This is a genomic window from Rhizobium albus, assembly GCA_030160035.1.
GTDB lineage: Bacteria > Pseudomonadota > Alphaproteobacteria > Rhizobiales > Rhizobiaceae > Georhizobium > Georhizobium albus.
Window position 1 is genome coordinate 1,477,805 of record BSNO01000001.1, and the last position, 56,576, is coordinate 1,534,380.

General features: G+C 63.3%; 56 protein-coding genes (2 of these 56 running past the window's edge). 32 read left to right on the plus strand and 24 right to left on the minus strand.

The window, feature by feature from the left end:
* Positions 1–285: the 3' portion of a recombinase RecA gene (recA, locus tag QQL76_RS07115; RefSeq protein WP_499206971.1), read on the plus strand. Its footprint begins 801 nt before the window's first position; only the last 285 of its 1,086 coding nucleotides appear in the window; its start codon lies beyond the left edge, outside the window; it ends in the stop codon at positions 283–285.
* A gap of 196 nt (positions 286–481) precedes the next feature.
* Entirely contained in the window at positions 482–3,145 is a 2,664-nt protein-coding gene (gene alaS, locus QQL76_RS07120) for an alanine--tRNA ligase (RefSeq protein ID WP_499206972.1), read from the plus strand.
* Between the two features lie 108 nt (positions 3,146–3,253).
* On the opposite strand, the gene QQL76_RS07125 is transcribed toward alaS, so the two are convergent.
* From QQL76_RS07125 to QQL76_RS07135, 3 genes are all read right to left on the minus strand, one after another.
* Positions 3,254–4,294 (minus strand): AI-2E family transporter, encoded by a 1,041-nt coding sequence (locus QQL76_RS07125; protein WP_499206973.1) that lies wholly within the window; start codon positions 4,292–4,294, stop codon positions 3,254–3,256.
* A gap of 81 nt (positions 4,295–4,375) precedes the next feature.
* Complete coding sequence (gene glsA / locus QQL76_RS07130; protein WP_499206974.1) at positions 4,376–5,371, minus strand: glutaminase; 996 nt, start codon at positions 5,369–5,371, stop codon at positions 4,376–4,378.
* A gap of 175 nt (positions 5,372–5,546) precedes the next feature.
* Positions 5,547–6,761, minus strand: coding sequence for an NADP-dependent isocitrate dehydrogenase (locus tag QQL76_RS07135; protein ID WP_126010070.1), 1,215 nt, complete (start codon positions 6,759–6,761; stop codon positions 5,547–5,549).
* 222 nt (positions 6,762–6,983) lie between these two features.
* Here QQL76_RS07135 and QQL76_RS07140 point away from each other — a divergent pair, with 222 nt between their 5' ends.
* The 6 genes from QQL76_RS07140 (at position 6,984) to ttcA (ending at position 11,478) form a co-directional block, all read left to right on the plus strand.
* The gene (locus QQL76_RS07140) at positions 6,984–7,814 is read left to right on the plus strand and encodes an RNA methyltransferase (RefSeq protein WP_404861673.1); all 831 of its coding nucleotides are present in this window, start codon (positions 6,984–6,986) and stop codon (positions 7,812–7,814) included.
* Positions 7,807–8,676: a glutamate racemase gene (gene murI / locus QQL76_RS07145; protein ID WP_499206975.1), complete on the plus strand. Its 870-nt coding sequence runs from the start codon at positions 7,807–7,809 to the stop codon at positions 8,674–8,676. The genes QQL76_RS07140 and murI overlap by 8 nt, the downstream gene beginning before the upstream one ends.
* A gap of 56 nt (positions 8,677–8,732) precedes the next feature.
* Entirely contained in the window at positions 8,733–8,894 is a 162-nt protein-coding gene (locus tag QQL76_RS07150; RefSeq protein ID WP_126010072.1) for a YqaE/Pmp3 family membrane protein, read from the plus strand.
* A 231-nt stretch (positions 8,895–9,125) separates the two neighbouring features.
* Entirely contained in the window at positions 9,126–9,743 is a 618-nt protein-coding gene (gene rpsD, locus QQL76_RS07155; protein ID WP_126010073.1) for a 30S ribosomal protein S4, read from the plus strand.
* 194 nt (positions 9,744–9,937) lie between these two features.
* A complete protein-coding gene (locus QQL76_RS07160) occupies positions 9,938–10,630 on the plus strand; it encodes a hypothetical protein (RefSeq protein ID WP_499206976.1) in 693 nt (230 codons plus the stop codon).
* Positions 10,631–10,668: 38 nt separating this feature from the next.
* Positions 10,669–11,478: a tRNA 2-thiocytidine(32) synthetase TtcA gene (gene ttcA / locus QQL76_RS07165; protein WP_499207134.1), complete on the plus strand. Its 810-nt coding sequence runs from the start codon at positions 10,669–10,671 to the stop codon at positions 11,476–11,478.
* A 74-nt stretch (positions 11,479–11,552) separates the two neighbouring features.
* Here the strand turns inward: ttcA and QQL76_RS07170 are convergent, their stop codons facing one another.
* The 8 genes from QQL76_RS07170 to purQ all read right to left on the minus strand — a co-directional run bounded on the left by QQL76_RS07170 (position 11,553) and on the right by purQ (position 20,588).
* Complete coding sequence (locus tag QQL76_RS07170; protein WP_499206977.1) at positions 11,553–13,280, minus strand: beta strand repeat-containing protein; 1,728 nt, start codon at positions 13,278–13,280, stop codon at positions 11,553–11,555.
* A gap of 373 nt (positions 13,281–13,653) precedes the next feature.
* On the minus strand, positions 13,654–14,937 hold the full coding sequence (locus tag QQL76_RS07175; protein ID WP_499206978.1) for a multidrug effflux MFS transporter: 1,284 nt from the start codon (positions 14,935–14,937) through the stop codon (positions 13,654–13,656).
* Positions 14,938–14,950: 13 nt separating this feature from the next.
* Positions 14,951–16,138 (minus strand): multidrug effflux MFS transporter, encoded by a 1,188-nt coding sequence (locus QQL76_RS07180; protein ID WP_499207135.1) that lies wholly within the window; start codon positions 16,136–16,138, stop codon positions 14,951–14,953.
* 319 nt (positions 16,139–16,457) lie between these two features.
* The gene (grxD, locus tag QQL76_RS07185) at positions 16,458–16,793 is read right to left on the minus strand and encodes a glutaredoxin family protein (RefSeq protein WP_499206979.1); all 336 of its coding nucleotides are present in this window, start codon (positions 16,791–16,793) and stop codon (positions 16,458–16,460) included.
* Between the two features lie 133 nt (positions 16,794–16,926).
* The gene (locus QQL76_RS07190; RefSeq protein WP_126010077.1) at positions 16,927–17,160 is read right to left on the minus strand and encodes a BolA/IbaG family iron-sulfur metabolism protein; all 234 of its coding nucleotides are present in this window, start codon (positions 17,158–17,160) and stop codon (positions 16,927–16,929) included.
* Between the two features lie 45 nt (positions 17,161–17,205).
* Complete coding sequence (gene purL / locus QQL76_RS07195; RefSeq protein WP_499207136.1) at positions 17,206–19,446, minus strand: phosphoribosylformylglycinamidine synthase subunit PurL; 2,241 nt, start codon at positions 19,444–19,446, stop codon at positions 17,206–17,208.
* 51 nt (positions 19,447–19,497) lie between these two features.
* Complete coding sequence (locus QQL76_RS07200) at positions 19,498–19,917, minus strand: hypothetical protein (protein ID WP_499206980.1); 420 nt, start codon at positions 19,915–19,917, stop codon at positions 19,498–19,500.
* Positions 19,914–20,588: a phosphoribosylformylglycinamidine synthase subunit PurQ gene (purQ, locus tag QQL76_RS07205; RefSeq protein WP_499206981.1), complete on the minus strand. Its 675-nt coding sequence runs from the start codon at positions 20,586–20,588 to the stop codon at positions 19,914–19,916. Before purQ ends, QQL76_RS07200 begins: the two co-directional genes overlap by 4 nt.
* A gap of 123 nt (positions 20,589–20,711) precedes the next feature.
* Between purQ and kynA the strand changes: the two genes are divergently transcribed.
* Both kynA and QQL76_RS07215 read left to right on the plus strand, forming a co-directional pair.
* Positions 20,712–21,551 carry a tryptophan 2,3-dioxygenase gene (gene kynA / locus QQL76_RS07210; RefSeq protein ID WP_499206982.1) on the plus strand — a complete coding sequence of 280 codons (840 nt, stop codon included), beginning with the start codon at positions 20,712–20,714 and terminating at the stop codon, positions 21,549–21,551.
* 201 nt (positions 21,552–21,752) lie between these two features.
* Entirely contained in the window at positions 21,753–22,709 is a 957-nt protein-coding gene (locus tag QQL76_RS07215; protein WP_499206983.1) for a phytanoyl-CoA dioxygenase family protein, read from the plus strand.
* 57 nt (positions 22,710–22,766) lie between these two features.
* On the opposite strand, the gene QQL76_RS07220 is transcribed toward QQL76_RS07215, so the two are convergent.
* The 4 genes from QQL76_RS07220 to purC all read right to left on the minus strand — a co-directional run bounded on the left by QQL76_RS07220 (position 22,767) and on the right by purC (position 25,768).
* Positions 22,767–23,795 carry a GSCFA domain-containing protein gene (locus QQL76_RS07220; RefSeq protein WP_499206984.1) on the minus strand — a complete coding sequence of 343 codons (1,029 nt, stop codon included), beginning with the start codon at positions 23,793–23,795 and terminating at the stop codon, positions 22,767–22,769.
* Positions 23,792–24,574, minus strand: coding sequence for a hypothetical protein (locus tag QQL76_RS07225; RefSeq protein WP_499206985.1), 783 nt, complete (start codon positions 24,572–24,574; stop codon positions 23,792–23,794). The genes QQL76_RS07220 and QQL76_RS07225 overlap by 4 nt, the downstream gene beginning before the upstream one ends.
* A gap of 168 nt (positions 24,575–24,742) precedes the next feature.
* Complete coding sequence (gene purS / locus QQL76_RS07230; protein WP_499206986.1) at positions 24,743–24,985, minus strand: phosphoribosylformylglycinamidine synthase subunit PurS; 243 nt, start codon at positions 24,983–24,985, stop codon at positions 24,743–24,745.
* Positions 24,986–25,003: 18 nt separating this feature from the next.
* Positions 25,004–25,768: a phosphoribosylaminoimidazolesuccinocarboxamide synthase gene (gene purC / locus QQL76_RS07235; RefSeq protein WP_126010082.1), complete on the minus strand. Its 765-nt coding sequence runs from the start codon at positions 25,766–25,768 to the stop codon at positions 25,004–25,006.
* Between the two features lie 289 nt (positions 25,769–26,057).
* Between purC and QQL76_RS07240 the strand changes: the two genes are divergently transcribed.
* Both QQL76_RS07240 and QQL76_RS07245 read left to right on the plus strand, forming a co-directional pair.
* Positions 26,058–26,381: a DUF1476 domain-containing protein gene (locus tag QQL76_RS07240; protein WP_499206987.1), complete on the plus strand. Its 324-nt coding sequence runs from the start codon at positions 26,058–26,060 to the stop codon at positions 26,379–26,381.
* Positions 26,382–26,406: 25 nt separating this feature from the next.
* Positions 26,407–27,171: an HpcH/HpaI aldolase family protein gene (locus QQL76_RS07245; RefSeq protein WP_499206988.1), complete on the plus strand. Its 765-nt coding sequence runs from the start codon at positions 26,407–26,409 to the stop codon at positions 27,169–27,171.
* 28 nt (positions 27,172–27,199) lie between these two features.
* On the opposite strand, the gene QQL76_RS07250 is transcribed toward QQL76_RS07245, so the two are convergent.
* On the minus strand, positions 27,200–27,763 hold the full coding sequence (locus tag QQL76_RS07250) for an RBBP9/YdeN family alpha/beta hydrolase (RefSeq protein ID WP_499206989.1): 564 nt from the start codon (positions 27,761–27,763) through the stop codon (positions 27,200–27,202).
* Positions 27,764–27,917: 154 nt separating this feature from the next.
* Here QQL76_RS07250 and QQL76_RS07255 point away from each other — a divergent pair, with 154 nt between their 5' ends.
* Positions 27,918–28,331, plus strand: coding sequence for a hypothetical protein (locus QQL76_RS07255; RefSeq protein ID WP_499206990.1), 414 nt, complete (start codon positions 27,918–27,920; stop codon positions 28,329–28,331).
* Between the two features lie 24 nt (positions 28,332–28,355).
* Here QQL76_RS07255 and purB read toward each other — a convergent pair whose 3' ends face one another.
* From purB to QQL76_RS07275, 4 genes are all read right to left on the minus strand, one after another.
* Complete coding sequence (gene purB, locus QQL76_RS07260; RefSeq protein ID WP_499206991.1) at positions 28,356–29,663, minus strand: adenylosuccinate lyase; 1,308 nt, start codon at positions 29,661–29,663, stop codon at positions 28,356–28,358.
* Positions 29,664–29,752: 89 nt separating this feature from the next.
* The gene (gene rpe / locus QQL76_RS07265; RefSeq protein WP_499206992.1) at positions 29,753–30,433 is read right to left on the minus strand and encodes a ribulose-phosphate 3-epimerase; all 681 of its coding nucleotides are present in this window, start codon (positions 30,431–30,433) and stop codon (positions 29,753–29,755) included.
* Between the two features lie 81 nt (positions 30,434–30,514).
* Positions 30,515–31,531, minus strand: a complete 1,017-nt coding sequence (locus tag QQL76_RS07270; RefSeq protein WP_499206993.1) for a P1 family peptidase — start codon at positions 31,529–31,531, stop codon at positions 30,515–30,517.
* A gap of 5 nt (positions 31,532–31,536) precedes the next feature.
* A complete protein-coding gene (locus QQL76_RS07275; protein WP_499206994.1) occupies positions 31,537–32,676 on the minus strand; it encodes a type 1 periplasmic-binding domain-containing protein in 1,140 nt (379 codons plus the stop codon).
* 236 nt (positions 32,677–32,912) lie between these two features.
* Between QQL76_RS07275 and QQL76_RS07280 the strand changes: the two genes are divergently transcribed.
* The 6 genes from QQL76_RS07280 to QQL76_RS07305 are packed head-to-tail and all read left to right on the plus strand — an operon-like array spanning position 32,913 to position 38,326.
* Positions 32,913–33,407, plus strand: coding sequence for a PNPOx family protein (locus QQL76_RS07280; protein WP_499206995.1), 495 nt, complete (start codon positions 32,913–32,915; stop codon positions 33,405–33,407).
* 17 nt (positions 33,408–33,424) lie between these two features.
* Complete coding sequence (locus tag QQL76_RS07285; protein WP_499206996.1) at positions 33,425–34,348, plus strand: AAA family ATPase; 924 nt, start codon at positions 33,425–33,427, stop codon at positions 34,346–34,348.
* 5 nt (positions 34,349–34,353) lie between these two features.
* The gene (locus QQL76_RS07290) at positions 34,354–35,613 is read left to right on the plus strand and encodes a vWA domain-containing protein (RefSeq protein ID WP_499206997.1); all 1,260 of its coding nucleotides are present in this window, start codon (positions 34,354–34,356) and stop codon (positions 35,611–35,613) included.
* Between the two features lie 16 nt (positions 35,614–35,629).
* The gene (locus QQL76_RS07295; RefSeq protein ID WP_499206998.1) at positions 35,630–35,989 is read left to right on the plus strand and encodes an XdhC family protein; all 360 of its coding nucleotides are present in this window, start codon (positions 35,630–35,632) and stop codon (positions 35,987–35,989) included.
* Positions 35,990–35,995: 6 nt separating this feature from the next.
* Entirely contained in the window at positions 35,996–36,706 is a 711-nt protein-coding gene (locus QQL76_RS07300; protein WP_499206999.1) for an XdhC family protein, read from the plus strand.
* A gap of 3 nt (positions 36,707–36,709) precedes the next feature.
* Positions 36,710–38,326, plus strand: coding sequence for an NTP transferase domain-containing protein (locus QQL76_RS07305; RefSeq protein ID WP_499207000.1), 1,617 nt, complete (start codon positions 36,710–36,712; stop codon positions 38,324–38,326).
* On the opposite strand, the gene QQL76_RS07310 is transcribed toward QQL76_RS07305, so the two are convergent.
* Complete coding sequence (locus QQL76_RS07310) at positions 38,316–38,477, minus strand: DUF2256 domain-containing protein (RefSeq protein WP_499207001.1); 162 nt, start codon at positions 38,475–38,477, stop codon at positions 38,316–38,318. The genes QQL76_RS07305 and QQL76_RS07310 overlap by 11 nt on opposite strands.
* Positions 38,478–38,534: 57 nt before the next feature.
* On the opposite strand from QQL76_RS07310, the gene QQL76_RS07315 reads away from it, so the two are divergent.
* Complete coding sequence (locus QQL76_RS07315) at positions 38,535–38,885, plus strand: TfoX/Sxy family protein (RefSeq protein WP_499207002.1); 351 nt, start codon at positions 38,535–38,537, stop codon at positions 38,883–38,885.
* Positions 38,886–39,303: 418 nt separating this feature from the next.
* A complete protein-coding gene (gene dnaE, locus QQL76_RS07320) occupies positions 39,304–42,777 on the plus strand; it encodes a DNA polymerase III subunit alpha (RefSeq protein ID WP_499207003.1) in 3,474 nt (1,157 codons plus the stop codon).
* A 112-nt stretch (positions 42,778–42,889) separates the two neighbouring features.
* On the opposite strand, the gene QQL76_RS07325 is transcribed toward dnaE, so the two are convergent.
* Entirely contained in the window at positions 42,890–43,330 is a 441-nt protein-coding gene (locus QQL76_RS07325; protein WP_499207004.1) for a hypothetical protein, read from the minus strand.
* Between the two features lie 448 nt (positions 43,331–43,778).
* On the opposite strand from QQL76_RS07325, the gene QQL76_RS07330 reads away from it, so the two are divergent.
* The 7 genes from QQL76_RS07330 (at position 43,779) to QQL76_RS07360 (ending at position 52,099) form a co-directional block, all read left to right on the plus strand.
* Complete coding sequence (locus tag QQL76_RS07330) at positions 43,779–45,065, plus strand: DegQ family serine endoprotease (protein ID WP_499207137.1); 1,287 nt, start codon at positions 43,779–43,781, stop codon at positions 45,063–45,065.
* An 11-nt stretch (positions 45,066–45,076) separates the two neighbouring features.
* Positions 45,077–46,399, plus strand: a complete 1,323-nt coding sequence (locus QQL76_RS07335) for a replication-associated recombination protein A (RefSeq protein ID WP_499207005.1) — start codon at positions 45,077–45,079, stop codon at positions 46,397–46,399.
* Between the two features lie 172 nt (positions 46,400–46,571).
* On the plus strand, positions 46,572–47,645 hold the full coding sequence (locus QQL76_RS07340; protein ID WP_499207006.1) for a 2OG-Fe(II) oxygenase family protein: 1,074 nt from the start codon (positions 46,572–46,574) through the stop codon (positions 47,643–47,645).
* A 156-nt stretch (positions 47,646–47,801) separates the two neighbouring features.
* Entirely contained in the window at positions 47,802–48,404 is a 603-nt protein-coding gene (locus tag QQL76_RS07345; RefSeq protein ID WP_499207007.1) for a biliverdin-producing heme oxygenase, read from the plus strand.
* Entirely contained in the window at positions 48,401–50,611 is a 2,211-nt protein-coding gene (locus QQL76_RS07350) for a phytochrome family protein (RefSeq protein ID WP_499207008.1), read from the plus strand. Before QQL76_RS07345 ends, QQL76_RS07350 begins: the two co-directional genes overlap by 4 nt.
* Positions 50,604–51,059, plus strand: a complete 456-nt coding sequence (locus QQL76_RS07355) for a response regulator (protein WP_126010103.1) — start codon at positions 50,604–50,606, stop codon at positions 51,057–51,059. The genes QQL76_RS07350 and QQL76_RS07355 overlap by 8 nt, the downstream gene beginning before the upstream one ends.
* Positions 51,056–52,099, plus strand: coding sequence for a sensor histidine kinase (locus QQL76_RS07360; RefSeq protein WP_499207009.1), 1,044 nt, complete (start codon positions 51,056–51,058; stop codon positions 52,097–52,099). The genes QQL76_RS07355 and QQL76_RS07360 overlap by 4 nt, the downstream gene beginning before the upstream one ends.
* A 25-nt stretch (positions 52,100–52,124) precedes the next feature.
* On the opposite strand, the gene QQL76_RS07365 is transcribed toward QQL76_RS07360, so the two are convergent.
* The gene (locus QQL76_RS07365) at positions 52,125–52,529 is read right to left on the minus strand and encodes a hypothetical protein (RefSeq protein WP_499207010.1); all 405 of its coding nucleotides are present in this window, start codon (positions 52,527–52,529) and stop codon (positions 52,125–52,127) included.
* A gap of 198 nt (positions 52,530–52,727) precedes the next feature.
* On the opposite strand from QQL76_RS07365, the gene crcB reads away from it, so the two are divergent.
* From crcB to QQL76_RS07385, 4 genes are all read left to right on the plus strand, one after another.
* A complete protein-coding gene (gene crcB / locus QQL76_RS07370) occupies positions 52,728–53,105 on the plus strand; it encodes a fluoride efflux transporter CrcB (protein WP_499207011.1) in 378 nt (125 codons plus the stop codon).
* Between the two features lie 17 nt (positions 53,106–53,122).
* Complete coding sequence (locus tag QQL76_RS07375; protein ID WP_499207012.1) at positions 53,123–54,106, plus strand: RluA family pseudouridine synthase; 984 nt, start codon at positions 53,123–53,125, stop codon at positions 54,104–54,106.
* A gap of 53 nt (positions 54,107–54,159) precedes the next feature.
* Complete coding sequence (locus QQL76_RS07380) at positions 54,160–54,951, plus strand: ATP12 family chaperone protein (protein WP_499207138.1); 792 nt, start codon at positions 54,160–54,162, stop codon at positions 54,949–54,951.
* Between the two features lie 80 nt (positions 54,952–55,031).
* Positions 55,032–56,564 carry an acyl-CoA carboxylase subunit beta gene (locus QQL76_RS07385; protein ID WP_499207013.1) on the plus strand — a complete coding sequence of 511 codons (1,533 nt, stop codon included), beginning with the start codon at positions 55,032–55,034 and terminating at the stop codon, positions 56,562–56,564.
* Positions 56,565–56,568: 4 nt separating this feature from the next.
* Here QQL76_RS07385 and QQL76_RS07390 read toward each other — a convergent pair whose 3' ends face one another.
* Positions 56,569–56,576, minus strand: partial view of a type II toxin-antitoxin system VapC family toxin gene (locus QQL76_RS07390; RefSeq protein WP_499207014.1) — the end only. Its footprint extends 421 nt past the window's final position; 8 of the gene's 429 nt are visible here — the last part of the coding sequence; the start codon falls outside the window, past its right edge — the gene reads right to left on this strand; the stop codon is at positions 56,569–56,571.

Consider the following 56,576-nt stretch of genomic DNA (forward strand, 5'->3'; position numbering starts at 1 on the left):
GTGATCGAATTCGACATCATGTATGGCGAAGGTATCTCCAAGACCGGCGAGCTGATCGATCTAGGCGTCAAGGCCGGGATCGTCGACAAGTCCGGCTCCTGGTTCTCCTATAACAGCCAGCGTCTGGGGCAGGGCCGCGACAATGCCCGCCAGTTCCTCAAGGACAACCCCGACACGGCCCGCGAGATCGAGCAGGCGATTCGCCAGAATGCCGGCCTGATTGCGGAGAACTTCTTCGATGACGGCCTGCCGGACAACGACACGGACGACGCTGCGGCCGGTTGACGGCGCGCGGTCTTTCCATCCTTTCGCGTCGATCGATTGCGGCGGGCCCATCAGGGTCCGCCGTACTCCGTTGTAGGCAGTCACGAGGCGCGCAATGGCAATGCTGGACAGGGTTTGAGCCGAACGATAAAAGCCGGACACACAAAGGCTGGCGGCGTCATCGGGGGCCGGCCGAACAGAAGCAAAAGGGCGTTTCATGAGCGGCGTAAACGACATTCGCAGCGCATTTCTGGACTTCTTCAAGGCCAATGGCCATGAGGTGGTCAGCTCGTCCCCGCTTGTGCCGCGCAACGACCCGACATTGATGTTCACCAATGCCGGTATGGTCCAGTTCAAGAACGTCTTCACGGGGCTGGAGCAGCGGCCGTATTCGACGGCAGCCACCGCGCAGAAATGCGTGCGCGCCGGCGGCAAGCATAACGACCTCGACAATGTCGGCTATACGGCCCGCCACCACACCTTCTTCGAGATGCTCGGCAATTTTTCCTTTGGCGACTATTTCAAGGAACAGGCGATCACGCTTGCCTGGAACCTGATCACCAAGGATTTCGGCATCGACGCCAACCGGCTTCTGGTGACGGTTTACCACACGGATGACGACGCCTTCGCGCTCTGGAAGAAGATTGCGGGCCTGCCGGACAGCCGCATCATCCGCATCGCGACCAACGACAATTTCTGGGCGATGGGCGATACCGGTCCCTGCGGGCCGTGCTCGGAAATCTTCTACGACCATGGCGACCATATTCCTGGCGGACCTCCCGGATCTCCCGACGAGGATGGCGACCGTTTCATCGAGATCTGGAACCTCGTCTTCATGCAGTTCGAGCAGCTCGCGAGCGGCGAGCGCATCGAACTGCCCCGGCCGTCGATCGATACGGGCATGGGTCTGGAGCGCGTGGCTGCACTTCTGCAGGGCAAGCACGACAATTACGACATCGACCTGTTCCGCGCGCTGATTGCCGCTTCGGTCGAGGCGACGGGCGTGAAGGCGGACGGCGACAAGCGCGCAAGTCACCGCGTCATTGCCGATCATTTGCGGTCGTCGGCCTTCCTGATCGCCGACGGCGTGCTGCCTTCGAACGAGGGTCGCGGTTACGTGCTGCGCCGTATCATGCGCCGCGCGATGCGCCATGCGCGGCTTCTCGGTGCGCAAGAACCGCTGATGTACAAGCTTCTGCCAACGCTCGTTTCGGAAATGGGCCGGGCCTATCCGGAACTCGCTCGCGCGGAAGGCCTGATTTCCGAGACACTGAAGCTTGAAGAAACCCGGTTCCGCCGCACGCTCGATCGCGGCTTGATGCTGCTCGACGATGCGAGCGCGGATCTGACGTCCGGCGACCGACTGGATGGTGAGACGGCGTTCAAGCTCTACGACACCTATGGTTTCCCGCTCGATCTGACGGAAGACGCATTGCGTCTTCGCGGCGTCGGCGTCGACACCGATGGTTTCACCGCAGCGATGGCGCGCCAGAAGGCGGAAGCCCGCGCGGCGTGGTCCGGATCGGGCGATGCGGCGACGGAACGCGTCTGGTTCGAGCTGCGCGACCGCACCGGCGCAACCGATTTTCTCGGCTATGACACCGAGCAGGCCGAAGGCATCGTTGCGGCGCTCGTGCGCGACGGCCAGGAGATCGAGACGGCATCCGCAGGCGAGGCCGTGGAGCTCGTTGCGAACCAGACGCCGTTCTACGGCGAATCCGGGGGCCAGATGGGCGATACGGGCACTATCGCCGGTGAAGGCTTCGTCATTGACGTGAGCGACACGCAGAAAAAGGGCGAAGGTCTCTTCGTCCATATCGGCACGGTGCGCGAAGGCAGTGTGGCGCGCGGCAAGGACATCGTCCTGACCGTCGACCATAAGCGCCGTTCGCGGCTGCGGCAGAACCATTCGGCGACGCATCTTCTGCACGAGGCGCTGCGCGAGGTGCTGGGGACGCATGTCGCGCAGAAGGGCTCTCTGGTTGCGCCCGAGCGCCTGCGATTCGACATTTCCCACCCGAAGCCCATGAGTGCCGAGGAAATCGCGCGCGTTGAAGAGATGGCGAACGCCATCATCGTGCAAAACGCGCCGGTGACAACGCGGCTGATGGGCGTGGAGGATGCCATTGCCGAAGGGGCGATGGCGCTTTTCGGCGAGAAGTATGGCGACGAGGTGCGTGTCGTGTCGATGGGCACCGGCATCGAGGGCGCCAAGGCCGGCAAGCCCTATTCGGTGGAGCTCTGTGGTGGCACGCATGTGAGCGCGACCGGCGATATCGGCCTGGTGCGGGTCGTGGGCGAGGCGGGCGTGAGCGCTGGCGTGCGGCGGCTCGAAGCGCTGACGGGCGAGGCGGCACGGGCCTACCTCGCCGAGCAGGACGAGCGCGTTCGGCGGATTGCGGCAAGCCTCAAGGTTCAGCCGGCCGATGTCGTCGAGCGCGTCGAAGCGCTGTTGGACGAGCGCAGGCGGCTCGAACGCGAGCTGGCGGACGCCAAGCGCAAGCTGGCGCTTGCCGGTCCCGGCGGTGGTTCGAACGGCGGTGAAGCGCGCGAGATCGCGGGCGTTAAATATCTCGGCCGCGTCGTTACGGGTGTGGAGCCAAAGGCGCTGAAGGGCCTGGCGGATGACGGCAAGAAGGCGCTCGGCTCGGGCGTCGTCTGCTTCGTCGGCGTCAGCGACGACGGCAAGGCGAGCGTCGTCGTGGCCGTGACCGACGATCTGACATCCACGCGCAGTGCAGTCGACCTCGTTCGCGTTGCTTCCGCATCGCTCGGCGGTCAGGGCGGCGGCGGCCGGCCGGACATGGCGCAGGCGGGCGGACCGGACGGCACGCGCGCCGAAGCGGCGATCGAAGCCGTGGCCGAAGCCCTGGCTGCCTGAGGCGCAGCGCAACAGCATTCGACCGGCCGCGTTGTCGGCCGGTCAGAGCTGATCGTCAGTCGCTTTGATAAGAATAGATGTCGAGCGGCGCGATTGCGCTGCGTCGGCCTATTCGTGTCTTTGCCCTTCCGGCATTTGTAGCTTCATCTCGCGCGGCGGCTCGCGCTCCAGGTAATCGTGGACGTAGAGCTCCTTGATGAGCATGCGGCCGACTGCGACTAGGGGCATGGCGAGCGCCAGGCCGAGAAGACCGAAGAGCACGCCGAACAGCAATTGCGCAGCGATGACGAGGGCTGGGGACAGGTCGACGCGCTCCTGCTGCACCAGTGGCGTGATCACGTAGCTTTCCAGCGTCTGCACCGAGAGGTAGACGGCGGCGACCCAGAGCAGCATGGAGGGGCCTTCGCCGAAGGCGAGCAACAAGGCCGGCGCGATTGCCAGGACAGGGCCGATATTGGGGATGAAGGCGAGCAGGCCGGCGATGATGCCGAGAATGAAGGCGAGCGGCATTCCTATGAGCAGAAGACCGATGCCGGTCAGCACGCCGACCACGGTCATGGAGATCAGCTGTGCGGCGAGCCAGCTCTTCAGCGTGCGGGCGCATTTCTTCAAGATTTCGTCGGTGCGGGGACGCAGCGATGGCGCGAAGAGCTCGACAGCGCCCTTTCGATAGATGGCGGGCGTGACCGCGACATAGATGCCGATGAAGGCAATGATGACAAAATTGCCCAGCGCGCCAAAGGTCGATGTGACGGCGCTGGTTGCGGCGCGTCCCCCTTCACCCGAAATGAGGCCGGCCGGGTTTGCTCTGTCGAGCGCCCGGTTTGCCCATTCGTATTCTTCGAGCCGGCTGCGTAGATTTTCGATCGCGCCGGGAATCTGGCTGGCAAGTTCGTTGAACTGAGCGGCGATCGATGTCGCTGCCAGAGTGAAAACACCAGCGATGGCGAGCAGCAGCAGAAGCGTGAACAGGCCGATTGACCAGCCGCGCGGAATTTTGGTGGCTCGTTCCACAAGTCCTCCGCCGCCGTTGAGAAAGGCGGCCATCAGGAGGCCCGAAAACAGAACCAGCGCGACGCTCGGCACCAGTATGAACAGGAGAAGGACGACCACGGCCGCGACCGCAATCGAGATCTTCCATCTCGGCATGATATGAGTCCCCAACGCTGCTGATCATGGTTTAACAGGCTTTGGTGACATTCGTTCCGAGCTCGGAAAGCGCAGCAAGCTTTATGCGGAACTGCGCACCGCGCCAAAGATCGACCAGTCGGTGCGCTCGGTGAGGAGTTCGAGGCCGAGGGTGCCGAGCCAGCTGTTGCCCATGGGATCGAGTGCCGGCGACCAGACTGCGATGGACGCGCGGTGGGGCGCGATGGCGAGGATTCCGCCGCCGACACCGGATTTGGCCGGCAGGCCGACGCGAAATGCGAAATCACCGGAGCCATCGTACTGGCCGCACAGCATCATGATGGCGAGGATGCGCCGGGCGCGCCGCGCCTGCTGGATGCTGTCGTCGTCATCGTGCGGATCGTCGTGCATCAGGAACCGGCCTGCCTTCGCCAGGCCCCGGCAGTCGAGCGTGATGGCACATTGATGGACATAGGCTTCCATCACCTCCTTCACCTCATGATCGAGATTGCCGTGGTGCTTGGCCATGTACATGAGCGAGCGGTTGAGATTGCCGCCGGTGCGGTCGCTCGCCATCACGTCCGGGTCGAGTGACATCGTTTCGTCGTCGATCATGCTCTTGATGAAATCGATCACATGCCGGTTGGGGCCAGACTTGCCGCCGATGCCGACGAGGGCGTCGCAAACGACCAGGGCCCCGGCGTTGATGAAGGGATTGCGCGGCACGCCCTTGTCGCGCTCCAGATCGATGATGGAGTTGAAGGGATCGCCGGACGGCTCGCGGCCGATCCGCTTCCAGAGCTTTTCGCCGAGCGCTTCGAGAGCGACTTCCAGCGCGAAGACCTTGGAAATGGATTGGATGGGAAAGCCGGTTCCCGCATTGCCGGCCGAGACCAGTTCTCCATGGCGGGTGAAGACGGCGATGCCGAACTTGTCGAAATCGCCCTTGCGGGGCGGCGCCTTGTCCTTTTCACGGGCGGTTTCGGCGGCCTTTTCGTGCATCGAGGGCGCGGCCTCGCGCACCCGTTCCACTACGTCGCCGAGAATGGTGCGCAGCCGGGACGGGTCGTTCAGCGGATCGGTGGAAGGTTCAGTCATGCCATTTCGTCCTCGGTTTGTGGCTTGAGCACGCGATCCGGTCCAAGCTTTGCACGGTAAGGATGATGGGCCAGAAACGTTCCGCAGCGAATTGCTTGATTGTCGTGGCGGTCAAAGAAAAACCCCGCGGCGTGAACCGCGGGGTCTGGAAGACTTGACCCGAGGAGGCGAAGCCTCAGGCGGCCATGGCCTTTTGGAGGTTCTCGTCGATCTTGTCGAGGAAGCCGGTCGTGGAGAGCCAGGGCTGATCGGGACCGATGAGGAGTGCGAGGTCCTTGGTCATGTGGCCGCTTTCGACGGTCTCGATGCAGACCTTCTCCAGCGTGTCGGCAAAGCGTGCGAGTTCGGCATTGTCGTCGAGCTTGGCGCGGTGCGCGAGGCCACGGGTCCAGGCGAAGATCGAGGCGATGGAGTTGGTGGAGGTTTCCTCGCCCTTCTGGTGCTGGCGGTAGTGGCGCGTGACCGTACCGTGCGCGGCTTCGGCTTCGACCGTGTTGCCATCCGGAGTGAGCAGAACCGAGGTCATCAGGCCGAGCGAGCCGAAGCCCTGCGCAACCGTGTCGGACTGAACGTCGCCGTCATAGTTCTTGCAGGCCCAGACATAACCGCCCGACCATTTCAGGTTTGCGGCGACCATGTCGTCGATCAGGCGGTGTTCGTACCAGATCTTGGCTTCCTTGAACTTCGCCTCGAATTCCTGCTCGTAGACTTCCTGGAAGATGTCCTTGAAGCGGCCGTCATAGACCTTGAGGATGGTGTTCTTGGTCGACAGGTAGACCGGCACCTTGCGGCTGAGGCCGTAGTTCAGCGAAGCGCGGGCGAAATCGCGGATCGACTCGTCGAGGTTGTACATGCCCATGGCAATGCCGGCGCCGGGCGCGTCGAAGATCTCGTATTCCTGCTCCTTGCCGTCCTCACCGACGAACTTCATGTAGAGCTTGCCCTTGCCCGGGAATTTGAAGTCGGTTGCGCGGTACTGGTCGCCATAGGCGTGGCGGCCGACGATGACCGGCTTGGTCCAGCCCGGAACGAGGCGGGGGACGTTCTTGCAGATGATCGGCTCGCGGAAAATGACGCCGCCGAGGATGTTGCGGATCGTGCCGTTGGGCGAGCGCCACATCTTCTTCAGGCCGAATTCCTCGACGCGGCCTTCATCGGCGGTGATCGTGGCGCACTTGACGCCGACGCCGTGCTTCTTGATCGCGTGGGCCGCGTCGATCGTCACCTGGTCGTCGGTGGCGTCGCGGTTTTCCATGCTGAGATCGTAATATTCCAGATCGATGTCCAGATAGGGATGGATCAGCTTGTCCTTGATGAACTGCCAGATGATACGGGTCATCTCGTCGCCGTCGAGCTCAACGACCGGGTTTGCGACCTTGATCTTACTCATGCAGGAAAAGCCTCTCTCTCTCCAAAAAAGCCATGGACGGACGGCATGCCGCCGCATCCAGAACAACTGGCGCGTCCTATAGCATCGTGATTGCCGATGGCAAAGGAGAAGCGGAACCTTTGACGCCCAAGGCTTGGCCGGCACGCAGCACCCGGTGTATGAGCGCAGCGATTGACGCTGTGGCTCTGTGGGCGCAGCGCAGAACGCTGCGAGGGAGCCCGAATGGCCGGAACCGACAGAAAGCGCGCGATGATTGCGGAAGGCCCCGCGATCGTGCTGGTGGAGCCGCAGCTTGGCGAAAACATCGGCATGGTGGCGCGCGCCATGGCCAATTTCGGGTTGTCGGACCTTAGGCTGGTCAATCCGCGCGATGGATGGCCGAGCGAAAAGGCGCGCCAGGCGGCGTCCAAGGCCGACCACGTGATCGATGCGACGCAGGTGTTCGAGACGCTCGAGGAGGCAATCGCCGATCTCAATTTCGTCTATGCGACGACCGCGCGCGAGCGTGACGGCTTCAAGCCGGTGCGCGGACCGGTGGAGGCAGGCCAGACGCTGCGGACGAAGTTCCGCGAAGGCCAGGCTACGGGCATCCTGTTCGGGCGCGAGCGCTGGGGCCTAAAGAACCACGAAGTGGCGCTTGCCGACGAGATCGTGACCTTTCCTGTCAATCCAGCCTTCGCCTCGCTCAACATCGCGCAGGCCGTGCTGCTCATGTCCTATGAGTGGATGAATTCAGGGCTCTCGGATGTGACTGAGACCGCGTTCACCCACAACGACATGACGCCGGCGACCAAGGAAGAGACCTTCGGCCTGTTCGATCATCTGGAAGAGGCGCTCGATGCGCGCGGTTACTTCAGGCCCGAGGACAAGAAGCCGAAAATGGTCGACAATCTGCGCACGCTGCTTGCGCGTCGCGGGCTGTTTTCCCAGGAAATCCATGTGCTGCGCGGTGTGATCAACTCGCTCGACCGCTATTCGCGCAAGCGCCCGCGCGGCAGCGGCGCGCCCGACGAGATCGCGTCGCAGCCGAACGATCGGCCCGACAATGGCTGAGGCCAGCATGGCTGAGCGCGGGCCGGTCCTCGTTTTCGATTCGGGCATCGGCGGGCTGACCGTGCTGCGCGAAATGCGGGTGCTTTTGCCTGGGAAGCGGCTCGTCTATGTGGCCGACGATGCGGCGTTTCCCTATGGCGCGTGGGAAGAGGATGCCCTGCGGACACGCATGGTGGCGCTGTTTGAGAAGCTGATCGCGGCGCACCGGCCATCGATCGCGGTGATTGCCTGCAACACGGCTTCGACGCTGGCGCTGGGTGATCTGCGCGCGGCCTATCCCAAACTTGCTTTCGTCGGCACGGTGCCGGCCATCAAGCCTGCGGCGGAGCGCACGCGGTCGGGTCTCGTATCGGTGCTGGCGACGCCAGGAACCGTGAAGCGGCAATATACGCGGGATCTCATCAGCGACTGGGCGACGAAGTGCCATGTGCGGCTGGTCGGCAGCACGGAACTGGCGGGGCTTGCCGAGACCTACATGCGCGAAGGTTTTGTGGACGAGGAAGCGGTGCGAGCGGAGATTGCGCCGTGTTTCGTGGAGCGCGACGGCAACCGCACCGATATCGTCGTGCTTGCCTGCACGCACTATCCGTTTCTCGTCAACCGCATGCGCAAGACCGCGCCGTGGCCGGTGGATTGGCTCGACCCGTCCGAGGCGATCGCTAGGCGGGCCGTGAGCGTGCTGAATGGTGACGGTGCGGGCGCCGACCGGGCACGTGCGTTCGAAGCAGAATCACGTGCGGAGGTGAGCCCCGATATGGCTCTCTTCACGTCCGGCAAGCCAGATCCAGCGATCCGGCGACTGATGCACGGCTTCGGGCTGCGCGTCCCAGACGATCTTGCAGCGCACAATTTTTCCGTCTGATCCGGAACCGCGGGGCATCCGGTGCCGTTATCGGGAAAATGAATAAGGAGTCTCTTATGGACCTGATCCGCATCATCTTCGCCATCATCCTCCCGCCGCTCGGCGTCTTCCTGCAGGTCGGTCTTGGCAAGCACTTCTGGATCAACATCATCCTGACGCTGCTCGGCTACATCCCGGGCATCGTGCACGCGATCTGGATCATCGCCCGCGTGAAGTGACGCGCCGGTGGCGTCAAAGCCGCGTTGACAAACGCGGCCTCTTCCCATAATCACCCCCACAACGCCCGGCGGCCACGTCGGGCGTTTCATTTGACGTGTCCCGTGGATCGGTCCTTTTGGGGTCTTGATCCTGTCAGCCGACGGCTTCGGCCCGATGGCAGAGGAGGGCGCGTTTCCTTCTGGCGCTGCATGAAGATGCAACGTCATCGTTTTGTTTTGAAAGGAAATGCGATGAGCAAGCGCGAATCGTCCAAGTACAAGATCGATCGCCGCATGGGCGAAAACATCTGGGGTCGTCCGAAGTCCCCGGTGAACCGCCGCGAATACGGCCCAGGCCAGCACGGCCAGCGCCGCAAGGGCAAGCTTTCGGATTTCGGTGTGCAGCTGCGCGCCAAGCAGAAGCTCAAGGGCTACTACGGCGACATCCGCGAGAAGCAGTTCCGCAAGATCTACGAAGAGGCCAACCGCCGCAAGGGCGACACCCCGGAGAACCTGATCGGTCTTCTGGAGTCGCGTCTCGACGCCATCGTCTACCGCGCGAAGTTCGTGCCGACGGTTTTCGCGGCGCGCCAGTTCGTCAACCACGGCCACGTTTCGGTCAACGGCGTACGCACCAACATCCCGTCCTTCCGCTGCAAGCCGGGCGATGTGATCGAAGTGCGCGAGAAGTCCAAGCAGCTCGTCATCGTTCTCGAAGCGACGCAGCTCGCCGAGCGTGACGTTCCGGACTATATCGAAGCGGATCACAACAAGATGGTCGCGACCTTCGTGCGCGTTCCGGGCCTGTCGGACGTGCCCTATGCCGTCCAGATGGAACCGAACCTCGTCGTCGAGTTCTATTCGCGCTAAGCGTTCCGTATCCACTTTTCAAAGGCCGCGTGCTTGCACGCGGCCTTTGTCGTTTTGGGCTCCTGCAAAGGCGCACTTCGTGCTACCTGGGAGACACAGCGATCGAATCTGCACGTTGCAGTCGATCTTTCTTGACGCTTACACGGCTGCCGAAGCGATGTCGTCTCGCGCCAGCCGAGGAGAATGCAGGCGCATTGCCTCATGCTGCATCGGCCTCGTTTCGAAGCGAGGCGTCCTATCGGCCCTTCCTGTTGGTGGGGCTCTTCATTCTCGCGCTGGTCGGCTCCGTTCTGCTTGGCTCGGAGCCCTTCGTCCAGACCCTCACCGGTGAAGGGGGCGCCGTCGAGACGCTGTCGGCCGCCGGCTATCTCGTGGCGGCTGCGATCCTTGTCCGAGAGGCAAATCAGCAGTTCCTGAAGACGCATTTCTATTTCGTCGTGATCCTGTTGGCGCTATGCATGCGCGAACTCGACTTCCACAATCTCATGACGACGATGAGCATCACCAAGACCAGCTTCTACGTTTCCGGCGACGTGCCGCTCCTGGAAAAACTTGCGGCGGTCGTGGCTCTGGTCACGGTCGGCGCGGCGGTTGTCATAGCGGGGCTTCGTCATGCGCGGCAGTTCATCGCAGGGCTGCGCGGGCTCCACCTGCCGGCAGTGGGCGTCCTGGCTGCGGGTTTGTCCATCATCGCGGCCAAGACGCTCGACGGCCTGCCGCGCAAGCTTGAAGGCCTCGGCATTGATCTCGGTGCCAGCGCTGCGGTGGTTTCGACCGGGATCGAGGAAGTGATCGAGCTCGGCATCCCGCTGTTCCTGATGTGCGCGGTGCTCGCCTTCTTCCCGCGGCGCCACCCGCAGACCCCTGAGCGAGGCGCCGCAAGGTGAGTGCGATCGAAGCGATTGCCGGCGACTACCCTCCGATCATGGCGAATGCGCCTTCGTCGGTGACGTTCAACAAGCTGCGCAAGCGGCTGTTGCGGCAGACGCGCCAGGCGATCGAGGATTTCCAGATGCTGCGGCCCGAAATGGGCACGACGCGTCCGCGCTGGCTCGTCGCGCTTTCGGGCGGCAAGGATTCCTATGCGCTGCTGGCCGTCTTGAGCGAATTGCAGTGGCGCGGGCTTCTGCCGGTCGACCTCATCGCCTGCAATCTCGACCAAGGCCAGCCGAACTTTCCCAAGAACGTGCTGCCGGAGTTTCTCACCCGCAACGGCATTGCGCACCGGATCGAATATCGCGACACCTATTCGGTGGTGAAGGAGAAGGTGCCGGAAGGGGCCACCTATTGCGCGCTGTGCTCACGCTTGAGGCGCGGCAATCTCTACCGCATCGCGCGTGAGGAAGGCTGCGAGGCGCTAGTGCTCGGCCATCATCGCGACGATATCCTCGAGACGTTTTTCCTCAACCTCTTCCACGGCGGCAAGCTGGCGGCGATGCCGCCGAAGCTCCTAAACGACGAAGGCGACCTTCTGGTGCTGCGCCCGCTCGCCTATTGCGCCGAGGACGAGCTGGCGAAATTCGCCAGCGCCATGGAGTTTCCGATCATTCCCTGCGACCTCTGCGGGTCGCAGGACGGGCTTCAGCGCAATGCGATGAAGGCGATGCTTTCCGACATCGAACGGCGCATGCCGGGCCGCAAGGACACGATGCTGAAGGCGTTGGCCAATGCGCGGCCGTCGCATCTGCTCGACCCGAAGCTCTTCGATTTCGGCGCGATCAATCCGCCGGCCTGAGGATTTTTGAGTTTGGGCCAAGCGCTTGCACGCTTGGCCCAAACTCTGTTCAGCAAGCAGAGAAGATCCCGGGATTACTGGCTAATCGCGGCGATATTGCCATTACCTGTCTGGGTGAGGGCAGCTACGTTGCCCGCGCTCGACTGGATAACCGCCATCTGGTTCATGTTTCCGTTGGTGTCGGCGGTCAGCGTATTGCGGTCGCCGCTCTGAGAGACGTTGAAAAGATTGCCATCCCCAGTGATCGACAGCGTCGCGCCGTTGTCGAAGCCGGATTGGCCGAGAAGGCCACCCGGGGCATTGGCGGCAACCAGGTTCAGCGAAGCGCCCGAGAAGGTGCCGACGCCATTGTCGTTGCCATTGATCGTCAGCAACGCCGTATGGAAGCCGATACCAGTCTGTTGGATGGTCGCGTTGTTGCCGTCGCCGTCGATGCGCAATGTTGCGCCCGAGTCGGATGTATCCTGGCGAATGCCGACTGCGTTGCTGGAACCGACAATTTCCAGATAAGCCAGATTGTCATCGCCGTTTTGACGGATCGCAGACGGGTTGCCAGCAATGGTGTTGCTGCTGTTGTCATCCCCGATGATGCGGATACCGGCGTCGTTGTTGTCGCCCGACTGGCCGAAGAAGACAATGTTGCTGTCACCATCGACATACATGCCGAGGCTGTTGTCGTCGCCGGACATGGTGCCGGATGCTGTATTGAACGCGCCCAGTTGCGCGAAGCCGGAGACGTTGCGGTTTCCAATTTCCGTGCGGGTGAGGGCATTGTTCGTGCCGACCTGCAGGACTGTTGCCTCGATTGCGCCGACCGAACCTGCGAGTGCGGCGAATGCCGTCGTGCCGTTGTCCGTCCCAAACTGAGACACGGTAGCCGAGTTCGCAGTGCCCACGCCACCCACCGTGTTGGTCTGATCGATGAGCGTGAGAATGTTGCCTGTTCCGTCGGCCTGACGCACCGTTGCTTGGTTGCCGCCAATCTGGCGAATTGTCTCAACGGTATTGTCAGAGCCCGAGCCGCGGATGCCAACAGCGACTTGACCGACGAAAGCCGAGTTGTCTGCTCCTGTCTGCTGGATCGTCGTGACGATATTACGCTCGCCACCCTGCTGCACTTCGGCATCGTTTCCCGTGCCGATCTGCTCGATGGCACGCGCTGTACTGGTGGCGTTGCCGATCAGATTTTCCGTGCCAATTTGCCCAATGTTCACGCTATTGGTTGCGCCATTCGCAGAGTTCGATTGATACACGAACGACACGGTATTGGCGCCTTCACCACCCTGGACGATCGCAATCGTATTGGTCGGTCGGGTTTCGACGATCGTTGTCGAAGCGCTCAATTGAGAGAAACCACCGACGGCGTTTCCGTTGCTTGACTGCTCGATCGATGCCTCATTGCTGTCGCCCCGGCCCGAGAATGTCGTTGCGCCCTGCTGCACGCGCAAACCGTTCTGAAGCCCTACAGTGTTGTTATTGCCGCTCTGATCGATCGTCAGGCTGTTCTGGTTGCCACGCTGTGTCAGGTTCCGTGCGGCCGAGCCAATGAGTGCGCCGGCAAAGTTGTTGTCGCCGCTTTGCGTGATGCTGGCGTCATTGTCGTTGCCGACCTGGGTCAGACGCGTTTCATTTTGTTGACCACCGCTCTGATCGACAAGCGCCTCGTTGTCGTTGCCAACGGCAACAGCGAAGCCAGTGTCAACGCCTTGCTCGATGAAGGCCTCGTTTGACTGAGCGAGGGCAAAGTCTGTTGCAAAGCCCAGTGCAGTAGCTGCAAGCAGCAACGTCTTGATCGATTGCATGTCTGATCCCTGATTTTGAGCGGCAGCCATCAGCCGCCTAATTGGCCGAACGCGGCATCCGAATGATGCAGCGGCTTTGTTAGGAGCTAGGCAGCAGGGATCGTTGCCATGTATTGCCGTGCAATACATGGCAAACGCAAATTACAAATCGCACGCATTCAAACCCTGAAGAGTATAAATGCATACAATCATGATATGATGACGCTCCCCAGCGCTCTTCTCTAGCTTCCAGAGAGCAAAATAGAGATGGTTTATGAAGTGTTAATGAATGGCGCGAAAACGCTGTGGGTGAGTGAAAAAATGATACTGACTAGCAAATTGTTCTCGCATTAGACGCACTACGTGCAAAGAAATCTGGAGTGGATCCAGGTTATCAATCCACCGGCCTGACGAAGAGCTTGCCCCGTTCGGTGATGAGTACGATCATCAGTGCGATGCCGCCGAAGCCTGAGAAGGCCAGCGAGAGCGGGATGAGCGTGCCGTTGAAGGCCTGGCCGATCATGCCGCCGAGCAGCGCGCCGCCGGTGAACGAAATGACGCCGATGACCGAGGATGCGGTGCCGGCAATGTGGCCGAGCGGCTCCATGGCGATGGAGTTGAAGTTGTTCGCCACCAGCCCGAAGGACAGCATGCAGCAGGCAAGCAGAATGTTCGCCACATAGAAATTCGGGATGCCGAACAGGCTGAGAACGAGCAGGATCGCTCCGAAGCTCATCATGGCGATCAGGGCGCCGTGGGAGATGAGGCGCATGCCGTAGCGCTGCACGTAGCGGCCGTTGAGGATCGACGTGATCGCCATGCCGACGGCGCTGAGCGCAAAGCCGAGCGCGAACCAGTCGCCCATGCCGTAGATCGAATCGTAGACCTGCTGGATCGACACGATGAACGAGAAGAGCGCACCGAAGAGCAGCAGCGAGCCGAGCGTGTAGCCGACGGCGAGGCGCGAACGGAACACTTCGCCGAACGCGTAGACGAGGCCCTTGAACGACAGTTCGATGCGTTCGGCGACCGGCAGCGTCTCCTTGAGGCGGAAGCCTGTCCAGCCGGCAAAGAGGAAGGCGGCGGCGCCCAAGAAGGCGAAGATCGCCTGCCATTCCGCAACCAGCAGGATCGCCTGGCCGACCGCGGGTGCCATGATCGGCACGATCATGAACACGGTGAAGACATAGGACATGACGCGCGCCATGTCGCGGCCGCCATAGCAATCGCGCACGATGGCCGTGACGATGATGCGCACCGACGCTGCCCCGATGCCCTGGATGAGGCGCAGCACCAGCAGCGTGTTGAAATCATCGACGAAGAGCACGGCCAGCGAGGCAGCCGCGTAGACTGCGATGCCGGGAAGCAGGACGGGCCTGCGGCCGAAGCGATCCGACAGCGGGCCGAAGAGGATCTGGGCGAGCCCGAAGCCGAGAGCGAAGACGGTGATGACGGCCTGACGGTCGTTCTCGTTGACGACGCCGAGCGCCTCGCCGATGGCGGGGAGCGCCGGCAGCATGATGTCGATCGACAGCGCGATGATCGAGGTGAGGGCGGCGGCGAGCCCGATGAACTCGTAAAAGCCGATGCCGGCCCGGTCCGATCCGTTGAGCGCAGCCGGGGCCGGACTGGTGGTCGAAGCGGCGGCAGCGCGGCCGATGGGAGAATTCTCGTTCATGGGACGATCCGGATCATAATCTTGAAAAGAGGCGGCCGCGTTCGGCGACCAGCACGAGAACGAATGCGATGAAGGACACGGCACAGAAGCCTGCGACCAGTGGCAGCGCGGTGCCGTTATAGAGCTGGCCGATCAGCGCGCCGATCAGGCCGCCCCCTGCCGTCTGGAGGAAGCCGAGGACGGAGGATGCGGTGCCGGCCACATGGCCGAGCGGCTCCATGGCGAGCGCGTTGAAGTTTGCGCCGATCCAGCCGAACTGGAACATGGCCGCGATGAAGAAGACGAGGAAGAGCCAAAGGGGCAGGGTGCCCACAAGTGACGCGAGCAGCCAGACGAAGCAGACCGACATGAAGCCGACAAGGGCGCCATGGGACAGGGTGCGCATGCCGAAGCGGCCGACGAGGCGCGAATTGATGAAGGACGAGAGCGCCATGAAGGTTGCGACCAGCGCGAAGACGGCCGGGAACCAGACACCGAGGCCGTAGACTTCGACAAAGATCTGCTGCGCGGAATTCAAGAAGCCGAACATTGCGCCGAAGACCGCCGCGGTGGCAAAGGCATAGCAGACCGACATGCGGTTCGACAGCACGATGCGGAAGGCTTCCATGATCTTGCCGAAGCGCAATTCCCGGCGATCGGCCGGCTTCAGCGTCTCGGGCAAGCGAAGGGCGACCCATGCCAGCACCGCAAGTGCGACGAGCGCGATGAACACAAAGATCAGGTGCCACTCGCCAAAGAACATGATCAACTGACCGAAGCCTGGCGCCAGGACCGGCACGACCATGAACACCATCATGACGATCGACATGATCTCCGCCATCTGGCGGCCGCCGAAAACATCGCGCACCAGCGTGACGGCGATGACGCGGGTCGCTGCGGCTCCGATGCCTTGCGCCATGCGCAGCAGCAGCAGCATTCCGAAGCTCGTCGAGAGGGCAGCGAGGCCCGCGCAGATGGCGTAGATGACGATGCCGATGAGCAGCGGCTTGCGGCGCCCGAAGCGATCGGCGATCGGCCCGAAGAAGAGCTGGGCGCCGCCGAAACCGACCACATAGGCGGACAGAACGAGCTGGCGTTGATTGGCATCGGCGACGCCGAGCGATTCGCCGATCTGCTGAAGGCTCGGCAGCATGATGTCGATCGACAGCGCGTTGAGCGCCATCAGCGAGGCGACCATCGCGATGAATTCCATCCGCGACAGAGGCGGCGGTGGTCCGGCGGGCGCCGGTGGCGCAGCGACGGCATCTCGCGATGCGGCATGGGTTGCCGATCGTATCGGTTGGTCGTCCATGGGAACCTCGGGTGCCGAAAGGCGAAAGACCCGAGGCGTGCGCAACGCGGCACGGACGGGCGACAGGTGCAGAAAAATGCTGCGAGCGCGAAGAGACTAGCCGGGATCGGCATCAACGCAACCGGAAATCGTCCGGCAATGGATGAACGATCTGTATCGAAGGATCACCCAAAACGATGAAAGCCGCGGCGGGCGCGGCTTTCGGATCAGTCGATGGAGCTAGACGGGCTCAGGCGTTGCTGCGAACCGCGACGCCCTTGTCGGCAAAATGCGACTGCAGTTCCTGGTTCTGGAACATCTCGCGGATAATGTCGCAGCCGCCGACGAATTCGCCCTTTACATAGAGCTGCGGGATCGTCGGCCAGTTGGAGTAGTCCTTGATGCCCTGGCGCAGATCGGCATCGGCCAGCACGTTGATGCCTTTGTAGTCGACGCCGACATAGTCGAGAATCTGCACGACTTGGCCGGAGAAACCGCATTGCGGGAACTGGGGCGTGCCCTTCATGAAGAGGACGACGTCGTTGGTCTTCACTTCATTGTCGATGAAATCGTTGATCGCGCTCATGAGAATGTCCTTCGTTTGCCGGTCGAGGCGCCGGCAACGGATTGGTGTCGGTGGCCTCTAGATAGGAGATCGGGCAGGGCTTGTCGAGTTTGCGCGCAAGGCGGCGATCAGACGAAGCTGTATCTTTGCCCCGTCAGTCCGGGGCGCTGGTCTGCAATGCGAGTGCATGAAGCACGCCGCCCATGTTGCCCTTTAGCGCGTTGTAAACCATCTGGTGCTGCTGCACGCGGTTCTTGCCGCGAAAGCTCTCCGAGACGACTTCGGCGGCATAGTGATCGCCGTCGCCGGCGAGGTCACGGATCGTTACGCGCGCATCCGGAATGCCTTCCTTGATCATTTTCTCGATGTCACCGGCACTCATCGGCATGGGTGAGGGTCTCCTTGTTCGACGTCGGCCAGGATAGGCGACGGGTCAGGCCACTGCGGCGGCCATCTGGTTCTCCATATAGTGAGGGAACCACGTTTCATGGGCGTCGCGCAATTGGCGAAGCGGGATGGCGAAGCGGTCATCCACTTTCAGCGCGTCGCCGGCAATCGTGCCCAGGCGGCGGAACGGCACGCCAGCGCCTTCGGCATTCATGCAGACGAAATTGGCGAGATCGGCCGGAACGGTGACGACATAGCGGGCCTGATCCTCGCCGAACAACAGCGCATGGAGTGGCTGGCCGGAGGACTGCGACGCGCTTTCGAGCGACAGGTCCATGCCGTGGCCGGAGGCCAACGCCATTTCCGCAAGCGTGATCGCGAGACCGCCGCTGGAAATATCGTGGCAGCTCGTCACCTGACCGTTGCGGATGGCCGAGCGCACGAAATCGCCATTGCGCTTTTCGAGCGCCAGATCGACCGGCGGCGGCGGACCATCGGCCTGGCCGAGGACATCGCGCAGATAGACCGACTGGCCGAGATGGGTGCCATCACCACCGAGCAGAATGACTGCATCACCGGTCTTGGCGCCACCGATGCGGGCCATCTGCTGCCAATCGGGCAGGATGCCGACGCCGGCGATGGTGGGCGTGGGCAGGATCGCCTCGCCGTTGGTCTCGTTGTAGAGCGAGACGTTGCCCGAGACGATCGGGAAGCCCAGCACGCGGCAGGCTTCACCGATGCCCTCGATGGCCTTGACGAGCTGGCCCATGATCTCCGGGCGTTCGGGATTGCCGAAATTGAGGTTATCGGTGGCGGCAAGCGGCTCGGCACCGACCGCGGTGATATTGCGCCAGCATTCGGCCACGGCCTGCTTGCCGCCCTCGAAGGCATCCGCCTCGCAATAGCGCGGCGTCACGTCGGACGAGAAGGCAAGCGCCTTGGTCGCATGACCCTCGACGCGCACCACGCCGGCATCGCCACCCGGCAATTGCAGCGAATTGCCCTGGATCAGCGTGTCATATTGCTCGTAGACCCAGCGGCGCGAGGCATTGTTGGGCGAACCGACGAGGTCGAGGATCGCCTGGCCGTAATCGGAAGGCTCCTCGATCTGGCTTGCCGGCAGCGGAGAATAGAGGCCGGGCTCGCGCCATGGGCGATCGTATTCCGGTGCCTCGTCGCCGAGTTCCTTGATCGGCAGGTTCGCGACTTCGACGCCCTGGTGCAGAATGCGGAAGCGCAGATCGTCCGTCGTCTTGCCGACGATGGCGAAATCCAGGCCCCATTTGGTGAAGATTGCCTCGGCTTCCGCTTCCTTTTCCGGGCGCAGCACCATGAGCATGCGCTCCTGGCTTTCCGACAGCATCATCTCATAGGCGCTCATCGCCTCTTCGCGGACGGGCACCTTGTCGAGATCGAGCTCGATGCCGAGGTCGCCCTTGGCGCCCATCTCGACCGCCGAGCAGGTGAGGCCGGCCGCCCCCATGTCCTGGATGGCGATGACGGCGCCGGACGCCATCAGTTCCATGCAGGCTTCGAGCAGGCACTTTTCGGTGAAAGGATCGCCGACCTGAACGGTCGGGCGTTTTTCCTCGATCTTCTCGTCGAATTCGGCCGATGCCATGGTGGCGCCGCCGACACCGTCGCGGCCGGTCTTGGCACCGAGATAGACGACTGGCAGGCCGACGCCTTCTGCCTTGGAATAGAAGATCGCGTCCGTCTTCGCGAGGCCGGCGGCAAACGCGTTGACGAGGCAGTTGCCGTTGTAGCGGGCATCGAACTCGACTTCGCCGCCGACCGTCGGCACGCCGAAGGAATTGCCGTAGCCGCCGACGCCAGCCACGACGCCGGAGACGAGGTGGCGGGTCTTCGGGTGGTCTGGAGCACCGAAACGCAGCGCGTTCATCGCCGCGATGGGGCGCGCGCCCATGGTGAAGACGTCGCGCAGGATGCCGCCGACGCCGGTCGCCGCGCCCTGATAGGGTTCGATGTAGGAGGGGTGGTTGTGGCTCTCCATCTTGAAGACCACGCAGTCGCCATCGCCGATATCGACAACGCCGGCATTTTCGCCGGGGCCCTGGATGACCTGCGGGCCTGTGGTCGGCAGCGTGCGCAGCCAGCGCTTGGAGGATTTGTAGGAACAGTGCTCGTTCCACATGGCCGAGAATATGCCGAGTTCGGTGAAGGTCGGCTCGCGCCCGATCAGGTCGAGGATGCGCTGATATTCATCCGGCTTCAGCCCATGGGCTTCGATCAATTCCGGGGTGATGGCGATCTTTTCAGGGAGCATGGGCATCTCGGATCTGTCGGCGTCGGTTAAGCGAGGTGATCGGGGCGATGATCAGGCGGATGTCCCGCAGGAGGCGTCGCCGCTGGCGAAGCGCGCGATATCGCCGCGGATGCGGGAACCGGCAGCGCCATCGAGCAGCGGGCCGAAACTCGTCACGGTTCCGGCGGCGCCGGAGGCCTGGACGACCAGAAGCGGCCTGCCGCCGAAATCGCCGCGGGGAACCAGGAGGAAGCGCGGCTGGCCGGAGAAAGAATTGAGTTCGTTGGCGAAGCTGTAGCTGGCAAAGACCGGATCGCGGCTGGCAAACCAGCAGCGGTGGGCCGCGATCGCCACCTGCTCCATGTTGCGCAGTGCCGCGCTCTTTTCAGAGGCTGCGGCGGCCGCAGCCGGCACTTCGGCCGAAGGCTCCGACTGGCAGGCGGCAAGCAGAGCAAGTGCTGCGATCAGGGCAAGGCGCGGGGCAGACATCATGCCGCGACGGCACCGAGAGCGGCTTCGAAGAGCGGGCGACCATCGGCACCGCCATGGGCGGATTCGATGAGATTTTCCGGATGCGGCATCAGGCCGAGCACATTGCCGCTTTCGTTGACGAGACCGGCGATGTCGTTGAGCGAGCCATTCGGGTTCGTGCCTTCGGCGTAGCGGAAGACGACTTGGCCTTGACCCTCGATGCGCGCCAGCGTGTCGGGATCGGCAAAGAAGTTGCCGTCGTGATGGGCAACCGGGCAGCGGATGATCTGGCCCTTGGTGTAGAGGCTGGTGAACGCCGTCTCGGTGTTGACGACCTCGAGCTTCACTTCGCGGCAGACAAACTTCAGCGAGGCGTTGCGCATCAGCGCGCCGGGCAGAAGGCCCGCTTCCAGCAGGATCTGGAATCCGTTGCAGACGCCGATGACACGCGTGCCACGCGCCGCTGCGTCGCGCACCGCCTGCATGACGGGCATGCGCGCGGCGATCGCGCCGCAGCGCAGGTAGTCGCCATAGGAGAACCCGCCCGGGATCACGATCAGGTCCACATCGGCGGGGATCGTGGTTTCCGTCTGCCAGACCGTGACGGGTGGCGTGCCCGATATCTTGGTCAGCGCCGCGATCATGTCGCGGTCGCGATTGAGGCCCGGGAGGATGATGACGGCTGACTTCATGGGAACGTCCGGATCGGTGGAAGGACTTCGCACCGCTTCTAGAACATGGGAGCTGTGAAGGCGAGGGTATTGCGGCGGTTTCTTGTGGCGAATATGCCTGAATGCGGCATTTCGGAGCAGCGCATGACGAACGACCAGGACAGCCGCGTCGAAGCGGGCATCGACCTCGATTTCACCGATCGCATGTCCTATGGCGACTATCTGCAGCTCGATACGCTGCTTTCGGCGCAAAAACCGCTGACGAGCGAGCCTGACGAGCCGCTCTTCATCGTGATCCACCACGTGCAGGAACTGTGGATATCGCTGATCCTGCACGAACTGGATTTTGCGATGGCCGCGATAAGGCAAGATCGGCCGGGCGTCGCCTTCAAGGCGCTTGCCCGCGTGGCGCGCATCCAGGAGCAGTTGGTCTCGGCCTGGGACGTGCTTTCCACCATGACGCCCTCCGACTACCTGACGTTTCGCGCCGCACTTGGGCAATCGTCCGGGTTCCAGTCTCACCAGTACCGGATGATGGAGATGAAGCTCGGCGCCAAGGACGAGAAGATGCTCGCGCCGCACCGCCACCACGCCGAGCACCATGCGCGCCTGCAGGCGGCGTTCAAGGCGCCGAGCCTCTACGACGAGGCGATCGCGCTTCTGGCGCGGCAGGGCCTGCCGGTGCCCGACGCGCTTCTCAACCGCGATTTCTCCCGTAATCACGCCTATAGCGAGGCGCTGCGCGACACCTGGCTAACGGTCTACCGCAACACGGACCGCTATTTCGAGCTCTACGAGCTGGCGGAAAAGCTCGTCGATGTGGAGGACAAGTTCCAGCAATGGCGCTTCCGCCACATGAAGACCGTGCAGCGCATCATCGGCTTCAAGCAGGGCACCGGCGGCTCATCCGGCGTCGGCTACCTCAAGACGGCACTCGACCGCTCGTTCTTTCCGGAACTGTGGGACGTGCGCACGGCGCTTTGAGGGTCTTGTTGCTCTGCCGTTTGCACTTCGACCTGCACCCGCTGCAGTCTCCTTTATCATTGTATGCAAATTGAAAGAACGCTTTCAGGTTGCATATCGATCGTGTATTTCCAGCATCACGCGGTTCTGAGCTTCGCCATTATCCAGCGCCGTTGCGAAGTCCGCTCTATCGTTCCGTGCTGTTACGTTGAAAGGCACCCCATGTTCGCACGCTTGTCGAAGCTCTTCTCCAGCCGGCGTGATTGGAAATATCCGACGCCAGTTCCGGAACTGGCCAAGGATCTCGATTTCCGGACACTCAAAGAATTTCGGGGCGATGCGCTTCCCCAATCCAACACGATAAATTGGCTGGACGCACCCGATGCTGTCGAAGAGATCGAACGACGCAGAGCCGCCGGCCGGATCACCGAAGAAGAAGCGCAGGCGTGCCTCTACTGGGTCGAATACGGCTATCTAGTCGTTGAGAAATTGTTTTCTGCGGAAGAATTGGATGCGGCCTTCGAAGCTTATGAGAAGGCACTTCTTGCGGGCGAACTTGGTTCAATCGACGTCGTGAGCCCCGATGGGCTGCTTTACGACCGAAAGCTCGATCCGGCCTTAACTGTCCCCGCACTGAAAGCCCTGCAGCATCACCCGAAGCTGATGCGTTGGACGGATCTTCTACTCGGGCGAAAGACCGTCCCGTTTCAGACAATCATGGGCCACGCAGGCAGCGGCCAACGTGCTCATTCCGATTCGATCCACATGACCACATACCCGGCAGGTTTTATGGTTGCGAGCTGGACCGCCTTCGAAGATATTGACGAGGATAGCGGACCTTTGGAGTATTATCCCAAGAGTCATCGCCTGCCGTATTTGCTTAGCCGGGAAGCGGGCATCGAACCTGCCCAGTTCCGGAAGGAAGGGTACGCCGTCTACAGCAAGCTTTATGAGCCGGCGATCGCCGAACTTTGCACGGCGCATGGATTTGAACGAAAACTGTTCCTGCCCAAGAAGGGTGACACGCTCTTCTGGCATGCCAATCTGATCCATGGCGGCTCTGCTCGCGCTAATCCAAACCGGTCACGCAAGGCGCTCGTGTGTCACAATTTCGCCGAAGGCGTGCTGAGCTACCACGATCTGTCGGGCCTGCCGACGCGAATCCATACGCAGGCCTGAAGGGCTGTAGAAGGGCCTAGGAGCCGGCAGCTTCCGCCTGACGGCGGAAGCTGCCGATCACTTGTCTGACATCGTTTCTTCACACTCGCGACGTGTCAGTTCTTCTGACAGCAGCTTTTGCCATGATGTCTCGTCCGCACGCTCGGAAACTTTCGGAAGCTCGCAATGAGCAAAAAGGGCCTCCACAACGGCAGCCACGCCTTTCGCATTCACGTTTCGCAAGTCGTCTTCGAAATGCTGGTTCGACTCCGGACCCATGACGATTTCGTAGGCGGGAAAATAGCTGACGCCGGGCACGGTCGACGCAACCTCTTCCGCCGCAACACGCAGGACAGACTTCGAGTAGGTCGTTGCCGTAAAAACGTGTTTGTCCGTCGCGGTCGCTACCAGAGGGACAGGCGATACAGTCAGGATCACGCGAAGGTCCGGGTTGATGGTGCGGGCCGTAGCGATCGATGCCTTGAGATCGCTCGCTACCTCGTTGGCATTGAAATTTGCGAAGTAATGGCGCTCGCCATCGAATGCGCCCGCGATCGTGCCGGGGCAGGCGGGAAAAACGGCGCCATCATCGCTCGATGACCAGGCCTCCGTCAGGCCGAGCGTGAAGAGCAGCACGCTTGCCTGCGCGAATGCCTCTCGCACCCTGTCCAAATGCGCCCTTATCAGAATGTCGAACTCGTCTTCATCTTCGGCGCAGTTCGGAAGTCCGGGTCTAAACGGATCGTAAACCCCATCAGCTTCGACCCACCGATCTTCTTTCGGCGCGAATTCGCCGGTGGCTCGCTGCAGGAGTTGCAGCAGTTGGCGGCTGGTATAGATGTTGCCATAGGATGCCGAATAGCGGCCATAGCCGAAGCGGTCGCCGTCCGCGTCCATCAGCTCGGTACGTAGATAATGAAAGCCCGCGCGCTCAAGAAACGGAACGATGTTGGCCGCAAAGCAGCTACCCGCCGAGATTATACGGTCATCTGGCGTCAAGAGAGGTGCTTTGCCGCGATAAAGTTCGGCGGGCGCATAGTTCCTTGCCACTGATCGTGACCAGAAGGACGTTGGCGGAAGCTGTTGGTAAGGATGACTGCGGGTCATGGCTTCTCCAACTCCTCGACGACATAGTCCAGCATCAGCCTGCCGTAGGCCGGGTTCGCGTGTGTGACATCACTTGCCCAGAACTCATCCCGCAGATAGCCGTCCTCATCCTGTGTTTCCTTCAGGACCGGGAGGAAGATACCGCCGATCCTCTTGGCCTCGTCAGCCAGTATGTCTTGCAGCAGATACCACAGCTTGAGACGGATGTGTGGCTCGGTGATGCGAATGTCGGCCGGGTCGATCTTCTTTGCTTCAGCGTAGGCAAGAAAGTGCGGCTCGGCTTCGAACATCGTACGCAGACGGTCATTGTCTTTTTTGGGGGGCGGTGTTCCGACGATGACCAACCGCTGTGGCCTGGCCGCTTTCAACTGATCAAGCAGATCCGCAAGATCGGATAAGCCACCTTCGTAGAAGCGTTTGCGGATCGTGCTTCGCGCGATGATCTGAATGTTATTCAGGATCTTGGTGACGTGTTTCGATGAAAAATCGAAATCATATGCGTCGCGGAAAAAGTAGCGCGCATTGTGTTCATTGCCGCCCCAGACAATGGCGATACGGGCGTTATCGGCATGCTGAACAAGGGCTTTCCAGTATTCTTCGAGCCTTGGCCAAGGACCATCCAAAGCCTCCAGATGGCTTGTCCCATCAACGATTCTCAGCGTCGGTGCCAGTTCGTGCCGCCAGCCGACCATTGCGTTGACATGCGAGTGTCCAGCGATGATCGCGCGGTATCCGATCGAAGGTCTCACGATCTCTTCCTGTGACACGGCATCGGACATAGGCGTTCACTCTTCAAGAAATTCGGCGATCGGGTCTCTGAGGATCGCATGGCCGTGGCACCTAGATCGGAAAAGGTGCGCACCTGATTTTCGGTAGGTCGCCTGGCTGTCGAATACCAAACGGCCACCGCCGACGCGGACACCTCCGGATCGGATAGGACATAACCATCAGGCCATTTCGATGGCGTAATCCTCGATCACCGTGTTGGCCAGGAGCTTGTCGCACATGGCCTTGAGGTCGGATTCGGCTTTTGTGCGGTCGTCGGTCTGCAATTCCAGGTCGAAGACCTTGCCCTGGCGGACATGGCCGACGCCGTCGAAGCCGAGTGCGCCGAGTGCGCCTTCGATCGCTTTGCCCTGCGGGTCGAGGACGCCGTTTTTGAGCGTTACGGTTACGCGTGCCTTGATCACTCGTCTTTCCCTCGGATGCTATTTGACAAGGACGGGGCCGGTGCCGCGAACGGGTTCGTTCTCGTTCATGATGCCGAGGCGGCGCGCGACTTCCTGGTAGGCTTCGACGAGACCGCCGAGGTCGCGGCGGAAGCGGTCCTTGTCCATCTTCTCATTGGTCTGGATGTCCCAGAGACGGCACGAGTCGGGCGAGATTTCGTCAGCGACGATGATGCGCATCATGTCGCCTTCGAACAGGCGGCCGCATTCGATCTTGAAATCGACGAGCTGGATGCCGACGCCGAGGAAGAGGCCGGTGAGGAAATCGTTGACGCGGATGGCGAGCGCCATGATGTCGTCGATCTCCTGCGGGCTTGCCCAGCCGAAGGCGGTGATGTGCTCTTCGGAGACCATCGGGTCGTCGAGCGCATCGGCCTTGTAATAGAACTCGATGATGGAGCGGGGCAGGACGGTGCCTTCCTCGATGCCGAGGCGCTTGGCGAGCGAGCCGGCGGCGACGTTGCGCACCACGATCTCGAGCGGGATGATCTCGACTTCCTTGATCAGCTGCTCGCGCATGTTGAGCCGCTTGATGAAGTGCGTCGGGATGCCGATCCGGTTCAGATGGGTGAAGACGTATTCGGAAATCCTGTTGTTGAGGACGCCCTTGCCGTCGATGACATCGTGCTTCTTCTTGTTGAACGCGGTCGCGTCGTCCTTGAAGAACTGGATCAGAGTGCCAGGCTCCGGTCCTTCATAAAGGATCTTGGCCTTGCCTTCGTAGATGCGGCGGCGACGGTTCATGATGATCTTTTACTCTTGAGTGGCGGGCGAGGGTGTTCAAGCGGCTTGGTCAGCGCAGCCAGGTCCTGCCCGGATGATGGTCGTTATGTCGTGGCGAGTGCTTATCCGATATGGCGTGCGGACACAATTGTTCCGTTCCGGCCATGCCCGACCTTTTCGTCTCAGGCACGGCATCGCATCTCTGCGACATCGTTGCGGGCTGCCTTTTCAACGACATGGAATCCGACCATAGTCCGCCCCGACGGTGCCGAACAGGCACTGAAATGCGAACGAAAACGGGAGACGACGCATGGCTGCAAGCATGGACGACCGCCAGAAGGCATTCGAAAGCAAATTCGCCCATGACGCCGATCTGCGCTTCAAGGCCGAAGCGCGGCGCAACAAGCTTCTGGGCCTTTGGGCAGCCGACCTGATCGGTAAGAAGGGCGACGACGCTGCGGAATACGCCAAGGAAGTCGTGAAATCCGATTTCCAGGAAGCGGGCGACGAGGATGTGTTCCGCAAGGTGCGCGGCGATCTCGATGCGGCGGGGGCGCATGTCTCCGACGAACAGCTGCGCGGCAAGATGATGGAGCTGATGGCCGAGGCCATCCAGCAGGTGCAGAGCAACTGACGTCTGAGCCTGGAGGAGGGCGATCGTGACGCTTGCCGATAGACTGAATGCCGGTGAAACGGTTCTGACGGCGTGGTCGACGCTCGCCGCGCCCGCTGTGGTGGAGCTTCTCGCTCGCGCCGATTTCGACGCGGTGACGCTCGACATGCAGCATGGCGCGCACAGCGTCGACAGCGTGCATGACGGGATCCTCGCGATTGCCGCTGCAGGCAAGCCCGCGATCGTGCGCATACCGGTCGGGCGGAACGACATGGTCAGCCGGGCGCTCGACTTCAGCGCGGACGCCATCATCGCGCCGATGATCAACTCGGTGGAGGATGCACGGGCGTTCGCCGCCCATGCCAAATATCTGCCGGTCGGGCAGCGCTCCTGGGGGCCGGCACGGGCGCTGTCGATGCGTGGAATTCAGAAGGGTCAGGACTATCTGAGTTCGGCCAATGACAAGACGGTCGCCTTCGCGATGATCGAGACGCGGGCGGCGCTTGCGGCGCTCGACGACATCCTGGCGGTTCCGGGGATCGACGGCGTCTTCGTCGGGCCCTCGGATTTCTCGATCTCGTGGACGAACGGCGAGGCAGTCGATCCGCACCATGAGGAGATGACCGAGGCGATCGCCGACATCGGGCGCCGGGCGAGGGCCGCGGGAAAGCATGCGGGCGTTTTCGTCTTCGATGCGCCGCGCACCCAATCCTACGTCAAGATGGGGTTCAACCTGCTCTCCGTCATTCACGACGGGGCCTATCTCTCGCTCGGCATGAGCACGATGCTCGACCAGGCACGCAACGGCTGAACCAAGTTGGTTTTAACGATCCCGTCGGTCAGGCGACCGGCGGGCTCAGCTTCTGCAGAAATTTCGCAAACACCAGAAGCCCCTCGGGCCAGGGGCCGTGTCCCGATTCGGCATTGATGTGGCCGATCTCGCCACCATCGACGAGAAGCGAACCCCAGGCACCCGCGATATCCTCGGCGACGTCATAGGCGCAGAACGGGTCGTTGCGGCTTGCCACCACGATCGAGGGGAACGGCAGGGGCTCGCGCGAATAGGGACCGAAGGTCATCAGGTGCTTGGGCCGGATCGCCTCGTTCGCCACGTCGGGCGGTGCCACCAGAAAGGCGCCGGCGATAGGCCGCCGATAATCCGCAATGGCCTGAACGGCCGTCGCCACGCCCAGAGAATGCGCAACAATGATGACAGGGCGGGTCGACGCGTTCACGGCGTCGGCCATGCTCGCGGTCCATTCGGCGCGGTCGGGCTTCGACCAGGAGGCCTGTTCGACGCGCCGTGCGGTGGAAAGCTTCGCTTCCCAGCGGGTCTGCCAGTGGTCCGGCCCGGAATTGGTGTAGCCGGGGACGATGAGAATGTCGGTTTCTGCAGCTTTCATGGTCAAGCTCATGTGCGTTTGCGGCGAAGCCATGTCAACTGCGTTGCTCGACTTCTGCACGTCCCTGAATGGGAATTGAATGGGCCCATTCAAGGGCAGTTTGGCCGGCTTGGTCTAATCCCTCGTTTCAGTTGAGATACGAAAGGATCAGACCATGACGAACGAATTTTCAGAGACCGCCGGCCAGTCGGCCGCAACCGTCACGCCACCGAATACCGCCGATGGCGCGCAAGCGCTGGAGCAGCGCATGGCACGGATCGAGGCGCAGCTCGAGCGGCTTGCCGTCGCGCTTGAAACCTCGACGGCCAACCGGACGGATGCGGCTGCTGCCGTTGGACGCGATGCCGAGCCCGTCGACGGCGTCGAGCTTGGCGGCCGGGCGAAGGTCGAGACGCTTCACCGTGAACCGACAGCAAGCCGTGTGACGGCCAAGCGCGTGTCGGACGGCGTTGCCAGCTCCATGGCCGGAGCCGATGCCACTGTGCGCGACTGGTTCGACCGCAGGCCGTTCCTGTTCATGACGGGGCTCTTCATTGCGGCCCTCGTCGTTTTCCAGATCATCGATTAAGCGCAGACCGGATGGCGGGGCCGCTCAGGCCTCGCCGAAGACGCGGACAAAGATCGTGTCGACGTGCTTGGTGTGATAGGCGAGATCGAACTTCTCGCGGATCTGGTCTTCCGAAAGGGCGGCCGTGACTTCAGCGTCGGCGAGGAGCTCTGTCAGGAAGTCCTTGCCTTCCTCCCAAACTTTCATCGCGTTGCGCTGGACAAGACGGTAGGAATCCTCGCGGCTGACGCCGGCCTGGGTCAGCGCCAGCAGAACGCGCTGCGAGTGAATCAGGCCGCGGAACTTGTTCATGTTGGCCAGCATGTTGTCCGGATAGATCACCAGCTTCTCGACGACGCCGGCGAGGCGGTTCAGCGCGAAGTCCAGCGTGATCGTCGTGTCAGGGCCGATGGCGCGCTCGACGCTCGAATGGCTGATGTCCCGCTCGTGCCAGAGCGCGACGTTTTCGAGCGCGGGCGTGACCGACATGCGCACGAGGCGGGCGAGACCGGTCAGATTTTCGGTAAGCACCGGGTTACGCTTGTGCGGCATGGCCGACGAGCCCTTTTGGCCGGGTGAGAAGAACTCTTCCGCTTCCAGGACCTCGGTGCGCTGCATGTGCCGGATCTCGACGGCGACGTTCTCGATCGACGAGGCAATAACGCCGAGCGTGGCGAAGAACATGGCGTGCCGGTCGCGCGGGATGACCTGTGTCGAAATCGGCTCGGGTTTCAGGCCGAGCTTGGCGCAGACATGCTCTTCCACGGAAGGGTCGATATTGGCGAAAGTGCCGACGGCGCCCGAAATCGCGCCGGTGGCGATCTCTGCACGGGCGGCGACGAGCCGGTCGCGGCCGCGCGCCATCTCGGCATAGAAGCGCGCGAAGGTGAGGCCCATCGTCGTCGGCTCGGCATGGATGCCATGGCTGCGACCGATGCGGACGGTGTCCTTATGCTCGAAGGCGCGCTTCTTCAGGGCAGCCAGAACGCGGTCCATGTCGGCGAGAAGCAGGTCGGCGGCCCGCACGAGCTGGATGTTGAGGGTGGTGTCCAGAACGTCCGACGACGTCATGCCTTGGTGCACGAAACGCGAGTCCGGCCCGATGAATTCGGCAAGATGGGTCAGGAAGGCGATGACGTCGTGCTTGGTGACGGCTTCGATTTCATCGATGCGGGCAACGTCGAATTCGGCCTTGCCGCCTTTTTCCCAGATGGTGGCGGCGGCTTCCTTGGGGATGACGCCGAGTTCGGCTAGCGCGTCGCAGGCATGCGCCTCGATCTCGAACCAGATGCGGAACTTCTGTTCCGGCGACCAGATGGCGACCATGTCGGGGCGGGAATAGCGCGGGATCATCGGCGGGCCTGTCTTTGACGATGGGAAGGGAAGCTGCGGAGCCTCTAGCAGAGGTGGCCGGCTTGCTCAAATGCGGTGGACGAAGTCGCTCAGCGTGCGGTTTCGGCGGCCTGGCGGATGGCGTCGATATTGGCGCGGTAGCCCTCGACGCCGTCACCCTTGAAGACGGCCGAACCGGCGACGAGCGCGTTGACGCCGGCGGCCGCGGCAAGCGGTGCGGTCTCGGGCGTGATGCCGCCATCGATCTCGAGATCGATCGGCCGGTCGCCGATCATGGCGTTGAGCTTGCGGCACTTCTCGACGACGCCGGGTATGAATTTCTGGCCGCCGAAGCCCGGATTGACGCTCATGACCAGGATGAGATCGACCATGTCGAGGACGTATTCCACCACATGCTCGGGCGTTCCGGGGTTGAGCGAGACGCCGGCCTTCTTGCCGAGCGCGCGGATTGCCTGCAGCGAGCGATGCAGATGCGGGCCGGCTTCGGCATGGACGGTGATGATGTCGCAGCCGGCTTTGGCGAAGGCTTCGAGATAGGGGTCGGTGGGCGCGATCATCAGATGGCAATCGAAGACCGCGTCGGTGTGGGGTCGCAGCGCCTTGATGACATCGGGGCCATAGGAAATGTTCGGAACGAAATGGCCGTCCATCACGTCGAGATGGATCCAGTCGGCGCCGGCTTCGACGACGTCGCGCACTTCCTCGCCGAGGCGGGCATAGTCGGACGCGAGGATCGAGGGCGCGATGCGGATCGGGCGCTTGGCGGACATTGTGCGGGGTCTCCGGGATTTCTGGCGGCGCGCGGACGCGTTAACACCTGTGGCCGGGCGGCACAACGCGCGTGGGCGCGCTCAGCGCGGCGCATCCCCGAATTTCTGGCGCCATGTGGGCAGGACGTCGCCCACGGCAGGCGTTGCGGCATAGACGCCGCGCGCGATGGCGCGGGCCATGGTGGCCGATGCGGCAGCACAGAGCGCGATCGCGTCGATATTGGCAAAGGCGCGACCGCTCGTGCCGGTGGCAAGCGCGAAGACGAGGTCGCCATCCATCGGTGTGTGGGCCGGCCAAATGGCGCGGGCGAAGCCGTCATGGGCGGCACTCGCCAGGCGCTTCGCTTCAGCCTTGGTCAGCACGGCGTCGGTGGCAATTACCGCGATCGTGGTGGCACCGCCGGGCTCGTGTGTGCCGAGCTTGGTGATGATATGGTCGGCATCTTGCGGCACGGTGGCGGGCAGGCCGAGGCCGCCGAATTCGACATTCTTTTCGAACGGCGCTGCCAGGAAATGGCCCTGATCGCCGAACCCGACGGAGCCGACGGCATTGACGGCGACGAGCGCGGCGATGGTCGTGCCATCGGACATGACGGTGGATGCCGTGCCTAGCCCACCCTTCAGGCCGGCCGTAAGCGCGCCGACGCCGGCACCTGCGGAGCCGATGGCAAAGGTCTTTGCGGCAGCTTGTGCGGCATCATAGCCGAGCTCGCGGTAGGGCGGGTAGCGGCCCCAGGCCTTGTCGCCGCCATTCATCAGATCGAACAGGATGGCGGCCGGCACGATCGGTATGCGGTGATCGCCAACGGCAAAGCCGCGCCCCGTTTCACGCAGGCGCGCCTGGACGCCCGAGGCTGCATCGAGCCCAAAGGCGGAGCCGCCGGACAACACGATCGCATCAACCGCGGCAACAGTGTTTTCGGGCTCGAGGAGATCGGTTTCGCGCGTGCCGGGCGCGCCGCCGAGGATCTTGACCGCGGCGGTGGCGGGCCGATCGGAGACGACGACAGTGACGCCCGATTTCAGGCGATGATCTTCGGCATTGCCGACGAGCAGGCCCGAAACATCCGTCAAACTGTTGGTCGAGCCGGGGCGCATGGTGTCTACCGACTTGCGCGCTCGGTGCCATCGAGCGGCACGAGGCGGCCATTCTGCGAAATGCGCAGCACGTAAGGTGCCTCGTCGGACTGGTCGGTGCCGAATTCGACCGGTCCGATTGTTGTCGCGAAGGTTTCCGTACGCAGCGTCTCGGCGAGGTCCGTTCCGGTGCTCGATGCCAGAGCCTTGGCGACGGCAGCGATTTCGGCGGCGGCGTAGATGGGCAGCAGATAGGCGTCGTCGGCGCGGCGGTCGAGATCGTCGCGCTCGCGCAGCAGTGTTTCAATGGCCTCGATGGCGCCGGCTGCTTCGTCGTCGGGTGCCGGGCGTTCGGCGACCATCGCCAGCACGCCGTCGGGAAGCGGGGTTGCGCCATCGGCAGCCTGGAGCGCATCGCCGCCCATGAAGGTGAGGTTCAGACCTGCCTGAGCGGCATCGCGCGCCATGATCGCGACATCGGCCCGGTCGCCACCGACGAAGACGTGGCTGACGCCGGCAGCGGCGAGCCGCCGGACGAGGCCGAATTGCAGCTCCTCGGCGGGACGGTAATTGTCGATGAAGCTCGGCGTGATGCCGCCTTGCTCCAGTTCAAGCCGCACCGTTTCGGCAAGATCGCGGCCGTAGATCGTGCCGTCTTCGATCAGCGCGAAGGGCTCGTCCGACCAGCGCGCGGCAATGGCTTGCGCGATTGCCGTCGCTTCCGCTTCGGCTGAAGGCGCGATGCGAAAGAGCGGCCACCCGCCGGCCAGCGCATCTTCCATGACGATGCCGGCTCGCAGGCTGACGCTGATTGCCGGAATGTCGGCATCGGCCAGGATCGGCATCACCTGATTGACCGTCTCGGCACAGAAGAGGCCGATGACGGCATCGACATCGGAGTCGACCATGAGTTCGGCTGCACCTGCCGCATTCGCATCGCTGCAGGGTTCGACCGCATCGATGATGGCGACCGACAGATTGGTGTGGGAGGTCGCAAAGGCATCGAGCGCGATGCCTGCCTGTTCGCCGATGATCGCGAGCGTGCCATCGGTCGGCGCGATAAGGCCGAGGCGGAGTTCCTCAGCGCTTGCGGCCGCAGGCAGCATCGCGACCGCCACGGCGAGCGCGACTGCCTGACCCGAGCTTTTGGCTACGGCTTTCACCACGAGGTTCGTCCCTTCGCAATCCCAGCCTGATGTGTAGACGCAAGGCGCCGCCGTTCCAACATCAAATAGCGTCCTGACATGCTTAGCTTGAGCCCGCATGTGCGATGCGCGGATTGACGACGACGCCGTCAAAGGCGCAAGAGCGGTCCTGTAATTGCGTCATTCACCGCCTATGTAAAAGGAGCGGGCGCGCGCGGCTCGTGCCTGCCTGCCACAAACGTTTCTCGAGGTTCCTGGTGCTTCACAAGCAGTCGATCACGCCCGAAGACTATCGCGAAGCCATGAGCCGGTTCGCCGGGCATGTGCATGTGGTGACGGCGGAGCTCGACGGCGTCAAACGCGGCATGACGGCGACGGCGTGCTGCTCGGTGTCCGATGCGCCGCCAACGGTGCTGGTCTGCATCAACCGCACGAACCCGCGCAACGAGACGTTCTTCAATGCCGGTTCCTTCGCGATCAACACGCTGGCGATCGATCACGTGCCGGTCGCCAATGCCTTTTCCGGCTTTGCCGATATGACGGACGAAGAGCGGTTTTCGGTCGGTACGTGGGACACGATCACGACAGGGGCGCCGACGCTTGGCGATGCGCGCGCGGTCTTCGACTGTCGCGTGCTCGAACTAAAGCCCATGTCGACGCATATGGTGGTGTTCGGGCAGGTTGTCGGCCTGAGGCTCGGCGAACACAGGCCGGCTCTCATCTATCTCGACCGGAAGTACCGGGACCTCTGAGGAGCCTTGGAGACGCCATGTCCGACGCACACGCCATTCCCGCCTCTATCGACGAGACGCTGACGCTGCTCAATGCCAATGACTACGTTGCCGGGCGCGATCTGGCGACGGTGGTGTTTCTGGCGCTGAAGATGAAGCGGCCGCTGTTCCTGGAAGGCGAGGCGGGCGTCGGCAAGACGGAAATCGCCAAGGTGCTGGCCAAGGGCCTCGACCGGCCGCTGATTCGGCTGCAGTGCTACGAAGGCCTCGATGTCGCCTCGGCCGTCTACGAGTGGAACTATCCGGCGCAGATGCTCGAAATCCGCATGGCGGAAGCGACGGGCGGCACCGACAGGAGTGCGATCGAGAAGGGCATCTTCTCCGACAAGTTCCTGATCCGACGCCCCGTGCTGCAGGCGCTGGAGGCCAAGGAAGGTCGTGCGCCGGTGTTCCTCATCGACGAGCTCGACCGGACCGACGAGGCCTTCGAGGCGTTTCTGCTCGAGGTGTTGTCCGACTATCAGGTCACGATCCCGGAGATCGGGACGATCAAGGCGGACGAGCCGCCGATCGTGATCATCACGACGAACCGGACGCGCGAGATCCACGACGCACTGAAGCGCCGCTGTCTCTATCATTGGGTGGATTATCCCAATGCCGAGCGCGAGCTCGAGATCGTGCGGCGCAAGGTGCCGAACTGCAATGCGGATCTGTCGCGCCAGGTGGTGGCCTATGTGCAGAAGCTGCGCACCATCGATCTCTTCAAGAATCCGGGCGTTGCCGAGACGATCGATTGGGCGAGCGCGCTGACCGAACTCGATCGCATGGCGCTCGACCCGCAGACCGTGTCCGATACGCTCGGCACGCTGTTGAAATACCAGGAAGACATTGCGCGGATCGGCACCGGCGAAGGCCGCAAGATCCTCGACGAGGTGAAGGCGGGCCTGGCCGCGGCGGAGTGAGCGCGATGGTCACCGATCTTGAGACCATGAAGCTGAGCACGACGGACGCCTTTGACGGGCGGCTTGCCGACAACATCGTGTATTTCGCGCGCACGCTGCGCAAGGCCGGCATGCGCGTCGGCCCTGCGGCCGTGACCGATGCGATCGAGGCGGTGAAGACGGCCGGCGTCGGCGATCGCGACGATTTCTACTGGGTGCTGCATTCGGTGCTGGTCAACCGGCACGAGGATCATGTGATATTCGACGAGGCCTTCCGCCTCTATTGGCGGTCGCGCGACCTCGTCGAGAAGATGATCGCGATGTTCTCGCCGGTCGCGCCCGACATGCGCGAACGCCAGAAGCTGAAGGCCGGTGAAACCCGCGTTTCGCAGGCGCTGTTCGAGGGGCACGAGAAGGCCCGCCCGCCGGAAGAAAAACCCGAAATCGAGGTGGATGCGCGCTTCTCATCGTCCGGCAACGAGGTGTTGCGCAAGACCGATTTCGCGCAGATGACGGCGCCGGAAATCGCGCGCGCCAAGAAGGCGCTTGCCGACCTCGTGCTGCCGGACGACCGGGTGGTGACGCGGCGGTTCCGGCCGACGCACCGGCCGGGGCGGATCGATCCGCGTGCGACCATGCGGGGCGCGCTGCGAAGCGGCGGCGAACTGATCCTGCCGGCCTACCGGCATCGGCGCGAGGTGCATCCGCCGCTCGTGGTTCTCGCCGATATTTCCGGATCGATGAGCCAGTACACAAGAATATTCCTGCATTTCCTTCACGTGCTGACGGAGCGCCGCCGGCGGGTGCACACCTTTCTCTTCGGCACGCGGCTGACGAATGTGACGCGGCAAATGCGCCACAAGGATCCCGACGAGGCGCTGGCGGAATGCGCGGACGCCGTGAAGGACTGGCAGGGCGGGACGCGGATCGCGACGACGCTTGCCGAATTCAACCGGCTCTGGGGCCGGCGCGTGCTCGGCCAGGGTGCGGTGGTGTTGATCATCACCGACGGGCTGGAGCGCGACGGCACCGACGATCTTTCCCGCGAGATGGACCGGCTTCACCGATCCTGCCGGCGGTTGATCTGGCTGAACCCGCTTCTGCGCTTCGACGGGTTCGAACCGCGCGCCCGCGGCGTGCAGGCGATGCTGCCGCATGTGGACGAATTCCGCGCGGTGCACAATCTGGACGCGATCAGCGGGCTGGTGGCAGCGCTTGGTGCCGGCAAGAGCCGCGATGCGGACCCGAGGCGTTTCATGACCGCAAGGCGATCCGCCGCGGCCTGAACGAGGAGATGTGACGATGATGACGCAATCCATAGAACTGGCTGCAGTGCCGTCCGCCGTGCTCGCCGACGATCCGCTGGTGATCGCCGAGGGCTGGGCGAAAGAGGGGCGTTCGGTTGCCGTTGCGACGGTCGTCGAAACATGGGGCTCCGCGCCACGTCCGGTGGGAAGCCATCTGGTGATCGATGGCGAAGGCAACTTCGAAGGGTCGGTGTCCGGCGGCTGCGTCGAGGGTGCGGTCGTCTCCGAAGCTCTGGACGTGATTTCCGCGGGCGCGCCGCGGATGCTGGAATTCGGCGTTGCCGACGAGACCGCATGGCGCGTCGGGCTTTCCTGCGGCGGACGCATTCGCGTCTATGTCGAAAAATTGGGCTGAACGGCCGTGGAACAGACACTTCTGCAGGATTTGAACGCGGAACGGCAGGCGCGCCGCGCCGTGATCCGTCTGACGGCACTGGACGGTTCCGACGACCGGCTCGTTCGCGAAGGCGAGACGATCGAAGGGCCACTGGCATCGATCGTGGAAGCCGCATTTCGGCGCGGAACGTCGCGCATCGAGGAGGTGTACGGCACGAGCTACTTCCTCAACGTTCATGTACCGCCGCCGCGCATCGTGGTGATCGGCGCGGTCCACATCAGCCAGGCGTTGGCGCCCATGGCTGCGATCGCCGGCTACGATCTGACGATCATCGATCCGCGCACGGCCTTCGCGACGCCGGAGCGTTTCGAAGGCACAGCGCTCTTTGCCGATTGGCCCGAGGACGTGCTGAAGGATGCGCCGCTCGATCGATACACGGCGCTCGTCGCCGTCACGCACGATCCGAAGATCGACGATTATCCGATCCAGGCGGCGCTCAAGGCCGGCTGCTTCTATGTGGGTGCGCTCGGGAGCCGGAAAACGCACGGCAAACGCCTGGAACGTCTGGGCGAGGCGGGTGTGAGCGAGGACGTGGCTGCCCGCATCAAGGCGCCGATCGGGCTCGACATCGGTGCGGCGAGCCCCGGCGAGATCGCCGTGGCAATCCTCGGCGAGATCATCGAAAGCCTGCGCCGGCGGCCACTCGTGGGGCCTTCCGGATCAACGGGCGGATGAGCCATGCGTTTTGCTGAGCTGCCCATCGACGAGGCCGAAGATGCGCTTCTCGCCCATTCGGTCAAGCAGGGTGCGGTGCGGCTGCGCAAGGGCCACCGGCTGACGGCGCAGGACGTTGCAGACCTCGATGCAGCCGGCGTTTCAACGGTCTTTGCGGTGACGCTCGATGCGGGCGACGAACCGGAGGATGCGGCTGCGGCACGGCTCGGAGCGGCGCTCCACGCCGATAATGTGGCGATCGGCGAGGCGGCGACGGGACGCGTCAACATCTTTGCCGCGGCTGCCGGGCTCTTCCGGGTCGAGGCGCCGGCCGTCGATGCGCTGAACCGGGTCGATCCGGCCATCACCTTCGCTTGCCTGAAGGACCGCAGCCCGGTGAATGCCGGCGACATGGTCGCGACGATCAAGATCATTCCGCTTGCCGTTGCCGGGCCGGCGCTCGCCGAAGCGACGATGGCGATCGCCCATGCCGGACTGATCGGGGTGACGCCGTTCCGCGCTGCCAAGGTGGGTCTCATCGCAACCACGCTGCCGAGCCTGAAGCCGAGCGTGATGGACAAGACGCGGGGCTTGCTCGAAGCGCGGCTGAGACCATCCGGCAGCACGCTTCTTAGTGAAAAACGCGTGGCGCATGAAACCGGCGCGGTCGCCGCTGCTCTCCGCGAGACGGCGGACCCTGTCGACATTCTCATCGTGTTCGGTGCTTCGGCCGTCGCGGATCCTCACGATGTGATCCCTGAGGCGATCCGGCAGGTGGGAGGTGTCGTCGAGGCTGTCGGCATGCCGGTCGATCCCGGCAATCTGCTGGTTTTAGGCGCGATCGCGGGCAAGCCGGTGATCGGTGCGCCGGGCTGCGCGCGCAGCCCCAAGGAAAACGGGTTCGATTGGGTGCTGGCGCGCATCCTCGCGGGCGAGACAGTGACGCGTGCGGATATCGCCGGGATGGGCGTCGGGGGTCTGCTGACGGAGATCGCAAGCAGGCCGCAGCCGCGGATCCCACGGACCCAGGCGTCGCTGCCGACGGTCGGTGGCGTTCTGCTTGCGGCCGGCAAGGCAAGTCGCATGGGCATCGACGGGGCGCACAAGCTTCTGGCGGAGTTCGACGGCGAAGCGCTCGTGCGGCGTACGGCCCGGGCGGGACTCAATGCCGGCCTGACGCCGATGATCGCCGTGACCGGCCACCGCGCCGGCGAGGTGGAGGCGGCACTCGCCGGCCTCGATCTGACAACGCTCAACAACGCGGCATTCGCGAGCGGCATGGCGTCCTCGCTGAAGGCCGGGATCGCTGCGCTCGGCGGTGAGGTGGGTGGTGCCATTATCCTTTTGGCCGACATGCCGGGGATAGGCCCCGGCGAAATCGGCACGCTCGTCGATGCTTTTCAGCACGCCGGCGGCGAAGCGATCGTGCGGGCGGCGAGCGGCGAAAAGCGGGGAAACCCCGTCATACTTCCACGCTCGACCTTCGATGCCGTTCTGGCGCTCGAAGGCGATGTGGGTGCGCGCCAGATCGTGGAGACGAGCGGACTTCACATCATCGATGTCGATATCGGGCAGGCGGCACAGCTCGACGTGGACACGCCGGAAGCGGTCGCCGCCGCCGGTGGCGTGCTCAAGGCCTGAGGGCCGGCTTGGCGTCCGTTGGCCGGTTGCGCAGGCAGCGTTCGGAACAGTAGCGAACCTCGTCCCAGGTCTTTGCCCAGCTCTTGCGCCAGACCATCGGCCGGCCGCAGGCCTGGCAGGGCTTTTCCGGCAGGTCGGATTTCTTGCGCATCTTCGCCATCGCGTAGAAGATAAAAGCCGCATGCGGCACTTCAAGCGAGGCACGATCATGGATCAGGTCGATATCGAGGAATTCTTCGCGCCGATAGGCCCGGTGCGGGTTCGATCGATGTTCGGCGGCAAGGGCATCTATGCCGAGGGCCGTATCATCGCGCTCGAAGTGAATGGCGACCTGTTGCTGAAAGCGGACGCAGAAAGCGCGCCCCGGTTCGCGGAGGCGGGCGCGACGCAATGGGTCTATGCGGGCCGGCCGGGCCGCAAGGCCATTGCGATGCCCTACTGGTCAGTGCCCGAAGATGCGCTGGATGACATCGATGCCCGGGCCGAATGGCTGGGCCTCGCGATCGAGGCGGCGGAGCGGTCCGAGCGCGCGAAGCGGCGTCGGACGCCGCAGCTCTAGCCTTCCAGCCCGAGATTCATTTTTTGTTCACTATCGGCAAAGCTGACGGCGCGGCTTGAAGAAACGCGGTTTACATGAGAACAAAAACAGAACATAGTGGGATCAGATAAGGAAAAGGAGATATCCAGATGATCATGCTTCGTGATGTTGCCGCCTTCGCCTCCATGTCTGTCTTCATTGCCGGCTTTTCCATCATCCTCATGGCGGTATGACCAGCATACCCCGTTGCTAACCCTCTTCAGGCGGCTGATGCCTGTGGATGGTGGGGACAAGTTTTACGGATGGCGGTTTGCGCCCTCCGTGGGTGGACAGGCCTCGTCCACATGCCGACTATCGGGAGGGCGATTCTGTTCAATTGCGTGGCCATCGCCACGCCTGACTGCGCCTGACGATTTCCTGAGAAGACGGATTTTGCGATATGGCGGACCATGCACCTTCGGGCGAACTGAAGTTCATCCATCTCAGGGTGCATTCGTCCTACTCGCTGCTTGAGGGCGCGCTGCCGCTCAAGAAGATCATCGGCCAGGCCGTCGCCGACAATCAGCCTGCCATTGCAGTCACCGACACGAACAATCTTTTCGGCGCGCTCGAATTCTCGGTGAAGGCGCAGGAAGCCGGCGTCCAGCCGATCATCGGTTGCCAGATGGATCTGGAGATGGAGGACGAGGCGACCGTCGAGCGGCGAAATCCGCGCGAACAGCTCGCCCGCCGTCCGTCGATCGTGCTGCTGGCCTCAAGTGAGAGCGGCTATGCGCGGCTCGTCGATCTCGTCAGCCGCGCATACCTGGACGGGACGGGCTCGGAGCGGCCGCATCTGAAACTGTCCTGGCTGCAGGAGAATGCCGAAGGGTTGATTGCGCTGACCGGTGGAGCCGGCGGGCCGGTGGAGCGGGCGCTCGGTGAAGGCGATGGCCCAAGGGCGGTCGCGCGGCTTGAGGCCCTGAAGGCGATCTTCGGCGACCGGCTCTATGTGGAACTGCAGCGGCCGCGCAATTACGATCGCGCCCGCGAGGCCCGGATGATCGGGCTTGCCTATGAATATGACCTGCCGCTCGTCGCCACCAACGAGGCGTTCTTCCTGAAGCCTGCGGATTTCGAGGCGCATGACGCGCTAATGGCGGTGGCGCACAACGCCATGGTTTCCGACGACAACCGGTTCCGTCTGACGGAGGACCACTGCCTCAAGAGCCAGAAGGAGATGGCGGCGCTGTTTTCCGATCTGCCGGAAGCGCTGGACAACACGATCGAGATTGCGATGCGCTGCTCGTTCCTGCTTGGGACGGTCAAGCCCATCCTGCCGCGGTTCACCGGAGCGACGGACGATCCGGATGCCGACAATCTTGCCGAAAGTGCCGAGTTGCGGCGCCAGGCCGAGCTTGGGCTCGCGGAGCGGATCGCCAAGCTCGGGATCAGCGCTGGCTACAGCGAGAGCGATTATCACGACCGGCTGAAGGTCGAGCTCGACATCATCGAGAACATGAAGTTCCCGGGCTACTTCCTCATCGTTGCGGACTTCATAAAATGGGCGAAAGCGCACGGCATTCCGGTAGGGCCCGGCCGTGGTTCGGGTGCCGGTTCGCTCGTCGCCTATGCGCTCACGATCACCGACGTCGATCCGCTGCGCTTCTCGCTGCTTTTCGAGCGCTTTCTCAATCCCGCGCGCGTTTCGATGCCCGACTTCGACATCGACTTCTGCCAGGACCGGCGCGAGGAGGTGATCCGCTACGTTCAGGAGAAATACGGCCGCGAGCAAGTGGGCCAGATCATCACCTTCGGTTCGCTTCAGGCGCGTGCGGCGCTGCGCGACGTCGGTCGCGTGCTCGAAATGCCCTATGGCCAGGTCGACAAGATCTGCAAGCTCGTGCCGAACAATCCCGCCAATCCGACGCCGCTCGGCAAGGCGATCGAGGAGGAGCCGCGTCTGCAGGAAGCGGCCGATGCCGAACCTGTGGTCGCCAAGCTGCTCGCCATCGCGCAGAAGCTCGAAGGGCTCTACCGCCACGCCTCGACGCATGCCGCCGGCATCGTGATCGGGGACCGGCCGCTGTCGAAGCTCGTGCCGATGTACCGCGATCCGCGCTCGGACATGGGCGTGACGCAGTTCAACATGAAATGGGTGGAGCAGGCCGGGCTCGTGAAGTTCGACTTCCTTGGCCTGAAGACCCTGACGGTCCTGAAGACCGCGGTCGATTTCGTCGCCAAGCGCGGCATTCAGCTCGATCTCGCGGCATTGCCACTCGACGATCAGCCGACCTACGAGATGATGTCGCGCGGCGAGACGGTCGGCGTGTTCCAGGTGGAATCTGCCGGCATGCGCAAGGCGCTGATCGGCATGCGGCCGGACCGGATCGAGGACATCATCGCGCTCGTTGCGCTCTACCGGCCGGGTCCGATGGAGAACATCCCGGTCTATAACGCGCGCAAGCATGGCGAGGAGGAACTGGCGTCGATCCACCCGAAGATCGACTACATCCTGGAAGAGACGCAGGGCGTTATCGTCTACCAGGAACAGGTGATGCAGATCGCCCAGGTTCTGGCCGGGTACTCGCTCGGCGAAGCCGATCTTCTGCGCCGCGCCATGGGCAAGAAGATCAAGGAGGAGATGGACCAGCAGCGCGAGCGCTTCGTCTCCGGTGCGGTCGAGCGCGGCGTATCGAAGCCGCAGGCCGACATGATCTTCGACCTTTTGGCGAAGTTTGCGAATTACGGCTTCAACAAATCCCACGCCGCCGCCTATGGCATCGTGTCGTATCAGACGGCCTATCTGAAGGCGCATTACCCGGTCGAGTTCCTGGCCGCGTCGATGACCTACGACATGGCCAACACCGACAAGATCAACGACTTCCGGCAGGATGCGCGCCGGCTCGGCATCGAGATCGTGCCGCCATCGGTGCAGACCTCGTTCCGGCTGTTCGAGACGGGCGAAAACCGCATCTATTATTCGCTGGCTGCCATCAAGGGCGTGGGCGAGGGGGCGGTTGAGCATATCGTTTCCGTGCGCGGCGACCGGCCCTTCGCCTCGATCGAGGATTTCTGCCTTCGGATCGATCCGAAGGTGGTCAACCGCCGCACGCTGGAGCAGCTGATCGCGGCAGGCGCGCTCGATTGTTTCGGCATCGACCGGGCGCGGCTCGTTGCCGGTATCGACCGGATGGTGGGCTTTGCGCAGCGCGCGGCGGAAGAGCGGACATCGGGCCAGCACGACATGTTCGGCGCAGGTGCCGCGACCGGTCCGGAGCGCATCCATTTTCCGGAGGTCGATGCCTGGCTCGCGTCGGACAAGCTGCACCGGGAATATGTGGCGCTCGGCTTCTATCTCTCGGCGCATCCGCTCGACAATTACAACGACATTCTCAAGCGCCTGCGCGTTCAGACCTACCAGGATTTCGCCATCGCCGTGAAAAGCGGCGCGACGGCGGGACGGCTGGCGGGCACGGTGACGGGCAGGCAGGAGCGCAAGACGCGCACCGGCAATCGCATGGGGATCGTGACGTTTTCGGATTCGTCCGGCCAGTTCGAGGCGGTGCTCTTTTCCGAAGCGCTCGCGCAATATCGCGACCTTCTGGAGCCAGGCCAGTCGCTGGTGATCACGGTGGGCGCCGACGAGCGGCCCGAGGGGATCGGCCTTCGCATCCAGACGGTCCAGTCGCTCGAAGAGCGTTCGGTGCAGATGCAAAAGGCGCTGCGCGTTTATGTGCGCGACAGCGGGCCACTGAAATCCATCGCGACGCATCTGAACGCCAAGGGCGAAGGCCTCGTGTCCTTCGTGGTGCTGAAGGACAACGGCAAGCGACAGATCGAAGTCGAGCTTCCGGATCGCTATCGTCTGTCGCCGCAGATCGCATCCGCGATGAAGGCGGCACCGGGGGTCATCGACGTCGAACTGGTCTGAGCGCTGCGCGGCGAACCGGTATCCGCTCCACCTGAAGACGATTTCCGCGCGGAGGCAGCTTCCGCGCTGCCGCCGCATTCGTTGCGCCGCCACAAGTCAGTGACGCTGCGCGTCAGGCGCGACCGGAGAGCACGTTTTGCGCGCGTTGCCAGAGCGTGCCCGCTTCGCGTCTGCCGGCGAACTGACGCAGTCGGCCGGCGAGGCCGGGGCCCGTCATGGTGCCGTGATAGTGGCAGTCGCAGAGCAGGCGGTGTGTGTCCTCGTGCGTCATGTCGAAGAAGTCCATGACGTCGCCGAGCGTATCGCCGGCCAATCCCTCCTGCCGCAGCACCGGATCGTTGAAGGCGACGGTGAGCGGCGAGGCCGGATCGCGATAGGCCCGGCGCAGCTCCCGTGCCATGAATTCGATCCGCCGCAGTGCCGCGAGCGGACCTTCATGCGCTTCGAGGCAGGCCGCCCAGCGGGCAATGCGCGCACGCCGATCCATCGGCGGCGCTTCGGGGGCAAGCGGCCTGGCTTCCAGTTCCATGATGTCGGGGTTTTCATGCTTCATAGGATCCTCCATCGAAGAAGACGCTACTTCACGGTCGAAATCCTACCACCGAACCCGCTTGGGGGCACGCGCAAGTGCGGCTTTGGCGATCACATTTTGAAGCGCCCGCCGAATGGTGCGTGGTCTTGAAATCGGGATGCGTGGAGAGACCGCTTTCCTTGTTTCAGCCATCCATGCCACCTATCACTCGAACGATTCCTCCAGGAGAGTTGCGACGATGCAGAAGCTGGCCCGATTGTTCTCCATTCTGAGCCTGGCCGTGATCGTGGGGCTGAGCCCGGTCATGGCCCAGGAAGCCCAGGACGATGCGGGTACCCGGCGTCCGCTGGAGGGACTTTTGGACAATCTGCTCGGCGGTGCGCCGCGGGGCGATGCGGCCCAAGGCAACGCGGATCAGGGCAATACTTCTGCGCAGGAGACGACGCGCCTGCCGGAAAGCCGCGAGGAGATGCAGCTTTCGTTCGCGCCGCTCGTGCGCCAGACGGCACCTGCGGTCGTGAACGTCTATGCCGAGCGGGAAGTGCGGCAGCGCTCGCCGTTCCAGGGCGATCCGTTCTTCGAACGCTTCTTCGGCCAGCAGATGCCCCATCGTTCGCAGCGCCAATCGTCGCTCGGCTCCGGCGTGGTCATCGATGCGTCGGGCGTCGTGATCACCAACAACCATGTGATCGATGGCGCGGACCAGGTGCGCGTGGCGTTTTCCGACGGCCGCGAATATGCCAGCGAGATCATCCTGAGGGACGAGACGATCGACCTGGCGATTCTGAAAATCGATGCGAATGTGGCGTTCGAAACGTTGCCGCTCGGCGATTCCGATGCGGTGGAGGTCGGCGATCTCGTGCTCGCGATCGGCAATCCGTTCGGCGTGGGGCAGACGGTGACGAGCGGGATCGTGTCGGCACTGGCACGCAACCAGGTCGGCATCTCCGATTTCGGCTTCTTCATCCAGACCGATGCGGCGATCAACCCAGGCAATTCCGGTGGCGCGCTCATCGACATGAACGGCAACCTCATCGGCATCAACACGGCGATCTATTCGCGCTCGGGCGGGTCGAACGGCATCGGTTTCGCCATTCCGGCCAACATGGTGCGCGCCGTCGCGGCTGCGGCGGAGACCGGCAGCGATACCTTCGTGCGGCCTTTCATCGGGGCCACCTTCGAGCCGGTGACGGCGGACATTGCCGAAGCGCTGGGCGCGCCGCGGATCTCCGGTGCGTTGGTCAACGACGTTCAGGACGATGGACCCGCGGCTGCGGCCGGGCTTTTGCCGGGCGACATCGTGACGGCTGTCAATGGCCGGGCGGTGGAGCACCCGGACGCGGTCGGCTACCGGTTGGCGACGGCCGGCATCGGCGGCACGGCTCAGCTGGAGGTGCTGTCGCGCGGACAAACAAAGACAATCGAGGTTGCGCTGGAGGCGCCGCCGGAGACGACGGAATTGCTGCTGACCGGCAGCAACCCGCTTGCCGGCGCCGTCGTGGCAGACATCACCCCCGATGTGGTCCAACGCCTGCGGTTGCGCTCCAGACCCGAAAGCGGCGTCGTCGTGCTGGAGGTGGACGGGCGCTCGCCGGCTGCGCGCTATGGGCTTCGACCCGGCGATATCGTGATGGCCGTCAATGGCACGGACATCACCGGCCCCGATCAGTTGGCGGAAATCCTGGCGGCAGGTGCGGGGCTCTGGCGCTTCGATATCGACCGCGGCGGTAATCTGATGCGCCAGTTCATTCGATAGGCATTTTCGCGATGGCCGATCTCTTCACCCATGGCCTCGATCCGACAGGCGGCACGCTGCGGCCGCTGGCGGATCGGCTGCGGCCGAAATCGCTTAGCGAGGTGACCGGACAGGCGCATCTCACCGGGCCCGATGGCACGCTGACCCGCAGGATCCGCTCGGGCTCGCTGGGTTCCATGATCTTCTGGGGGCCGCCCGGTACGGGCAAGACGACCGTGGCGCGGTTGCTTGCGGGTGAAACGGAACTCGCTTTCGAGCAGATATCGGCAATCTTCTCGGGCGTGGCGGACCTGAAGAAGGTGTTCGAAACGGCGCGCGCACGGCGCATGTCCGGCCGGCAGACGCTGCTTTTCGTCGACGAGATCCATCGCTTCAACCGCGCGCAGCAGGATAGCTTCCTGCCGGTCATGGAAGACGGCACGGTCGTGCTCATCGGCGCGACGACGGAAAACCCGTCCTTCGAGCTCAACGCCGCTCTCCTGTCGCGTGCCCGGGTTCTTTCGTTCCGCTCCCATAACGCCGACAGCCTATCCCAGCTTCTGACGCGGGCGGAGGAGGCCGAGGGTCGCCCGTTGCCCGTGACGCCCGAGGCGCGCGCGATCATGCTGCGGATGGCGGATGGGGACGGGCGCGCGATCCTGACGCTTGCCGAAGAGGTGTGGCGCGCTGCAGGTCCCGGCGAGGAAGTGGACGCGGAGACGCTGCAGCGGATCGTCCAGCGGCGCGCGCCGGTTTATGACAAGGGCCAGGATGGGCACTACAATCTGATCTCCGCTCTGCACAAATCCGTGCGCGGATCGGATCCGGATGCGGCGCTCTACTATCTGGCCCGCATGTTCGATGCGGGGGAAGACCCGCTCTATATTGGCCGCCGGCTCGTGCGCATGGCGGCAGAGGATGTGGGGCTTGCCGATCCGCAGGCGCTTGTCGTCGCCAATGCGGCCAAGGACGCCTACGATTATCTCGGCTCGCCGGAGGGCGAACTGGCGCTGGCGGAGGCATGCGTCTACATCGCGACCGCGCCGAAATCGAATGGTGTCTATGTGGCGTTCAAGGCGGCGATGCGGGCTGCCAAGGAACACGGCTCGCTGCTGCCGCCGAAGCACATCCTCAATGCGCCGACGAAGCTGATGAAGGAGGAGGGCTATGGCAGCGGTTACGAATACGACCACGACGCACCTGACGCCTTCTCGGGACAGACCTATTTGCCGGATGTGCTGAGCGGCACGCGCTTCTACGACCCGCCGGAGCGCGGGTTCGAACGCGAGATCCGCAAGCGGCTCGATTTCTGGGCTTCGAAGCGTCGCGAGCGGCAGGCTCGCCAACAGGAGTAGAACCGAGCCGTCCGATAAGTCCCGAAGGTCGATCGGACTTCGGTCCGATGCACCGTCCGTTCTGCCGCGGTTACACTGCCGCCTCGGATCATGTTCGGCAGGCCGGGGGGCGCGAACCATGAATGGCAGGCACTTCACATCGACAGGTGTCCGGTTCGAGCCAGGCGACCGCATGCCGCCATTCAAGGCCCGGACACGGAGCAACCCGCAGTTCAGCTTCGACACGATGGGCGGCTGCTGGCTTGTCCTCGGACTCATTGCCAGCAGCACGGACGACGATTGCCGGCGCGCGGTCGCGACCATGATGGCAGCAGACGATGTTTTCGACGATCGGCACGCCCGGTTGTTCATCGCCACGCGTGACCCCGACGACGAGACGCAAGGAACGCTTGTCGACCGGCTGCCCGGACGGCGGATTTTTCGGGATCATGACGGGGCCGTGGCGCGGCTTGCGGGCATATCGACGGGTGCATCGGGCGTGCGCCGTCTGCCCCGATCGGTGTGGCTCTTCATCGATCCTGCATTCACCATCCGGCGTGTCGTGCCGATGCGGGAGGATGGGCGGTGCGCGGAAGAACTGCTGGAAGCGCTGGCGGCGGCCCCGCCGGCCGACCGTTTTGCCGGATTTGCCGTGCCGCCGCCGATCCTTGTCCTGCCGGACATCTTCGAACCAGATTTCTGCGAGCGGCTGATCGGCATGCATCGTCGATCTGGAGGAGCGTCTTCCGGCTTCATGCGCGAGCGCGACGGCAAGACGGTGTTGATCAAGGATGCAAGCTTCAAGGTTCGGCGTGATCTCATCATCGACGACCCGGCCGTGATCTCGGAGGTCCAGAGCCGGATCATCCGCAAGGTGGTGCCGCAGATCGAGCGGGTCCATTTTTTCAGGTGCACACGGATGGAGCGCTATCTGGTCGGCTGCTACCCGGCCGAAGAGGGCGGGCATTTCCAGCCTCACCGGGACAATACGACGCCTGCCACGATGCACCGGCGCTTCGCCGTATCGATCAATTTGAACGAGGATTTCGAAGGCGGGGAGGTGTCGTTTCCGGAATATGCTCCGCGCGGCTTCAAGGCGCCACGCGGGGCGGCGATCGTTTTTTCCTGTTCGTTGCTTCATGCCGTTTCGCGCGTCACCGCCGGCGCGCGCTATGCATTCCTGCCGTTTCTCTATGACGATGCGGCCGCCGAGATCCGGCGCCGGAATTCCGCATCGCTCGAGACGCAGGACGTCGCTGCTTTATAAGCGACTTCGAATGTAAAGCGGTCCGGGTTGCCTGTCCCGGATGAAAACCTGTATCGATTGTCAGCGGGTGATCCATGACATCACCTGGAATGTTCCGCCGTGCATTGATGCCGGTCCGGTCGCAATGCTCTCGAAACACGGCGGTGACTGCCTACAATGACGCTGCTGGCAATTCTTTCAGCCAATGCCACGCCCTCTAGCGCTGACGTGGCGCCGGAGACCCTTTCGCGGAAGCTTCGGCACCATACGGCGCGCGCCCACAAGCAGACCGAGCGCGCCGCCGGCCTGGATCCCCGCTCGATCGACCGACGGAGCCTCACGGCCTTCCTGACGGACATGCACGGGTTTCAGCAGGCGCATGAGTGCTGGCTGCGCGGCTGCGGGATCGACCGATCGTTTCTCAAGGCGCGGGAACGGGCGGATCTGATGGAAGCCGATCTGATACGCCTCGGTGGCCAGCGAGGCAGCGCCTACGACCTGGCGATGCCGGCACCGTCGCAGGAGGAGGCCTATGGCGTGCTCTACGTGCTGGAAGGTTCGCGGGCCGGCGGGCGCTACATCGATCAGTGGGCCCGCGAGAAAGACTGGTATCCAATTGAAGGGTTGAGTTCCTTGCGAAGCGACGACGGCGAAGCCATGTGGCGGGAAACTCAAGCCGCGCTGGATGCGCTGCCGGCGGCCATGACACCTCAAGTGCTGGATGCGGCAGAGCGGACGTTTCAGCGGCTCCAGGACTGGTTCTCGAGGAGCCGACCATGAGCGACGCGCGCGATCTCGATATCTGCGCCAGCGAGCCGATCCGCATCCCGGGCAGCATTCAGCCGCATGGGGCTATGATCGTGCTGGACGCCAGCAGCCAAGTCATCACGCAGGTGAGTGCGAATGTCAGCACTTTCGTCGGCCTCGACCTGCGCGTGGGAGAAGGCTTGCCGGAAGAGCTGCGTTCGCTGCGGGAAGCGATCGAGAGGAAAGCGGCGGATGCCGACGAAGAGCGCTTCCAGGAAGCGCTACAGATCGGCGACAGGACGTGGACCGTCTTGATGCATGCCAATGCGCAGGGTCGCCTGATCATCGAATTCGAACAACGCGGCGAGCAGGAAGAACAGGCAATCGAAGCGCTGTTCGTGCGCCTGCAGGCCTTTTCCCAGTCATTGCTCGACCATTCGATGGACGACCTGACGACGGCGGCCCGGCAGACGGCTGTTTTCGTGCGGGCCATCACCGGGTTCGACCGGGCGCTGGTCTATCGGTTCGACCCGGAGTGGAATGGCCACGTCATCGCCCAGGCGAACAATGGTGAGCTGCCGAACTATCTTGGCCTTCGCTTTCCGAGCAAGGACATCCCCCCGCAGGCGCGGGAGCTTTATCGGACCAACCGGCTGCGGCTGATACCCTCCGCATCCTACGAACCCGTACCGCTCGTCCCGGCGGTCGATCCCGAGCTCAACGCGCCGCTGGATCTCAGTCTGGCGGCGCTCAGAAGCGTATCGCCCGTCCATCTCGAATATATGCGCAACATGGGCACCGGCTCGTCCATGTCGGTCTCGATCCTCGTCGACGGAGCGCTGTGGGGTCTTGTCGCCTGCCACAGCCGCAACGCCCATACCGTTTCCGCTAATGCGCGCGCAGCAGCCGATTTCGCCGTTCAGGCCTTTTCCATGCGGGTGTCGGCGAATGCCCGACTGGAAGATGCCAGCCTGCGCGTCGCCCTGAGTGCGCTTCAAGGGCGATTGCTGGCGATCATGGCTGAAGAGAACGAACTGAGTGCGGCGCTCGCCCGGGGGGAAAGCGAATTGCTTTCCTATGCGGACGCCACCGGCGCGGCTTTGGCCTCGGACGATGAGATCGTTGTCTTCGGCGCTGCGCCTCACGCCGCTGCTGTCGAGTCCATGGTCGAATTTCTGGAATCGACCGGCCGGCAGGAATTCTACACGGATCATCTCGGAGCGCAGATGCCGGGTGCGGAGCGCTTTGCCGAACAGGCGAGCGGGTTGCTGGCCGTGCGCATTTCCGAACTCTACCCGCACTGGCTGATCTGGTTTCGCCCGGAGGTGATCCGAACCGTGACCTGGGGCGGGGATCCGCACATGGTGGTGCGCGAATCGGGCCGCATTCACCCGCGCCAGTCGTTTCAGTCCTGGCAGGATCAGGAGCGGGGCAAGTCGACGCCCTGGCGGGAAGCCGAGCTCGATGCCGCGCGCAACCTGCGCAACGCCATTGTCGGCATCGTGCTCCGCAAGGCGGAAGTGCTTGCCAATCTCTCCGAGAGCTTGCAACGCTCGAACAAGGAACTCGAAGCGTTTTCCTATTCCGTCTCGCACGATCTGCGCGCGCCGTTTCGTCACATCGTCGGCTATTCGGAACTGTTAAAGGGGCGGTCGACCAATCTCGACGCGAAATCGCGCCATTACCTCGACAGTATTTCGGAATCGGCGCTCGCGGCCGGGCGCCTCGTGGACGATCTGTTGAATTTTTCCCATCTCGGACGAACGCAGCTCGCGCTGAAGAACGTCGATATGGACAAGATCGTCTCCGAGGTGCGCCATTCGACGACGCGGTTGATCGACCAGCGGCAGATCGAATGGGACGTGGCGGCGCTGCCGATCGCGAGAGGCGATCCGACGCTGATCCGTCAGGTCTGGCAGAACCTCATCGACAATGCTGTCAAGTATACTGCTCGCGAAGAAGTGTCACGGATCGCAATTCGAGGGTGGCGCGATGGCGACGAGATTTGCTATCAGATTTCGGACAATGGTGTCGGCTTTGACATGGCTTACCTTGGCAAGCTGTTCGGCGTGTTTCAGCGCCTGCAGCGAACCGAGGACTTCCAGGGGACGGGAATTGGCCTTGCACTGGTTCGGCGCATCATAGACCGGCACAAGGGCCGCGTCTGGGCAGAAGGGAGCGTGGGCGAGGGTGCCACGTTCGGTTTCAGCCTCCCTCTAAAGGTTAGGATCGATGACTGATTACCGTCCCATTCTGCTTGTCGAAGACAACCCTAAAGACCTCGAACTAACGCTAGAGGCACTGCGCCGCTGCAACATCGTCAACGAAATCGCCGTTGCCCGCGATGGTGAAGAAGCGCTCGATTATCTGTTCCGGCGCGGCAAGTTCGAAGGCCGCAACGAGGGTGAGCCGACCGTCGTTCTGCTGGACCTGAAGCTGCCCAAGATCGACGGGCTGGAAGTGCTTGAGAAGATCAAGTCGCATGCCTTCCTGCAGCGCGTTCCCGTGGTGATGCTGACATCGTCGCGCGAAGAGCAGGATCTGATCGCCAGCTATGAGCTTGGCGTGAACGCCTTCGTGGTCAAGCCGGTGGAATTCGGCCAGTTCATGGAAGCCATCAGCAATCTCGGCGTGTTCTGGGCGCTCCTCAACGAACCTGCTCCGCTGCGGGATCTCGAATGGAAATGAGCGTTCAACCCGTACGCGCCGATCAGCGCGTCATCCGGATCGTTCTCCTTGAAGACAGTGATTTCGACGCGGATCTGATCGAGGAGCATTTGGGCGATCTGGGGGATTCCGTCGAGATCGTGCGCGCGGTTGGGCGCAGCGATTACGAGCAAGCGCTGCGGACCCATTCGGTCGATGTGATCCTGTGCGACTACTCGCTGCCGGGTTTCGATGGCCTTGCCGCGCTCGAAATGGCGATGGAACTTGCGCCGGGGACCCCGTTCATCTTCGTGTCCGGTGTGCTCGGCGAAGAGATTGCGATCGAATCCTTCCGCAAGGGCGCGACCGATTACGTGCTGAAGCAGCGCCTGATCCGGCTGGCCCCGGCGGTGAAGCGCGCGCTCGCCGAAGCGCGGCTGCGCGAAGAGCAGCGCCGCGCCCGCCAGCAGCAGGATTTGCTGGTTCACGAACTCAGCCACCGCGTGAAGAACACGCTGGCCGTGGTTGCATCGATCATTCGCAACACTGCGCGCCACAGCGTGTCGAAGCAGGATCTCGAAGAGCGGCTGCTCGGCCGGATTCACGCGATGTCGGATGCCCATGCGCTCTTGTTCGAGGCCAACTGGACGAGCACCGGGCTGCGCGACGTTCTGGAGCGCATTCTGGCACCTTACCAGCGCAAGCATGCCCGCCAGATCGTCATGGACGGTGGCCGGGTGGACCTGCAGCCGAATTCGGCACTGGTGCTCGGCCTGATCATCCACGAACTCGGAACGAACGCTGCCAAGTACGGTGCGCTGTCCACGCCGACGGGTCGTGTCGACGTGACCTGGACGGCACCGCTCGACCGGCATGGCGAGCGCCGCGTTGAGATGACGTGGAAGGAAAGCGGTGGCCCGCCGGTGGTCGAGCCGACAGCCGCCGGCTTCGGCACGACGCTCATACGGCGCAGTGCAGGGCCGGAGCTTGGCGGGCAGGCAGCTCTGACCTTTCCGCCGGATGGCGTTCAGTTCAAGCTGAGCTTCGTGGTGGACGAGAACGGCCACAGCCGCAGCCTCTGAGAGGCTGCGTGCATAGCGCCGCGGACTATTCGTAGGTGAAAGACGCGCACATCTCCTCATCGGAGCCCGGCACGTCCTGCGTGTCGAACATCGCGACGATCGTCAGGTCGTCCGTGCCGGCCCAGGTCGCCACATAGGTGACGGACGCATCGCCGCAGAGAGTGTTGCCGTTCAGAAGATCGAGCACCTGCGGCTCGCCGACGCTGTAGACCGAGGCTGCCACTTCCTCACCATCGACGACGAAGACGTCCTGGACCAGTTCGTCGAACACCAGCGACTGTCCATCCGAGAAGACGATCTCGCTGTCATCGAGGCTGATGTCGCCGGTGATCGACATGGCGGTCGTACTGATGGCCGTGAAGTCCTCCGCCATGGCGGGCGTGATCACAAGCGCTCCGGCAATGAGCGCGGTCGGGAAGAAGAGACGCATGAGCGGCCTTTCGAAAGCGGGACGGGCAGGACGGCGATGCTGCAGCCGAATTTTCCAACAACACATCGCAGGATCGGCGCGGTCAAACAGCAAAATCTGTACGGGCGGCACGGGCGGTTTCCAACGGTCGACAAATCGCTTTAGTGTCAACTGACGGCGCGTCTTGCGCTCAGACAGTGTCGAAAGCTGGACGGCTTGATGGTTCACACGCTTCTCGTTGCGCTCGGTGGGGGGCTTGGCGCGGCGCTTCGCCATCTCACCAATCTCGCCGCTTTCAGGCTGCTCGGGCCGAACTTTCCCTTCGGCACGCTTGCGGTCAACGTCATCGGCTCGTTTCTGATGGGCGTGCTGGTGGAAGTGGTGGCGCGGCGCTTCGGCGCATCGGCGGAATTGCGGCTCTTCCTTGCCACGGGCGTGCTCGGCGGCTACACGACCTTCTCCGCATTCTCGCTGGACACGATCGTTCTCTGGGAGCGCGGCGCCCCGGGCCTCGCCGTCGCCTATGTGGGATTGAGTGTCCTGCTCTCGCTTGCTGCGATCATCGGCGGGCTCTGGCTGGCGCGGACGGTTTTCTGAACGGGATTGTGAACGATATGGCAGGCGTCGAGCAACGCAAGGTGGACGGCGACGAAGCGGGCATGCGGCTCGACCGCTGGTTCAAACAGCATTATCCGGGGCTCGGTTTCGGGCAGTTGCAGAAGCTGTTGCGATCGGGCCAGATCCGCGTCGATGGCGGGCGGGCGAAATCGGATACGCGGGTGCAGCCGGGCCAGATGGTGCGCGTGCCGCCGCTTGGCGTGGACGAGAAGAAGACCGGGCCGATCTCGCCGCGTGCCGTGCGTTCCGCACCGGACCACGAACTTCTGAGCCAGATGCTGATCTACGAGGACCCCAAGGTTTTCGTGTTCAACAAGCCGGCCGGCCTTGCGGTGCAGGGCGGATCGGGCCTGTCGCGCCATGTGGACGGGATGCTGGAAGTGTGGCGCAACAAGAAGGGCGAGAAGCCGCGGCTCGTCCACCGGCTCGACCGCGAGACCTCAGGCGTGCTGGTGGTTGCCCGCACGCGCGGCGCGGCGCAGGCGCTGACGGCGGCGTTTCGCGAGCGGACGACCAAGAAGACCTATTGGGCGCTGGTGCGCGGCGTGCCGAAGAAGCGCGAAGACAAGATCTCGACATGGCTGGTGAAGGAAGCGACGGCCGATGGCGACCGGATGCGCGTTGCCAAGCATGGCGAGCCCGATGCCGATCACGCGGTTTCCTATTACCGGATCATCGAGCAGGCGGCGCAGAACCTCGCCTGGCTGGAGATGGAGCCCTATACGGGACGCACGCACCAGCTGCGCGTCCACGCCGCCCATATCGGCCATCCGATCCTCGGTGATCCGAAATATTTCGAAGCGGACGAGAACTGGACACTGCCCGGCGGCATGCAGAACCGGCTGCATCTGCACGCGCGGCGGATCATCATTCCCAATCCGGCGGGCGGATCGATCGACGTGACAGCGGAACTGCCGCCGCACATGGTGCAGAGCTTCAACCTCATCGGTTTCGACGAGGCGGAAGGTGCGACGGACTGACAAACATGGCTGAGAACGACAACAAGCGCGATGACGGGCACCACGACGGGTCGATGCGCGACATCTTTGCCGAGCTTTCCGAAGCGGCAATGAGCGATCCGGACCCGGTGAAGCGCGCGCAGAAGCAGATGCAGAAGCCGCTGCCGAAGCGGTTCTACACGCAAGCCGGCATCGAAGCGGGCGAGGGCGGCTTCACTGTGACGCTGGATGGGCGGCCCGTGCGCACGCCGGCGCGCCAGCTTCTGACGCTGCCGAGCGCCGTGACGGCGGAAAAGACGGCGGCCGAATGGGAGGCGCAGGGCGAGACGATCGACCCCGCTACGATGCCGCTGACCCGGCTTGCCAATACGGCGATCGACGGGATTGCGCAGGATACCCAGGCGGTGGCCGAGGATGTGCTGCGCTTTGCCGGCACGGACCTGATCTGCTACCGCGCCGATGGGCCAGAGCGGCTGGTGGAACGCCAGGGCGCGGAATGGGACCCGGTGCTGGACTGGGCGCAGGCGGAGCTTGCCGCGCGCTTCGTGCTGGCCGAAGGCGTGATGCATGTGGCGCAGCCGAAGGAGGCGCTGGCGGCTTTCGGTGCGGCGCTCAAGGGCTTCACCGAGCCGCTCGATCTGGCGGCGCTGCACCTGGCAACGAGCCTGACGGGTTCGGCGCTGATTGCCATGGCGCTCGCCCGCGGCGCACTGACACCCGACGAGGCGTGGGCGAAGGCGCATCTCGACGAGACCTGGAACGCGGAGCTCTGGGGCGAGGATTACGAAGCGGCGAAGCGCCGGGAAAGCCGGCGGCGCGATTTCGATGCTGCGTCCTTCGTCCTGCTTGCCAGACGGGACGGTTGAGGCATTCTGCCGCCCGACGGTGCACGATCGACGACCACGACCACAAAGACCGACACTGACGATCTGCGGGAGGAACGCGCTTGAAACACGTGCTGGTGGAGCTTGAGGAGCGGCGGGCAAAGGCGAGGCTCGGCGGCGGCGAGGCGCGGATCGCGGCCCAGCACGCCAAGGGCAAGCTGACGGCGCGCGAGCGCATCGAGTGCTTCCTCGACGAGGGGAGTTTCGAAGAGTTCGACATGTTCGTCGAGCACCGCTCCACCGATTTCGGCATGCAGGACACCAAGATTTCCGGCGACGGCGTCGTGACCGGCTGGGGCACGGTGAATGGCCGAACGGTGTTCATTTTCGCCAAGGATTTCACGGTGTTCGGCGGGTCTCTTTCCGAGGCGCATGCGGAAAAGGTGATCAAGCTTCAGGACATGGCGCTGAAAAACCGGGCGCCGATCATCGGGCTCTACGACGCGGGCGGCGCGCGCATCCAGGAAGGCGTGGCGGCACTTGGCGGCTATGCGGAGATTTTCCAGCGCAATGTGCTCGCCTCCGGCGTCATCCCGCAGATTTCGGTGATCATGGGACCGTGCGCGGGCGGCGACGTCTATTCGCCGGCGATGACCGACTTCATCTTCATGGTGCGCGACACGTCCTACATGTTCGTGACCGGCCCGGATGTGGTGAAGACCGTGACCAACGAGACGGTGAGCGCCGAGGAACTCGGCGGCGCCTCGATCCACACGACGAAATCCTCGATCGCCGACGGGGCCTATGACAACGATGTCGAGGCGCTGTTGCAGATGCGCCGGCTGATCGACCTTCTGCCGCAATCCAACACATCCGACGTGCCGGAGATCGACAACTACCAGAGCGTCGACGAGATGGACGCGTCGCTCGACACGCTGGTGCCCGACAACGCCAACAAGCCCTATGACGTGAAGGAACTGATCGTCAAAGTGATCGACGAGGGCGATTTCTTCGAAATACAGGCGGCCTTTGCCAAGAACATCGTCTGCGGCTTCGGCCGCGTGGAGGGCCGCACGGTGGGCTTCGTCGCCAACCAGCCGATGGTGCTGGCCGGCGTTCTCGACAGCGACGCCTCGCGCAAGGCCGCGCGGTTCGTGCGCTTCTGCGACTGCTTCAACATTCCGATCGTCACCTTCGTCGACGTGCCGGGCTTCCTGCCGGGCACGGCGCAGGAATATGGCGGGCTGATCAAGCATGGCGCCAAGCTGCTCTTCGCCTATGGCGAAGCGACGGTGCCGAAGGTGACCGTGATCACCCGCAAGGCCTATGGCGGCGCCTATGACGTGATGGCCTCGAAGCACCTGCGCGGCGACATCAACTATGCCTGGCCCTCCGCCCAGATCGCCGTGATGGGCGCCAAGGGCGCCGTCGAGATCATCTTCCGCAAGGACATCGCCGACCCGGAAAAGATCGCCGCGCACACGAAGATGTACGAAGACCGCTTCCTCTCCCCCTTCGTCGCCGCCGAACGCGGCTATATCGACGAGGTGATCATGCCGCATTCGACCCGCAAACGCATCGCGCGGGGCTTAAGGATGCTCAGGAACAAGAGCCTGAGCAATCCTTGGAAGAAGCACGATAACATTCCGTTGTGAAGGCTTAGCAGC

Bases quoted from the DNA above. Each gene is read 5' to 3' on its own strand.
- QQL76_RS07355 (WP_126010103.1), top strand. From the start codon at position 50,604: ATGACTGATTACCGTCCCATTCTGCTTGTCGAAGACAACCCTAAAGAC.
- murI (WP_499206975.1), top strand. From the start codon at position 7,807: ATGGCTGAGGCCAGCATGGCTGAGCGCGGGCCGGTCCTCGTTTTCGAT.
- QQL76_RS07175 (WP_499206978.1), bottom strand. From the start codon at position 14,937: ATGAACGAGAATTCTCCCATCGGCCGCGCTGCCGCCGCTTCGACCACC.
- purL (WP_499207136.1), bottom strand. From the start codon at position 19,446: ATGCTCCCTGAAAAGATCGCCATCACCCCGGAATTGATCGAAGCCCAT.
- QQL76_RS07340 (WP_499207006.1), top strand. From the start codon at position 46,572: ATGCCGCCATTCAAGGCCCGGACACGGAGCAACCCGCAGTTCAGCTTC.
- QQL76_RS07295 (WP_499206998.1), top strand. From the start codon at position 35,630: ATGATGACGCAATCCATAGAACTGGCTGCAGTGCCGTCCGCCGTGCTC.
- purC (WP_126010082.1), bottom strand. From the start codon at position 25,768: ATGAACCGTCGCCGCCGCATCTACGAAGGCAAGGCCAAGATCCTTTAT.
- QQL76_RS07200 (WP_499206980.1), bottom strand. From the start codon at position 19,917: ATGATGTCTGCCCCGCGCCTTGCCCTGATCGCAGCACTTGCTCTGCTT.
- QQL76_RS07220 (WP_499206984.1), bottom strand. From the start codon at position 23,795: ATGACCCGCAGTCATCCTTACCAACAGCTTCCGCCAACGTCCTTCTGG.
- QQL76_RS07190 (WP_126010077.1), bottom strand. From the start codon at position 17,160: ATGCCGATGAGTGCCGGTGACATCGAGAAAATGATCAAGGAAGGCATT.
- crcB (WP_499207011.1), top strand. From the start codon at position 52,728: ATGGTTCACACGCTTCTCGTTGCGCTCGGTGGGGGGCTTGGCGCGGCG.
- QQL76_RS07325 (WP_499207004.1), bottom strand. From the start codon at position 43,330: ATGAAGCATGAAAACCCCGACATCATGGAACTGGAAGCCAGGCCGCTT.
- QQL76_RS07330 (WP_499207137.1), top strand. From the start codon at position 43,779: ATGCAGCTTTCGTTCGCGCCGCTCGTGCGCCAGACGGCACCTGCGGTC.
- QQL76_RS07250 (WP_499206989.1), bottom strand. From the start codon at position 27,763: ATGAAAGCTGCAGAAACCGACATTCTCATCGTCCCCGGCTACACCAAT.
- rpsD (WP_126010073.1), top strand. From the start codon at position 9,126: ATGAGCAAGCGCGAATCGTCCAAGTACAAGATCGATCGCCGCATGGGC.
- QQL76_RS07360 (WP_499207009.1), top strand. From the start codon at position 51,056: ATGAGCGTTCAACCCGTACGCGCCGATCAGCGCGTCATCCGGATCGTT.
- QQL76_RS07380 (WP_499207138.1), top strand. From the start codon at position 54,160: ATGCGCGACATCTTTGCCGAGCTTTCCGAAGCGGCAATGAGCGATCCG.
- QQL76_RS07310 (WP_499207001.1), bottom strand. From the start codon at position 38,477: ATGCGCAAGAAATCCGACCTGCCGGAAAAGCCCTGCCAGGCCTGCGGC.
- QQL76_RS07290 (WP_499206997.1), top strand. From the start codon at position 34,354: ATGGTCACCGATCTTGAGACCATGAAGCTGAGCACGACGGACGCCTTT.
- QQL76_RS07135 (WP_126010070.1), bottom strand. From the start codon at position 6,761: ATGAGTAAGATCAAGGTCGCAAACCCGGTCGTTGAGCTCGACGGCGAC.
- QQL76_RS07240 (WP_499206987.1), top strand. From the start codon at position 26,058: ATGGCTGCAAGCATGGACGACCGCCAGAAGGCATTCGAAAGCAAATTC.
- QQL76_RS07375 (WP_499207012.1), top strand. From the start codon at position 53,123: ATGGCAGGCGTCGAGCAACGCAAGGTGGACGGCGACGAAGCGGGCATG.
- ttcA (WP_499207134.1), top strand. From the start codon at position 10,669: ATGGCGAATGCGCCTTCGTCGGTGACGTTCAACAAGCTGCGCAAGCGG.
- QQL76_RS07270 (WP_499206993.1), bottom strand. From the start codon at position 31,531: ATGCGCCCCGGCTCGACCAACAGTTTGACGGATGTTTCGGGCCTGCTC.
- QQL76_RS07345 (WP_499207007.1), top strand. From the start codon at position 47,802: ATGACGCTGCTGGCAATTCTTTCAGCCAATGCCACGCCCTCTAGCGCT.
- QQL76_RS07225 (WP_499206985.1), bottom strand. From the start codon at position 24,574: ATGTCCGATGCCGTGTCACAGGAAGAGATCGTGAGACCTTCGATCGGA.
- QQL76_RS07315 (WP_499207002.1), top strand. From the start codon at position 38,535: ATGGATCAGGTCGATATCGAGGAATTCTTCGCGCCGATAGGCCCGGTG.
- QQL76_RS07350 (WP_499207008.1), top strand. From the start codon at position 48,401: ATGAGCGACGCGCGCGATCTCGATATCTGCGCCAGCGAGCCGATCCGC.
- QQL76_RS07170 (WP_499206977.1), bottom strand. From the start codon at position 13,280: ATGCAATCGATCAAGACGTTGCTGCTTGCAGCTACTGCACTGGGCTTT.
- purQ (WP_499206981.1), bottom strand. From the start codon at position 20,588: ATGAAGTCAGCCGTCATCATCCTCCCGGGCCTCAATCGCGACCGCGAC.
- kynA (WP_499206982.1), top strand. From the start codon at position 20,712: ATGACGAACGACCAGGACAGCCGCGTCGAAGCGGGCATCGACCTCGAT.
- QQL76_RS07150 (WP_126010072.1), top strand. From the start codon at position 8,733: ATGGACCTGATCCGCATCATCTTCGCCATCATCCTCCCGCCGCTCGGC.
- QQL76_RS07365 (WP_499207010.1), bottom strand. From the start codon at position 52,529: ATGCGTCTCTTCTTCCCGACCGCGCTCATTGCCGGAGCGCTTGTGATC.
- glsA (WP_499206974.1), bottom strand. From the start codon at position 5,371: ATGACTGAACCTTCCACCGATCCGCTGAACGACCCGTCCCGGCTGCGC.
- alaS (WP_499206972.1), top strand. From the start codon at position 482: ATGAGCGGCGTAAACGACATTCGCAGCGCATTTCTGGACTTCTTCAAG.
- rpe (WP_499206992.1), bottom strand. From the start codon at position 30,433: ATGTCCGCCAAGCGCCCGATCCGCATCGCGCCCTCGATCCTCGCGTCC.
- QQL76_RS07215 (WP_499206983.1), top strand. From the start codon at position 21,753: ATGTTCGCACGCTTGTCGAAGCTCTTCTCCAGCCGGCGTGATTGGAAA.
- QQL76_RS07335 (WP_499207005.1), top strand. From the start codon at position 45,077: ATGGCCGATCTCTTCACCCATGGCCTCGATCCGACAGGCGGCACGCTG.
- QQL76_RS07140 (WP_404861673.1), top strand. From the start codon at position 6,984: ATGGCCGGAACCGACAGAAAGCGCGCGATGATTGCGGAAGGCCCCGCG.
- grxD (WP_499206979.1), bottom strand. From the start codon at position 16,793: ATGAGCGCGATCAACGATTTCATCGACAATGAAGTGAAGACCAACGAC.
- purB (WP_499206991.1), bottom strand. From the start codon at position 29,663: ATGATCCCGCGCTATTCCCGCCCCGACATGGTCGCCATCTGGTCGCCG.
- QQL76_RS07255 (WP_499206990.1), top strand. From the start codon at position 27,918: ATGACGAACGAATTTTCAGAGACCGCCGGCCAGTCGGCCGCAACCGTC.
- dnaE (WP_499207003.1), top strand. From the start codon at position 39,304: ATGGCGGACCATGCACCTTCGGGCGAACTGAAGTTCATCCATCTCAGG.
- QQL76_RS07305 (WP_499207000.1), top strand. From the start codon at position 36,710: ATGCGTTTTGCTGAGCTGCCCATCGACGAGGCCGAAGATGCGCTTCTC.
- QQL76_RS07125 (WP_499206973.1), bottom strand. From the start codon at position 4,294: ATGCCGAGATGGAAGATCTCGATTGCGGTCGCGGCCGTGGTCGTCCTT.
- QQL76_RS07285 (WP_499206996.1), top strand. From the start codon at position 33,425: ATGTCCGACGCACACGCCATTCCCGCCTCTATCGACGAGACGCTGACG.